54 protein-coding genes are annotated in these 56,323 nt (G+C 66.1%); 26 read left to right on the plus strand and 28 right to left on the minus strand.

Annotation, left to right across the window (positions count from 1 at the left end):
- Positions 1–476 (plus strand): GntR family transcriptional regulator (locus CYD53_RS30300; RefSeq protein WP_103718736.1); only part of this gene is annotated, 476 nt, incomplete at its 5' end.
- Between the two features lie 146 nt (positions 477–622).
- Here CYD53_RS30300 and dhaK read toward each other — a convergent pair.
- The 13 genes from dhaK to CYD53_RS14240 form a co-directional block, all read right to left on the minus strand.
- Complete coding sequence (gene dhaK / locus CYD53_RS14180; RefSeq protein WP_103718737.1) at positions 623–1,609, minus strand: dihydroxyacetone kinase subunit DhaK; 987 nt, start codon at positions 1,607–1,609, stop codon at positions 623–625.
- Positions 1,606–2,061, minus strand: coding sequence for a hypothetical protein (locus tag CYD53_RS14185; RefSeq protein ID WP_103718738.1), 456 nt, complete (start codon positions 2,059–2,061; stop codon positions 1,606–1,608). Before CYD53_RS14185 ends, dhaK begins: the two co-directional genes overlap by 4 nt.
- Positions 2,058–3,662 (minus strand): phosphoenolpyruvate--protein phosphotransferase, encoded by a 1,605-nt coding sequence (gene ptsP / locus CYD53_RS14190; protein ID WP_103718739.1) that lies wholly within the window; start codon positions 3,660–3,662, stop codon positions 2,058–2,060. Before ptsP ends, CYD53_RS14185 begins: the two co-directional genes overlap by 4 nt.
- A gap of 6 nt (positions 3,663–3,668) precedes the next feature.
- Positions 3,669–3,947 carry an HPr family phosphocarrier protein gene (locus tag CYD53_RS14195; RefSeq protein ID WP_092164442.1) on the minus strand — a complete coding sequence of 93 codons (279 nt, stop codon included), beginning with the start codon at positions 3,945–3,947 and terminating at the stop codon, positions 3,669–3,671.
- Between the two features lie 37 nt (positions 3,948–3,984).
- On the minus strand, positions 3,985–4,383 hold the full coding sequence (gene dhaM, locus CYD53_RS14200) for a dihydroxyacetone kinase phosphoryl donor subunit DhaM (RefSeq protein WP_103718740.1): 399 nt from the start codon (positions 4,381–4,383) through the stop codon (positions 3,985–3,987).
- A 4-nt stretch (positions 4,384–4,387) separates the two neighbouring features.
- On the minus strand, positions 4,388–4,990 hold the full coding sequence (dhaL, locus tag CYD53_RS14205; RefSeq protein ID WP_103718741.1) for a dihydroxyacetone kinase subunit DhaL: 603 nt from the start codon (positions 4,988–4,990) through the stop codon (positions 4,388–4,390).
- A 3-nt stretch (positions 4,991–4,993) separates the two neighbouring features.
- On the minus strand, positions 4,994–6,007 hold the full coding sequence (locus CYD53_RS14210; protein WP_103718742.1) for an ABC transporter ATP-binding protein: 1,014 nt from the start codon (positions 6,005–6,007) through the stop codon (positions 4,994–4,996).
- The gene (locus tag CYD53_RS14215) at positions 6,000–7,121 is read right to left on the minus strand and encodes an ABC transporter ATP-binding protein (protein WP_103718743.1); all 1,122 of its coding nucleotides are present in this window, start codon (positions 7,119–7,121) and stop codon (positions 6,000–6,002) included. The genes CYD53_RS14210 and CYD53_RS14215 overlap by 8 nt, the downstream gene beginning before the upstream one ends.
- Positions 7,122–7,124: 3 nt before the next feature.
- Positions 7,125–7,349 (minus strand): hypothetical protein, encoded by a 225-nt coding sequence (locus CYD53_RS14220; RefSeq protein ID WP_103718744.1) that lies wholly within the window; start codon positions 7,347–7,349, stop codon positions 7,125–7,127.
- Positions 7,346–8,314: a carbohydrate ABC transporter permease gene (locus CYD53_RS14225; RefSeq protein WP_103718745.1), complete on the minus strand. Its 969-nt coding sequence runs from the start codon at positions 8,312–8,314 to the stop codon at positions 7,346–7,348. Before CYD53_RS14225 ends, CYD53_RS14220 begins: the two co-directional genes overlap by 4 nt.
- The gene (locus CYD53_RS14230; protein WP_103718746.1) at positions 8,311–9,231 is read right to left on the minus strand and encodes a carbohydrate ABC transporter permease; all 921 of its coding nucleotides are present in this window, start codon (positions 9,229–9,231) and stop codon (positions 8,311–8,313) included. Before CYD53_RS14230 ends, CYD53_RS14225 begins: the two co-directional genes overlap by 4 nt.
- Positions 9,232–9,363: 132 nt before the next feature.
- Positions 9,364–10,671, minus strand: coding sequence for an ABC transporter substrate-binding protein (locus CYD53_RS14235; protein ID WP_425428301.1), 1,308 nt, complete (start codon positions 10,669–10,671; stop codon positions 9,364–9,366).
- A 407-nt stretch (positions 10,672–11,078) separates the two neighbouring features.
- A complete protein-coding gene (locus tag CYD53_RS14240) occupies positions 11,079–12,353 on the minus strand; it encodes a hypothetical protein (protein WP_245928232.1) in 1,275 nt (424 codons plus the stop codon).
- A 641-nt stretch (positions 12,354–12,994) separates the two neighbouring features.
- Here CYD53_RS14240 and CYD53_RS14245 point away from each other — a divergent pair.
- The 11 genes from CYD53_RS14245 to CYD53_RS14295 all read left to right on the plus strand — a co-directional run bounded on the left by CYD53_RS14245 (position 12,995) and on the right by CYD53_RS14295 (position 24,813).
- The gene (locus CYD53_RS14245; RefSeq protein ID WP_103718749.1) at positions 12,995–13,735 is read left to right on the plus strand and encodes a metallophosphoesterase family protein; all 741 of its coding nucleotides are present in this window, start codon (positions 12,995–12,997) and stop codon (positions 13,733–13,735) included.
- Positions 13,736–13,749: 14 nt separating this feature from the next.
- Positions 13,750–15,171, plus strand: a complete 1,422-nt coding sequence (locus CYD53_RS14250; RefSeq protein ID WP_245928233.1) for a bifunctional serine/threonine-protein kinase/universal stress protein — start codon at positions 13,750–13,752, stop codon at positions 15,169–15,171.
- Positions 15,172–15,255: 84 nt separating this feature from the next.
- Positions 15,256–16,200, plus strand: coding sequence for a LysR family transcriptional regulator (locus tag CYD53_RS14255; protein ID WP_103718751.1), 945 nt, complete (start codon positions 15,256–15,258; stop codon positions 16,198–16,200).
- A gap of 99 nt (positions 16,201–16,299) precedes the next feature.
- Positions 16,300–17,187 (plus strand): shikimate dehydrogenase, encoded by an 888-nt coding sequence (locus CYD53_RS14260; protein WP_103718752.1) that lies wholly within the window; start codon positions 16,300–16,302, stop codon positions 17,185–17,187.
- A 59-nt stretch (positions 17,188–17,246) separates the two neighbouring features.
- On the plus strand, positions 17,247–18,383 hold the full coding sequence (locus tag CYD53_RS14265) for an ABC transporter substrate-binding protein (RefSeq protein ID WP_103718753.1): 1,137 nt from the start codon (positions 17,247–17,249) through the stop codon (positions 18,381–18,383).
- A gap of 106 nt (positions 18,384–18,489) precedes the next feature.
- Positions 18,490–19,368, plus strand: a complete 879-nt coding sequence (locus CYD53_RS14270) for a branched-chain amino acid ABC transporter permease (protein WP_103718754.1) — start codon at positions 18,490–18,492, stop codon at positions 19,366–19,368.
- Positions 19,365–20,378: a branched-chain amino acid ABC transporter permease gene (locus CYD53_RS14275; RefSeq protein ID WP_103718755.1), complete on the plus strand. Its 1,014-nt coding sequence runs from the start codon at positions 19,365–19,367 to the stop codon at positions 20,376–20,378. Before CYD53_RS14270 ends, CYD53_RS14275 begins: the two co-directional genes overlap by 4 nt.
- On the plus strand, positions 20,375–21,118 hold the full coding sequence (locus CYD53_RS14280) for an ABC transporter ATP-binding protein (protein ID WP_103718756.1): 744 nt from the start codon (positions 20,375–20,377) through the stop codon (positions 21,116–21,118). The genes CYD53_RS14275 and CYD53_RS14280 overlap by 4 nt, the downstream gene beginning before the upstream one ends.
- 10 nt (positions 21,119–21,128) lie before the next feature.
- Positions 21,129–21,866 (plus strand): ABC transporter ATP-binding protein, encoded by a 738-nt coding sequence (locus tag CYD53_RS14285; protein ID WP_103718757.1) that lies wholly within the window; start codon positions 21,129–21,131, stop codon positions 21,864–21,866.
- Positions 21,863–22,924, plus strand: coding sequence for a Gfo/Idh/MocA family protein (locus CYD53_RS14290; RefSeq protein WP_103718758.1), 1,062 nt, complete (start codon positions 21,863–21,865; stop codon positions 22,922–22,924). The genes CYD53_RS14285 and CYD53_RS14290 overlap by 4 nt, the downstream gene beginning before the upstream one ends.
- Positions 22,921–24,813 (plus strand): bifunctional sugar phosphate isomerase/epimerase/4-hydroxyphenylpyruvate dioxygenase family protein, encoded by a 1,893-nt coding sequence (locus CYD53_RS14295; protein ID WP_103718759.1) that lies wholly within the window; start codon positions 22,921–22,923, stop codon positions 24,811–24,813. Before CYD53_RS14290 ends, CYD53_RS14295 begins: the two co-directional genes overlap by 4 nt.
- A 167-nt stretch (positions 24,814–24,980) precedes the next feature.
- On the opposite strand, the gene CYD53_RS14300 is transcribed toward CYD53_RS14295, so the two are convergent.
- The gene (locus CYD53_RS14300; protein ID WP_103718861.1) at positions 24,981–25,961 is read right to left on the minus strand and encodes an MBL fold metallo-hydrolase; all 981 of its coding nucleotides are present in this window, start codon (positions 25,959–25,961) and stop codon (positions 24,981–24,983) included.
- 387 nt (positions 25,962–26,348) lie between these two features.
- On the opposite strand from CYD53_RS14300, the gene CYD53_RS14305 reads away from it, so the two are divergent.
- Together CYD53_RS14305 and CYD53_RS14310 are read left to right on the plus strand one after the other, a co-directional pair.
- A complete protein-coding gene (locus tag CYD53_RS14305; RefSeq protein ID WP_103718760.1) occupies positions 26,349–27,311 on the plus strand; it encodes a LysR family transcriptional regulator in 963 nt (320 codons plus the stop codon).
- A 195-nt stretch (positions 27,312–27,506) separates the two neighbouring features.
- Positions 27,507–28,631 (plus strand): zinc-dependent alcohol dehydrogenase family protein, encoded by a 1,125-nt coding sequence (locus CYD53_RS14310; protein ID WP_181011869.1) that lies wholly within the window; start codon positions 27,507–27,509, stop codon positions 28,629–28,631.
- Here the strand turns inward: CYD53_RS14310 and CYD53_RS14315 are convergent.
- From CYD53_RS14315 to CYD53_RS14345, 7 genes are all read right to left on the minus strand, one after another.
- Positions 28,618–29,343, minus strand: coding sequence for a class I SAM-dependent methyltransferase (locus tag CYD53_RS14315; RefSeq protein ID WP_103718762.1), 726 nt, complete (start codon positions 29,341–29,343; stop codon positions 28,618–28,620). The genes CYD53_RS14310 and CYD53_RS14315 overlap by 14 nt on opposite strands.
- A gap of 115 nt (positions 29,344–29,458) precedes the next feature.
- Positions 29,459–30,892, minus strand: a complete 1,434-nt coding sequence (locus CYD53_RS14320; protein WP_103718763.1) for an aldehyde dehydrogenase family protein — start codon at positions 30,890–30,892, stop codon at positions 29,459–29,461.
- A gap of 160 nt (positions 30,893–31,052) precedes the next feature.
- Entirely contained in the window at positions 31,053–31,772 is a 720-nt protein-coding gene (locus CYD53_RS14325) for an ABC transporter ATP-binding protein (protein ID WP_210202342.1), read from the minus strand.
- Between the two features lie 2 nt (positions 31,773–31,774).
- Positions 31,775–32,524 carry an ABC transporter ATP-binding protein gene (locus CYD53_RS14330; protein WP_103718764.1) on the minus strand — a complete coding sequence of 250 codons (750 nt, stop codon included), beginning with the start codon at positions 32,522–32,524 and terminating at the stop codon, positions 31,775–31,777.
- A complete protein-coding gene (locus tag CYD53_RS14335; protein WP_103718765.1) occupies positions 32,521–33,468 on the minus strand; it encodes a branched-chain amino acid ABC transporter permease in 948 nt (315 codons plus the stop codon). Before CYD53_RS14335 ends, CYD53_RS14330 begins: the two co-directional genes overlap by 4 nt.
- The gene (locus CYD53_RS14340) at positions 33,468–34,373 is read right to left on the minus strand and encodes a branched-chain amino acid ABC transporter permease (protein WP_103718766.1); all 906 of its coding nucleotides are present in this window, start codon (positions 34,371–34,373) and stop codon (positions 33,468–33,470) included. Before CYD53_RS14340 ends, CYD53_RS14335 begins: the two co-directional genes overlap by 1 nt.
- A gap of 180 nt (positions 34,374–34,553) precedes the next feature.
- On the minus strand, positions 34,554–35,858 hold the full coding sequence (locus tag CYD53_RS14345) for an ABC transporter substrate-binding protein (RefSeq protein WP_103718767.1): 1,305 nt from the start codon (positions 35,856–35,858) through the stop codon (positions 34,554–34,556).
- A 381-nt stretch (positions 35,859–36,239) separates the two neighbouring features.
- On the opposite strand from CYD53_RS14345, the gene CYD53_RS14350 reads away from it, so the two are divergent.
- From CYD53_RS14350 to CYD53_RS14360, 3 genes are all read left to right on the plus strand, one after another.
- Complete coding sequence (locus CYD53_RS14350) at positions 36,240–37,436, plus strand: CaiB/BaiF CoA transferase family protein (protein WP_103718768.1); 1,197 nt, start codon at positions 36,240–36,242, stop codon at positions 37,434–37,436.
- A 99-nt stretch (positions 37,437–37,535) separates the two neighbouring features.
- Complete coding sequence (locus CYD53_RS14355) at positions 37,536–38,693, plus strand: acyl-CoA dehydrogenase family protein (protein ID WP_103718770.1); 1,158 nt, start codon at positions 37,536–37,538, stop codon at positions 38,691–38,693.
- Between the two features lie 177 nt (positions 38,694–38,870).
- The gene (locus CYD53_RS14360) at positions 38,871–39,677 is read left to right on the plus strand and encodes an HTD2 family dehydratase (protein WP_103718863.1); all 807 of its coding nucleotides are present in this window, start codon (positions 38,871–38,873) and stop codon (positions 39,675–39,677) included.
- Positions 39,678–39,683: 6 nt separating this feature from the next.
- Here the strand turns inward: CYD53_RS14360 and CYD53_RS14365 are convergent, their stop codons facing one another.
- The gene (locus CYD53_RS14365; RefSeq protein ID WP_103718772.1) at positions 39,684–40,310 is read right to left on the minus strand and encodes a glutathione S-transferase family protein; all 627 of its coding nucleotides are present in this window, start codon (positions 40,308–40,310) and stop codon (positions 39,684–39,686) included.
- 113 nt (positions 40,311–40,423) lie between these two features.
- On the opposite strand from CYD53_RS14365, the gene CYD53_RS14370 reads away from it, so the two are divergent.
- The 4 genes from CYD53_RS14370 (at position 40,424) to CYD53_RS14385 (ending at position 45,095) form a co-directional block, all read left to right on the plus strand.
- Positions 40,424–42,379 (plus strand): bifunctional 2',3'-cyclic-nucleotide 2'-phosphodiesterase/3'-nucleotidase, encoded by a 1,956-nt coding sequence (locus CYD53_RS14370; protein WP_103718773.1) that lies wholly within the window; start codon positions 40,424–40,426, stop codon positions 42,377–42,379.
- 2 nt (positions 42,380–42,381) lie between these two features.
- Entirely contained in the window at positions 42,382–42,993 is a 612-nt protein-coding gene (locus CYD53_RS14375; RefSeq protein ID WP_146055922.1) for a hypothetical protein, read from the plus strand.
- Between the two features lie 104 nt (positions 42,994–43,097).
- Positions 43,098–44,435: a GDSL-type esterase/lipase family protein gene (locus tag CYD53_RS14380; protein ID WP_103718776.1), complete on the plus strand. Its 1,338-nt coding sequence runs from the start codon at positions 43,098–43,100 to the stop codon at positions 44,433–44,435.
- Between the two features lie 114 nt (positions 44,436–44,549).
- On the plus strand, positions 44,550–45,095 hold the full coding sequence (locus tag CYD53_RS14385) for a cytochrome b (RefSeq protein WP_103718777.1): 546 nt from the start codon (positions 44,550–44,552) through the stop codon (positions 45,093–45,095).
- Between the two features lie 38 nt (positions 45,096–45,133).
- Here CYD53_RS14385 and CYD53_RS14390 read toward each other — a convergent pair whose 3' ends face one another.
- A complete protein-coding gene (locus CYD53_RS14390; protein WP_103718864.1) occupies positions 45,134–46,033 on the minus strand; it encodes a LysR family transcriptional regulator in 900 nt (299 codons plus the stop codon).
- A gap of 107 nt (positions 46,034–46,140) precedes the next feature.
- On the opposite strand from CYD53_RS14390, the gene CYD53_RS14395 reads away from it, so the two are divergent.
- Positions 46,141–47,151, plus strand: a complete 1,011-nt coding sequence (locus CYD53_RS14395) for a bile acid:sodium symporter family protein (RefSeq protein ID WP_103718779.1) — start codon at positions 46,141–46,143, stop codon at positions 47,149–47,151.
- A 57-nt stretch (positions 47,152–47,208) separates the two neighbouring features.
- Here the strand turns inward: CYD53_RS14395 and CYD53_RS14400 are convergent, their stop codons facing one another.
- Both CYD53_RS14400 and CYD53_RS14405 read right to left on the minus strand, forming a co-directional pair.
- Complete coding sequence (locus tag CYD53_RS14400; protein WP_103718780.1) at positions 47,209–48,897, minus strand: acyl-CoA dehydrogenase family protein; 1,689 nt, start codon at positions 48,895–48,897, stop codon at positions 47,209–47,211.
- Between the two features lie 88 nt (positions 48,898–48,985).
- Positions 48,986–49,870 (minus strand): DMT family transporter, encoded by an 885-nt coding sequence (locus CYD53_RS14405; protein ID WP_103718781.1) that lies wholly within the window; start codon positions 49,868–49,870, stop codon positions 48,986–48,988.
- Between the two features lie 135 nt (positions 49,871–50,005).
- Between CYD53_RS14405 and CYD53_RS30305 the strand changes: the two genes are divergently transcribed.
- Complete coding sequence (locus CYD53_RS30305) at positions 50,006–50,158, plus strand: hypothetical protein (RefSeq protein WP_181011870.1); 153 nt, start codon at positions 50,006–50,008, stop codon at positions 50,156–50,158.
- Between the two features lie 208 nt (positions 50,159–50,366).
- Here the strand turns inward: CYD53_RS30305 and CYD53_RS14410 are convergent, their stop codons facing one another.
- Positions 50,367–51,767 (minus strand): hypothetical protein, encoded by a 1,401-nt coding sequence (locus CYD53_RS14410; protein WP_103718783.1) that lies wholly within the window; start codon positions 51,765–51,767, stop codon positions 50,367–50,369.
- Positions 51,768–52,265: 498 nt separating this feature from the next.
- Between CYD53_RS14410 and CYD53_RS14415 the strand changes: the two genes are divergently transcribed.
- Both CYD53_RS14415 and CYD53_RS14420 read left to right on the plus strand, forming a co-directional pair.
- On the plus strand, positions 52,266–53,231 hold the full coding sequence (locus CYD53_RS14415) for a glycosyltransferase family 2 protein (RefSeq protein ID WP_103718785.1): 966 nt from the start codon (positions 52,266–52,268) through the stop codon (positions 53,229–53,231).
- Positions 53,232–53,235: 4 nt separating this feature from the next.
- Complete coding sequence (locus CYD53_RS14420; RefSeq protein ID WP_103718786.1) at positions 53,236–53,646, plus strand: GtrA family protein; 411 nt, start codon at positions 53,236–53,238, stop codon at positions 53,644–53,646.
- 2 nt (positions 53,647–53,648) lie between these two features.
- Here CYD53_RS14420 and ccrA read toward each other — a convergent pair whose 3' ends face one another.
- On the minus strand, positions 53,649–54,911 hold the full coding sequence (ccrA, locus tag CYD53_RS14425) for a crotonyl-CoA carboxylase/reductase (RefSeq protein ID WP_103718787.1): 1,263 nt from the start codon (positions 54,909–54,911) through the stop codon (positions 53,649–53,651).
- A gap of 203 nt (positions 54,912–55,114) precedes the next feature.
- Between ccrA and CYD53_RS14430 the strand changes: the two genes are divergently transcribed.
- Positions 55,115–55,423 (plus strand): GlsB/YeaQ/YmgE family stress response membrane protein, encoded by a 309-nt coding sequence (locus tag CYD53_RS14430; RefSeq protein ID WP_103718789.1) that lies wholly within the window; start codon positions 55,115–55,117, stop codon positions 55,421–55,423.
- Positions 55,424–55,441: 18 nt separating this feature from the next.
- Here the strand turns inward: CYD53_RS14430 and ubiG are convergent, their stop codons facing one another.
- Positions 55,442–56,197, minus strand: a complete 756-nt coding sequence (gene ubiG, locus CYD53_RS14435; protein ID WP_103718790.1) for a bifunctional 2-polyprenyl-6-hydroxyphenol methylase/3-demethylubiquinol 3-O-methyltransferase UbiG — start codon at positions 56,195–56,197, stop codon at positions 55,442–55,444.
- Positions 56,198–56,323 lie beyond the last annotated feature (126 nt).

A 56,323-nucleotide genomic window follows, 5' to 3' on the forward strand; every position in this document is an offset into this window, starting at 1 on the left:
GCGAAGGGCTCGTCGAGATCCTGCCGGCCAAGGGCGCGATCGTGCGCAAATTCACCGCCAAGGATCTCGCGCAGATCCTGCAGGTGCTGAAGACGCTGGAACAGCTGGGTGGCCGCATGGCCTGCGAACTGGCGAGCGATGCGACGATTCAAGCGATCAACGTGCTGCACGAGCGGATGCTGGCGCTCTACAAATCCAACAACCGGCTCGAATATTTCAAGCTCAACCAGGCGATCCACAGCGCCATCGTCGCGGCCTCGGGCAACCCCGTTCTGATGGAGATGCACGAGACGCTGCAGGCCCGGATCAAGCGGTTGCGCTTCATCGGCAATGAAGGCCCGCAGAAATGGGCCGGCGCCGTCGCCGAGCATGAGGAGATGATGGCGGCGCTGCTGAAGCGCGACGCGGAGGCGCTTCTCGACGTCATCGGCCGGCATATGGAATCGACCAGGCTGCGCGTCGCCGACGTGTTTTGATCGGGCGGATGCTCTCGTGTTGTTTAATAGAGCTTCCGGGAGATTGCTGACGGCCCTTCAAGCCGACTCACGGAGCCGTGTCGCGCCAAAAGCGGGCGTTAGCCGCCGCGCAGATCGCCGACATTCGACGGTTGCCGTTGCAGGCGCTACCCCCAGCGCAGCGCAGCCGTGTGGACCGGCGCGTCCCAGAGCTGGATCAGGCTGTCGTCCAGCGCAGTCGCGGTCAGGGAACAGCCGGCCATGTCCAGAGAGGTGACATAGGAGCCGACCAGCCCGCGGGCGATGGCCAAACCACGCCCCGCCATGATGCGCCTTGCGGCATTGGCCATCAGGTAGAGCTCCATCGTCGGCGTGCCACCAAAGCCATTGACCAGGAGCAGGCAGGGCGTGCCACGCGCCGGCGCCAGATCGTCGAGGATCGCGCCCATCATCTCGTCGGCGATGGCGTCGGCGGAGGCGAGCTTCACGCGCCGCCGGCCCGGTTCGCCATGGATACCGACGCCGATCTCCATCTCGTCGTCGCCCAGCGTGAAGGTCGGCTTGCCGGCCGCAGGCACGGTGCAGGAGGTGAGCGCCACGCCCATCGAGCGGGTGCGCCGATTGACCTCGTCGCCGAGCGCCTTCAACGCATTCAGGTCGCGGCGCTGCTCGGCTGCAGCGCCCACCATCTTCTCGACGATCATCGTGCCGGCGACGCCCCGCCGGCCGGTCGACCAGGTCGATTTGGGGACGGCCACATCGTCATCGGTGACGACCGTCGCGATTTTCCCCTCGGCCATCTCGGCAGCCATCTCGAAGTTCATGACATCGCCTTCGTAGTTCTTGACGATGAAGAGCGAGCCGGCGCCGGTCTCGACGGCAGTCAACGCGGCCAGCATCTGGTCAGGCGTCGGCGAGGTGAAGACCTGCCCCGGGCAGGCGGCATCAAGCATGCCGAGGCCGACAAAGCCGGCGTGAAGTGGTTCATGGCCGGAACCACCACCCGAGATCAGCGCCACCTTGCCGTCCGTCAGCGCCTTGCGTCGGACGAATTTCTCGTCTTCACTGAGGACGAGGATATCACCATGGATGGCTTCCAGTCCCTGAAGGCTCTCCGACAGGATGCTGTCGACCGCGTTGATCAGCTTCTTCATGGGCTTCCCCCCAGTGTTTCGGCTTCTTCATCGTCATTGGTTGCAATGAGCGACACCAGGCCGCGCGCGACCCCCAGCACGATGTGGTCGGCGCGCGCATTCAGATCGGGGCTACCGAAGTCCGGCAATTCAATCACCAGCCGGCGCATGGGACGTTCGGTATCGACCACCTCCAGGCGCCCCGGATGGGCGGCCTGATAGGCGTTCAGGAAGGCCTGCCGTTCCGGCGGCGCGAAATGGCAGACGTGGAAGATCGTCTCCAGATGCTGGACCGGCACGGGCGTGGCATAGGCGGGGTTGATGATCTGCGAAATGAAGCTGCGGTTCTTGCCGATGGCTTCTGCAAGGCGCTGTCTGGTGCCGGAGGGGCGGTTTTCGATGACCCCGCGCAGGATCGCCTTGTAGGTGGCCAGTGGCGATATGTCGGTGGGGATCGTCTCGGGGCTGGTCATGCACTCGGCTTCCGCTCGGATAGGTCGACGTCGCGGATCGCTGCCTTTGCCTGCGCCAGCAAGCCGGGAGAGACCGACACGGCCCGCACGCCTGCCCGTAGCAGCGCCGCGATGGCGCGCGGATCGCCCCCGGCATCGCCGCAGAGACTGACCTCGCGACCGACCTCGGCGCCATGTCTGGCGACATGGCCGATCATGGCGAGCACGCCGGGATGCAGGACATCGGCGTAGGTCGCGACCTCCGAGCCATCGCGAGCGGCCGCTGTGGCGTATTGCGTCAGGTCGTTGGAGCCGATCGAGAAGAAGGCGGCGTCGAAGCCTGCAATCGCCATGGCCGCGGCTGGCACCTCGACCATGATGCCGAGCGCAGGGGCGCTATGAGCCACGCCTTCGGCCGCGAGTTCCGCCAGGACGGCGTCGAGCAGAGCCCGCGCCTGCTCCAGTTCCTGCGCCATCGTCACCATGGGCAGCATGATCTTGAGCGGCCCCAGAGCCGCCGCGCGAGCCAGCGCCCGCAGCTGCACGCGGAAGATCTCGGGATGGCGCAGCGACAGCCTGATGCCGCGCAGACCCAGGAAGGGATTGGCCTCGCCAGCGATGGTGTAGCCGGAAATCGGCTTGTCACCGCCGGCATCGAGGGTGCGGATCGTGACCGGTCGGCCGGCGGCCCAGCGCAGCAGCCCGGCATAGGTCTCGAACTGGCGCGCCTCGTCACGCAGGGCGTGTTCGACGAGGAATTCGGTGCGCGTCAGGCCGATGCCATCGCAGGCCTTGGCAGGCAGATCGGCGAGATCGGCCAGGCCGGCGACATTGATCATCACAGCGATGCGGGTTCCGTCGCGGGTCAGCGCAGCCTCGTCCCTGCGGGCTTCCGCCTCGCTCCGCGAGCGTCCAAGCTCGTCCGCCTGCCGCCTTGCCCGCTCGATGCTCTCATTGGACGGGCCGGTCAGCACGAGCCCTTCCAGCCCGTCGACGATCACCGTGCCGGAGACGGCCTGCCATTCCGAGCCGATGCCGACCACCATCGGCACGCCGCGCCCGCGCGCCAGCATGGCGACATGGCTGGACGGGCTCCCCGAGCCGAGCACGATCCCGCCGCCCTGCGACCAGTCGATACCGAGGAAGGCCGATGGCGGCAGGTCCTCTCCCACGATGACGGCGCCGCCCGGCGCCTGCGTCAATTCCGGCAAGCCGAAGAGATGGCGCAGCACGCGGTCGCAGATATCGGCGAGATCGGCCGAACGGGCTCGGAAATACAGATCGTCGGAGATTTCATATCCGGCGATCTCCTCCGCCATGGCCTGTCGCCACGCCATATCCGCGGGCATGCCGCGGTCGATCGCGGCATAGGCGCTCTCGGTCAGGGCATCATCCTCGAGCAGCGCCACCTGAAAGCCGACGATGTCGGCGGCCTCGCCTTCGAGGCTCCCGGCCAGAGCCATGACAGCCTGCAGGGAGGCGGCGACCGCGTCCGCCAGCGCCTGTTTTTCACTCGCGACGGTCCCCTTCACGCGCCTGAGCTCACCGACCGCCCGAAACGTCACGGCCGGCCCGAAGGCGAGCCCGCGGGAGGCGGCAAGGCCAGGTAGACGCCGTTCCATCACCGCTCACTCCTCGTCGAACTTGCGGGCGACGATCTCGACCAGCGCGGCCAGCGCGGCCGGTGCATCTTCGCCGCTGGCCTTGAAATGCAGCATCTCGCCCTGAGACGCCTTGACCCGCATGATTTTCACCGGGCTCTTGGCGTCGGTCCATGGACCAGCCGCACTGGTGGCCACCTCGATGCGCGAGCCGAAGCGCTTGGCGGTCTGGGTCAGCTTCACCGAGGGCCGGGCATGGAGCCCGACCTTGTTGGTGAGCAGGACACTGGCCGTCACCTCCTGCATGCCCAGATTCCCTTCATTCCTTTGGCCGACGCAGCGTTCATGCCGACATGAGCTCCTCGGCAGTCGCCTGCACCACCGCCAGCGGCGAGCCGCCCGAGGCTTCGGTGGCAGCCATCACCGCGCCTTCGACGATCGGTGCATTACAGATGACGATGCGTTCGCGCCGCTCCTGCGGCATCATTTCCACCGCCATCTCGCTATTGGTCTCGGCGCCGCCGAGATCGACCAGGATGGCGACGCCGGCTTCCGACCAGGCCTTGTCGATAGCCGCCATGATGGCGGCGACATCCGTGCCAAGCCCGCCCTCGGCATTGCCTCCCACCGAGGCGAGCGGAACATTGTCGCCGACCATCTGGCGAACCATATCGGCCGCGCCTTCTGCCACCTTGGCCGAGTGCGACACGATGACGATGCCGACATTTTTGCTGGCTGGCATGCTTTCAGGCTCCGATGGCGTTGCAGATTGCCGTGGCGAGAAGCGCCGACGAGCGGGCGCCCGGGTCCATATGGCCGATCGAGCGTTCGCCCAGGAACGAGGCGCGACCGCGAACGGCCTTGAGCGGCATCGTCGCCTCGGCCGCTCCATTTGCAACCGCCGGCAGGCGCGAGGCGAGATCGGCGCCGCCCTCGGCCAGCGCGACCTGCAGGGGGCCGAGCACATCGAGCATCGTCTTCTGGCCGAGTTCGGACTTGCCCCGCGCCTTCACCGCCTCGATTGCGGCAGCCAGCGCCCGCGCCAGATCCGCGATCGTCGGCTCCGGCGGCAACTCCTTGCCGAGCGCCATGAACAGCGTGCCGTAGAGCGGCCCCGATGCGCCGCCGACCTTCATGACCAGCGTTGTGCCGATCGTCTTCAGGGCGTCGGGCAGTGGCCTGGCTGCGATCGCGTCGGCCTCCGCCAGCACGGCCTCGAAACCGCGCTTCATGTTCAGGCCGTGATCGCCGTCGCCGATCGCCTGATCGAGCACGGTCAGCTCGTCGGCATGCGCCAGGATCGCGTCGGCCATCGCCTCGATCAGCTTTTTCTTCAGCGCTGCATTCATCGTTCACCTCACCCGTTGGCCGTCGGCGGCGAAGAACAGCGGCTTGCGCAGGCTCACAGCGACCTCGTCGCCGACGCCGAGACCCTCATCCGGATCGACAAGGCTCACGATCTGGCGCTGGTTCACGTCGATATGCAGGTGGTTCTGGTCGCCCAGGCGCTCGATCCAGTTCACCTTGCCGGTCACCGCTCCAGTGCAGGCTCTCGCTATGGCGAGATGTTCGGTGCGCACGCCGATGGTGACGGCCTCGGTCGGGGCCGCGACATCGGGAAACAGCGCGCGAGGCAGCAGGTTGATGCCGGGACTGCCAAGGCGGGTCGCGACATAGATGTCGGCGGGGTCCTCATAGATGCTGCGCGGCGAGCCGATCTGCACAAGCCGGCCCTGATGGATCACGCCGATGCGCGAGGCCAGCGTCATCGCCTCGGTCTGGTCATGGGTGACGTAGAGCATGGTCGCGCCCAGATCCTGCTGGATGCGCTTCAGTTCGATGCGCAGTTCCGAGCGCAGCTTGGCGTCGAGCGAGGAGAGCGGCTCGTCCATCAGATAGATCGCCGGGCGGCGCACCAGGGCACGGCCGATTGCGACGCGCTGCATCTGGCCGCCGGAAAGCTGCGTCGCGCGGTTGCCCAGCTTGTCCTCGATCCGCAGCAGCCGCGCCACCTCGCGCACAGTGCGCTTGATCTCGTCCTCGGGCGTGCGCCGCGTCGGCGAGCGCAGCGGGAAAGCCAGATTGTCGAAAACGGTGAGATGCGGATAGAGCGAATATTGCTGGAAGACGAAGGTCACGTCGCGGGCGGCAGGCGGCAGGCCGGTGACATCGACGCCGCCGATGAAGACCCGGCCGTCATCTGGAGTCTCCAGCCCGGCGACGAGGCGCAAGGTCGTCGTCTTGCCCGCTCCGGTCGGCCCCAGCAGCACGACGAATTCGCCGTCAGCGATGGTGAGCGAGACATCGTCCACCGCCTTCACCGCGCCAAAGCGCTTCGACACCTGCGTCAGCGCGATCTCAGCCATGGGTTCGCCTCGCAGTGCCGGTCTCGTGCAGGGCGGAGCGGATGACCTTGCCGGTCGCCGCATCGAACAGCGAGAGCCGCTCCGGCTTGAAGGAGAGGCTGACCCGGTCGCCGGCCGCCGCCCTCAGATGGGCTGGCAGCCGGACCTTGAGCATGCCGCGCGGGGTGGTGACCGTCACGATCTGGTTGGTGCCGAGATATTCGGCGCCGAAGATCTCGCCGGGCAAGGCGCCGCCCTGCCGCCCGGGGTCGCCGATGACGACCTGCTCCGGTCGAACCCCCAGCGCCAGCGGCCCAGGCGCGCGGGTCTCGCGCAGTTCGGGCAGCGGAATGACGGCGGTATCGATGGTGACCGCAGTCGCGCCTGCCGTTGCCGTCCCCTCGAAATGGATGAAGTTCATCGCGGGCGAGCCGATGAAATCGCCGACAAACATTGAGGTCGGGTGGTCATAGATGTCCTGGGGCGAGCCTAGCTGCTCGATCACGCCGTCATTCATCACCGCGATCTTGTCGGCCATCGACATGGCCTCCAACTGGTCATGGGTGACATAGACCGTCGTCGCCTTCAGCCGGTCGTGCAGCGCGCGCAGCTCGCCGCACATCAGATGGCGGAACTCGGCGTCGAGCGCGCCCAGAGGCTCGTCCATCATGAACGCCTTGGGCTCGCGCACGATGGCGCGCCCGAGCGCGACCCGCTGCCGGTCGCCGCCCGAGAGGCCCGAGACCGGCTTGTCGAGGAGATGCTCGATCCGCAAGGTCCTCGCGGCGTCCTCGACCCGCCGGCTGGTTTCGGCCTTCGGCACACCCATCGAGACCAGCGGGAAACTGATGTTCTTGCGCACGTTCATGTGCGGGTAGAGCGCAAAGAGCTGGAACACCATGGCGATATCGCGCTCGCGGGCGCGCTTGAAGGTGACGTCCTCGCCGTCGAGCCGGATCGATCCCGCTGAGGGGAGCTCGAGCCCCGCCACCATCCGCAAGGTCGTGGTCTTGCCGCAGCCGGAAGGGCCGAGCAGGCAGAAGAAATCACCGTTCTCGACCGTGAAGCTCGTATCCCGCACCGCCGTGAAGGAGCCGAAGCGTTTCAGCAGATTGTCGACCCGGATCTCGGCCATGGTTCACTCCGGGAACTTGGTGACGAAGGTGAACATGACAACGCCGATGAGCGTGGTGACGAAGGAATAGCCGTAGAGCGTCAGCGAGAACGGCTGCAGCAGCATCAGCACGCCGGCCGCGATCAGCACTGTCGCCAAGGTCTCCATCGGCCCGCGCCGCAGCGGCTTCGGCCAGCGCGATCGAGACGCTCCGTCCGATTGGCGGGAATGGCTGGCATGCAGATTCATTTGCGCACCGCCCCAAACGTAATGCCGCGCAGCAGGTGTTTGCGCAGCAGCACCGTGAAAACCAGGATCGGAATCAGGAACAGGGTCGTCCCGGCCGCCACGGCCGGCCAGTCCTGTCCGCCCTCGCCGATGATGATCGGGATGAAGGGCGGGGCAGTCTGGGCCGTGCCGGAGGTCAGGAGCACGGCGAAGGCGTACTCGTTCCAGGCGAAGATCAGGCAGAAGATCGCGGTTGCGACGATGCCGGTCGTGGCCTGCGGCAGCACGACCTTCCGGAAGGCCTGCAGCCGCGTATAGCCGTCGATCATGGCGGCTTCCTCGTATTCGCGCGGGATCTCGTCAATGAAGCCCTTGAGCAGCCAGACAGCGAGCGAAACATTGACCGAGGTGTAGAGCAGGATCATGCCGACCCGCGTATCGGAGAGGCCGAGCTCGCGGTACATCAGGAAGATCGGGATCGCGACGGCGATCGGCGGCATCATCCGCGTCGACAGGATGAAGAAGAGCAGATCGTCCTTCAAAGGCACCTTGAAGCGCGAGAAGGCATAGGCAGCGCAGGTACCCAGGCCCACCGAGAGCAGGGTCGAGCCGAAGGCGATGATCAGCGAGTTGAGGAAGCGCGGCACATAATTTGAGGGGCCGACGACGACCATGCTGCGCGAGCGCGTGATCTCTTCGCAGGCCGAGTCCGCCGGCGGGAGCGAGGCGAGATAATCCGCGGTCTGACGCGAGCGTGTGTTGAAGAGGTTGCAATAGCCTTCGATCGAGGGCTCGAAATGCACGAACGGCACGACTTTGGGCGGGTAGGAGATCGAGTCCGGCGGCGTCTTGATGCTGGTCAGGCCGATCCAGAGCAGCGGCACGAGGGCCACCAGCGCGTAGAGCACCACGATCGCGCCGGCGAGCAGCTTGACCCGGCCGCTTGGCGCGACGACGGAATGGGCGGTGGAGGTCGCGCCGCTCATCGTGCCTTCACCTTGTTCAAGGCCTTCACATAGATGTTCGCCAGCCCGAACACGGCGACGAACAGGATGATCGCGAAGGCAGAGGAATAGCCGGTGCGCCAGGCCTCGAAGGCGGCGCGCTTGAGCGTGATCGAGGCGAGTTCGGTGGTCGAGCCGGGCCCGCCGGAGGTCAGCAGGTTGACCATGTCGAACATCTTGAAGTTCTCGATGCCGCGGAACAGCACCGCCAGCATGATGAAGGGCAGGCACATCGGCAGCGTGATCGAGATGAATTGGCGCCAGTTGCTGGCGCGATCGACCTCGGCTGCCTCGTAGATGTAGTCCGGGATCGAGCGGAGCCCCGCCAGGCAGATCAGCATGACATAAGGCGTCCACATCCAGGTATCGACGATGATGATCGCCCAGGGGCTCAGGGTGACGTCGCCCAGCATCTGGAAGGAGGACGGCGCAAGCCCGGAGAAGAACGAGACGACGTAATTGAACAGGCCGATCTGCGGCTGATAGAGGAAGGTCCAGAAATTGCCGACGACGGCCGGCGACAGCATCATCGGGATCAGGATCAGCGTGGTCCAGAAGCCGTGGCCGCGGAATTTGCGGTCGATCAGATAGGCGAGCGCAAAGCCGAGCACGGTCTGCAGCAGGATCGTCCAGAAAACGAAATGCGCGGTGGCCTGCATGCGCTGCCAGATCTCCGGATCCGACAGGATCGCCTGGTAGTGCTCGAGCCCGACATTGCGCAGCGGCGCATTGGGGCGGTTGGCGCGGTAATTCGTGAAGGAGAGCTGGATCGTCCAGATCAACGGGAAGAGGTTGATCGCGAGCAGCAGGATCATCGTCGGCGCGATGAAGAGCCAGGCGATCGTCGTGTCGGAGAGGCCCCTGACGCGGTGGGCGATCGGGGCATAGGGTGCGCGCATCCTCGCACTCCTGAGGCCGGTGATGTCGCTCGCATTCATGACTCGGCACCGCTTTAAGGCAAAGTCGGGAACTAGCTGCGCCTGCTCATGCAAGGCGCAGCCTTTGGCTCCGGCGGACAGGAGGCCGGCGGCTCAGAGCTTGCCGTCTTCCTTGAAGACCTTGGTCCAATCCTGGATCAGCAGATCGAGCGCCTGCTTGGCCGTGCCCTTGTCCGCGACCACGTAGTCGTGGATGCGCGCCTGCTCCGCCTGCATCAGCTGCGCGTAGGAGGGTTCAGCCCAGAAATCGACGACCTGCCCCATGGCGACGAGGAAGTCGGCGGCGAAGGGCGTGGACTTGGCGAAGCCGGGATCGTTCAGCACGCCCTTGTGGCAGGTATAGCCGCCGAGCTCCCACCACTTCTTCTGCACGTCGAGCGAGGCGAACCATTTGACATAGGCGAGCGCCTCGGCCTGGTTGGCCGAATAGGACACCACCGAAAGGCCCTGCCCGCCGAGTTGTGAACCCGTCTCCTTCTCGGCCGGATTGACGAAGAAGCCGATCTTGTCGCCGCCGACATTGGGATCCTTGAACAGGCCGGGGAAGAACGCGAACCAGTTCATCTGCAGGGCCGCCTGCCCGGATTTGAAGGCGTCAAGTCCCTCCTGCATATAGGCGTTGGAGTAGCCCGGCGGGGTGCAGCACTTGTACAGAGACTTGTAGAACTCCAGGCCCTTCACCGCGTCGTCGGAGTTGACGAAGCCGGCCATGGCGTAAGGCTTCTTCGGGTCCTGGTATTTGAAGCCGAAGGGATAGAGCGCGTTGGCGACGCCCATGGTGATGCCTTCCGAGCCACGCTCGGTGAAGATCGCCGCGCCATAGACCTTCTTGCCGTCGACGTCGCGGCCCTGGAAGAACTCGGCGATCTGCTTCAGCTCGGTCTGGGTCTTTGGCGCAGCAAGATCGCGGTTGTACTTGGCCTTGAACTCGGCCTGCAGCGCCGGCCTGGCGAACCAGTCCTTGCGATAGGTCCAGCCGAGCGCGTCGCCCATCGCCGGGAGCGCCCAGTAATTCGGGGTGTTCTTCGGCCACTCGGCATAGCCGGTGACAGTCGCCGGCATGAAGTCATCGATCTTGATGCCTTCCTTGGCGAAGAAATCGTTCAGCTTCACATAATGCTTGTTCTCGGCCGAGCCGCCGATCCATTGCGAGTCGCCGATGATCAGGTCGCAGAGCTTGCCCTTGGAATTGAGCTCGTTGAGCATGCGGTCGGCGAAATTCGGCCAGGGCACGAACTCGAACTTCATGGCGATATTCGTCTTGGCGGTGAAGTCCTTGGAGAGTTCCACCAGAGCATTCGCCGGATCCCAGGCCGCCCAGCACAACGTCAACGATTTGCCTTGCGCCTGAGCTGCAGTCGCAGCCAGTGCCGTGCTGCCGGCTATGGTCGCGGCAAGCATCCATGTTCTGATCATGTTCATGTTCTTGGCCTCCCTTGGCATGCCGTCACCAGCCGTCATTGGGGTGACGGGTGAACCTGCGCGACCGCGAAGGGCACAGCCAAATGAAGGGGCACGGCCGACGCGGGACGTTTCCTCACGCCGCCTCGGAACGAACCGTCCAAGTTCAGCGATTTGTTTAGCGAATAACAATTCACTAAACATGTCAAGCGCCGCGGATTGCGGGTAAAGCACCGCAATGCAGCAACTTATGTCGCATAGCACAAGTTTAGCGACTTATGATCAGGTTGGAGCCACGTGACCAAGCCGAGGCCGTCATCGGCCGGCATATGGAATCGACCAGGCTGCGCGTCGCCGACGTGTTTTGATCGGGCGATGGTCGCAAACGGCGAACGGAAGATGTCGCCCTATGGTTTTCCCGCGACGTAACCGTAGAAATTTCCAAGGAAATCGCCGACCGGCAGCGTCTTGCCGCCGTGCGGGATCTGATACTCGCCATCGCCCCAGGTGAAGACCTTGAGCTTGACCGTGCCGTTCGACCGATCGATCAATGACCGCTGAACGGCCCAATGCTCGGCGGTGGTCGAGCTTTTCGACTGGTCCTTCTCGCTCAGGATGTTCGCGCCGATGAAGAGGCAAATGCGGTAGCCGTCCGCATACAGCCGATTGGCATCGTCGATTTCGCTGAGGCCCATGCTGGCGACGATGTTGGCGTCCTGCTCGACCTTGGAATAGCCGGCGCGCCGGAACCAATCCGCCAGTTCGCCGGGCAAGGTGATGCCGGCGAATTCCTTGTCGGCGTTGTCATAGTCCAGGAACCAGTTCTCGGAATCGCGGATGCTGGCCATGGTCATCCAGTCGACGTGATCCATCGTCGACGGCGGCCGATAGTGCCGAACGTCCTCGTCCGGTGCGATCTCCAGCCGGTTGAGCTTTGCCCGCCCCTTCTCGTAGAGGTCGATGGCGAAACGGGCATAAGCGCCGGGGTTGTCGGCGGCTTCGCTGAACAAAAGCGCGGCCGGTCCGCACAGGCTGGCCTGGTCCTGCTTGATCAAGCCCGGATTGGCGATCCGCATCAACAGGCCAACGCCGACCTCATATCGATCCAGAGAGGGAAAGCGGCTCGATCCCGGACGTTCGAGAAAATCGCAGACCATGCCGGCCGCAAAGAGTTGCCGATCCGTGTCCAGTCTGTAGGGCCCCTTGCCGACCGCCGTCTTGCGGATCGCATTGACGAGCGTCGTCAGCATTGTCTTGGAACGTTGCTGCAGGCTCTTCGCGACGGCCAGGATCGTCGCCAGGTCGTTGATCTCACCGGGCGTGATAACGCCGTCGCTGAGCGTGCTGCGAATGATGTTGACGACATCGGAATGGCTGAGCGTCATGTCGCCGTCCAAACCGGCATTCAACGATTTCGAGACGGATCTCGTCGTGATCGCGTCCCATTGTCCCGGTTTTTTTGGCGGTGCGGGCGGCGGACGCGATGCCAACCCCTCCAATTGCGTCAACACCGGCCCGTTCGGTTCGATAAAGCCCGTCTGCCTGACCGAAGGATATCGTTTCTCGAAGCTCAGGATGGCCTGGTACAGCGCATCGCTAGCGAAGCCGCCAATGATACGTCCGCCCAAGGCTCCCCCGGTTCCGCCATCAGCAATCGGGATACGGTTCAGCAGAGCGATCACGACCTCCTGGTCGCTCTTCCAGTTCTGGCAGTTGGCGCCAGTGCTGGCATGCCGTCCGACGCGACCTCGAAGTGGCATGAAAACCTCCTTCGCAGAGCGAGCTGCCCAATAGGATAGCCTCATCCAGAGTAGCCTGCCGCATCGTAATGGCGCGTGTCATCGATAGCAACGACGCCTCGTTACCACGACGCGTATAATTGAAGTGCAACGCGATCGTCGGCCGGCCTGATCTCGCCGCGTCTGCTATCGGCTTACCCGACGCTTCGAAGGGCTCGTCGAGATCCTGCCGGCCAAGGGCGCGATCGTGCGCAAATTCACCGCCAAGGATCTCGCGCAGATCCTGCAGGTGCTGAAGACGCTGGAACAGCTCGGCGGCCGCATGGCCTGCGAGCTGTTCCAGCGGCGCGACGATTCAAGCGATCAACGTGCTGCGCAAGCGGCTTTGCTGAAGCGCGATGCGGAGGCACGTCTCGACGTCATCGGCCGGCACAAGGAATCGACCCGACTGCGCGTCGCCGACGTGTTTGATCAATCCAAATCGCCCCGACAGCGGTGTGGCGCGAACCGTCTTCGCGCCGGAAGCAAGACCGACTTAAGCCCATTCGACGCCCCGCCCGCATCGATGCTAACACCATCCGACCATGCGCATCGCGGTGCTCTCCGACATCCATGCCAATCGCGAAGCTCTGGAGGCCGTGCTCGAGGTCGTCGAGGAGCTGGCGCCGGACCAGATCGTTGTCCTTGGCGATCTGGTCGGTTACGGGCCCGACCCCGAATTTGCGCTCGAGACAGTGGCGCGGCTCGTCTCCGACGGCGCGCTTTGCGTGCTCGGCAACCATGACGAGGCCGCGCGCTCCGACAGGGACAGGCTGACGCCGAATGCGCGCGAAGCGATACGCTGGACCCGCACGCGGCTGAACGAGGACCACCGCGCCTTCCTCGCGACGCTGCCGCTGTCAATCACGCGCTTCGGCTGCCAATGGGTCCATGCCAGCGCCTACCGGCCCGAGAGCTGGGACTATGTCGCCGATCCCGAAGCGGCGATGCGCTGCCTGGCGGCGAGCACGGAGCCCCTGATCTGCTGCGGACACACGCATCGACCGACCGTGTTCTACAGCCATCCGAACCGGCGACCGACGATGTTCGTCCCTCGCGACGAAATCGCCGCGCCGCTATTGGCGCGGCACAGGCACGTCATCGTCACAGGGGCGGTCGGCCAACCGCGCGACGGCAATCCAGCGGCCTGCTTTGCGCTGCTGGATCTGGAGGAGGCCAGCGTGACGATGCGGCGCGTGCCCTATGACAGCGAGGCGACGGCAGCCAAGATCAAGATGCTCGGCCTCTCCAGCTGGCTGGGCCTGCGCCTGCTGATCGGCCGATGAGGAGGGAGGACACCGTGGAACGACCCAAGACCGCCTCCGCGATCAAGACCGGCGCGCAGATCGACGGTTTCGAACTGATCGAGCAGCTTCCCTCCGGCGGCATGGCGTCGCTGTGGCGGGCGCGGCACGCGGATTTCGACGTCCCCCTCGTCCTCAAGATTCCGTTCCTCGATCCCGGGCAGGACGTTTCGGTGATCATCGGCTACGAGGTCGAGGAGATGATCCTGAAGCGGCTCTCCGGCCCGCATGTGCCACGCTTCATTGCCTCCGGCGATCTCGCCGAGCTGCCCTATCTCGCCATGGAATTCGTCGCGGGCGAGAGCCTGGCGAAACGCACTGAGGCCGCACCGCTTCCCACTGAAGAGGTGGTGCGGATCGGCATCGCGATCGGCACGGCGCTTACGGACCTGCATCGCCAGGGCGTCGTCCATCTCGACCTCAAGCCGCAGAACGTCATCCTGGCGGAACGCGGCGCGGTGCTGCTGGATTTCGGGCTGGCGCGACACGCCGATCTGCCGGACCTGCTCGGCGAGGAAAGCACGGTGCCGATGGGCACGCCCGCCTATATCGCCCCCGAACAGGTGCTGGGCGACAGGACCGACCCCGCCAGCGATCTCTTCGCGCTCGGCTGCATGCTTTATCAGCTTGCGACGGGCGAGGAGCCTTTCGGAAGGCCCTCGACCACCGCCGGCATGAAACGGCGTCTCTATCATGCGCCACGGCCCATGCGCGCGATCAGGCCCGATATCCCGGCCTGGCTCGAAGCGATCGTGGCGCGCTGCCTCGAGGTCGATCGCAGCCGGCGTTATGCCGACGCCGCCAAGCTCATCTTCGATCTGCGCCACCCTGACCAGGTCGTGCTGCCGCGCTCAAACCGCACCCGGCCAGGCGGGATTCTCGGCTGGCTGAAGCGGCTGTTCGACCGCCCCAGCGAGGCGGCGCTGGTCGGGACGGCGGCGGAAGGCAGCCGCCGGGTCGGGCCTTCGATCGTGCTCACCGCCGTCGATCTGTCTGACGGGGCCACCCCGCTGGCGGCGGCGATATTGGCGGAGACGCAGCGGCTTCTCGCGGCGCGGCCGGATTCCTGGCTCGCCTGCCTGACCGTGATCAAGACGGATCTGGTCAAGGAAACCCAATATGCCGACGCCAAGGGCAACTCGATCTACGTCAAGCGGCTGGTCGCGCTGAAGGACTGGGCGCGGCCGCTGCATCTGAGCGAGGAGCGTGTCAGCTATCACGTCATCGAGGCGGTGAGCGCCGCCGATGCGGTGCTGCGCTATGCCGAGCACAACCAGATCGACCACATCGTCATCGGCGCCCGCTCCTCTTCGGCGCTGCGCCGCCATCTCGGCAGCGTTTCGACCAAGGTCGTCGCGGAGGCGCATTGCTCGGTCTCGGTCGTGCGGATCAAGGGAGCTGCCGGCGAGCAAGGCTAGGTCCGGCCGACCCAGTCGCTTGACTCCACCCCCGCCCTCGCCTCCGCTTGCGCAAAAGCCGGGACTCCGAGGGAAACGCCATTCATGCTGACCTTGCGCCAGATCGAGGTGATCCGCGCCATCATGATCACCGGCACGATCTCGGGCGCGGCAAAACTCCTCAATGTCTCGGCGCCCGGCATCAGCCGCCTGATGAAACACACCGAGCGCACGCTCAGGCTCAGGCTGTTCGAGCGCCGGCACGGGCGCTATGTGCCGACGCCGGAGGCCAACGATATCTTCGAGCAGATCAACGGCGTCTATAAGAAGGTCGACGACCTGCATTACACGCTTGCGCGCATTGAGCGCGGCGGCGGCATCGAGCTCCGGATCGGCTCGGTGCCGAGCATCTGCCACGTCATGGTGCCGCGCGCGATCGAACGGCTGCGGCGCAAGCATCCCGATCTCAGGCTCGACATCAACATCCTGAAGATCGAGGAGGCGCTCGACTATCTCCTGCTCGGCAAGGGCGAGATCGCGGCGATGAGCTACAAGCTCGACCATCCCGGCATCGATTTCGTGCCGTTGAGCCAGGGCGAATTGCTCTGCATCGTGCCGGACGGGCATGCGCTCGCCGGCAGGCCGTCGATCTCCGCCGCCGAGATCGTGCGGCATCCCCTGATCGGCATCGACCCCAACGATCCCTATGGCCGGGTCATGGCCGAGATCTTCAACCAGCAGGGGCTGGCCTATGACATGATCATCAAGGCGCGCTTCGGCACCACGGTGTGCTCGCTGGTGCGCGCCGGGCTGGGCATCGCGGTGATCGACCAGTTCACCGTGGCGCATGGCTCGATGCAGGGCATCACCACGATCCCGATCGCCGAACCGACGCGGTTCCAGACCTATGTCGCTGTGAAGAACGACAAGGCGCCCTCGCTTTATGCCGAAACCTTCGTGGCGCTGCTGCGCGAGGAGATGAACGCGGTGGTGACGCCGCGCACGCAACTGGCCGCCCAATCGCTGCAGCCGAAAATAACATCAGGTTAGGTAATGGCGATGGATTGGTTATCGCGTTATCCCGCCGATCGGGCTATGTGACGCTCGGCAACGCCCGCTGACATGACGAGCGAGCCGAGAGGGACGGATATGCCGGCTTTTCCTATAGCCAACCGCACGAAGCGCGTGCTGCTCGGGCTGATCGGCTCGCCGATCGCGCATTCCGCCGCGCCCGCGATGCATGAGGCTGCGGCTGGTGCCGCCGGCTTCGAGCTGCATTATCACCTCATCGACATCGCAGGCGCCAAGGCGGCCGATCTCGCGGTGATCCTGGACGGCGTACGCCGGCTCGGCTTTTCCGGCCTCAACATCACGTTCCCCTATAAGGAAGCGGTCGTCCCGCTGCTCGACGCGCTTGCGCCGGAGGCCGCCGCCATGGGCGCGGTCAACACGGTGGTCGTGCGCGACGGCCTGCTCACGGGCTACAACACCGATGCCAGCGGCTTCGCCACGGCCTATCGCGCGCTGCAGCGCAGGGATGGCGACGCGCCCGTCGCGATCATCGGAACCGGCGGCGTCGGCAAGGCCATCGGCTTTGCGCTCGCCTCCTGCGGCGTCAAGACACTGCGCCTGTTCGATCTCGACCCGGCCAAGTCGGAAGCCCTGGCGGCGCAGCTTGGCCAGCAGCGCGTAACCGTAGAAATCGCGACGAGCGTGGAGGCCGCCGTCAGCGGCGCGGCGGGCATTGTCAACGGCACGCCGATCGGCATGCTGCCGAACCGCGACACGCCCGTCCCCGCCGGGCTCATCGACAGGTCGCAATGGGTCGCGGACGCGGTCTATCATCCGCTCTGGACACCGCTGCTGAAGGCCGCTCAAAGCGCCGGCGCAACGGTGATGACGGGGCGCGAGCTCAGCATCAACCAGGCCATCGACGCCTTCGCGATGTTTACGGACCAGGCGCCATCGCATAGCGCAATCGCCCAGGCCTTCGACGAATCCCTGGCAGCGCAGGAGGCCATCCACCGCGCAGCCTGAAGACGACCCGGAGGAACCGGGCGACATAAGAAACCACCCTGATCTGGAGGAGACAGAAGATGAAATCGCATTGGATCATCGCAGCCGCCCTGAGTGCCGGATTGACCGGCCAGGCGCTGGCGCAAGACAAGGTCAAGCTCGTCGATGTCGTCGAGCTGTCCGGCGCCGGCGCGACCGCCGGCACCAATTGGAAGAACGGTATCGACCTTGCCGTCGCCGACATCAACGCCAAGGGCGGCATTCTCGGCAAGCAGATCGAGATCGTCCATTACGACACGCAGACCAACCCCGGAAACACGCGCGCCGCCGTGCAGCGCGCCATCGACGAAGGCACCTATGCCGTGCTCGGCCCGGTCTTTTCCGGCCCGATCGGCGCCTCCATGCAGATCGCCCAGCGCGCAGAGATCGCCCAGCTCGTCGGCGGCGAGGCCGCCGGCCTGACCATGCAGGGCAATAAATACCTGTTCCGGACCTCGCTGAGCCAGACGGCCGCGATGCCGAAGATCGCGGCCTATCTCAAGAACACGGTCAAGGCCGCCTCCGTCGCCGTCGTCTGGGTCAACAATGACTTCGGCAAGGGTGGGCGCGACGCGATCCTTCCCGAACTGGAAAAGGCCGGCATCAAGGTCGCGGTCGATGTCGCCACCGAGCAGGGCCAGGCCGATTTCGCCGCCGATGCGATCAAGATCAAGAACGCCAATGCCGACGCCATCTTCGTCTATTTGAACGAGGAGGAGAGCGCCCGCTTCCTGCGCGCCGCCAAGCAGCAGGGCATCACCAAGCCGATGGTCGGCGAGACCACCCTGCTCGGCGCCAAGGTGATCGAGCTCGCGGGCGACGCCGCCAACGGCGTCAAGGGCCATGTCGGCCTCTCGATCGATGCGCCGATTCCGGCCTTCCAGGAATTCGGCAAGAAGTTCCAGGCGAAGTACAACTACGCCTCCGACCATAACGGCCTGAAGGGCTATATGGCCGTCTACATGGTCAAATGGGCGACCGAGAAGCAGAAGAAATTCGACAAGAAGGGCGTCGCCGACACGCTGCGCGGCGCAACGATCAAGCCCTCCGAGGAGCCCGGGATCCTGATCGAGACCACGATCGAGCAGAACGGCGATCTAGACCGCGAAAGCTTCCTTGCCGAGGTGATCAACGGCAAGCAGGTGATCAGCGCGACGCTGCCGAAGCTCAAGCCGTAAGCATCCGTCATTCTCGGGCGGCGCGAAGCGCCGACCCGAGAACCTCTTCGTCCAGAGATGGTCGGGTCAGGCCCGACCATGACGCTCCATCGCAGGGCACCAAGCCATGGCCGAATTCATCGCCTATCTCATCGCCGGTATCGCCACGGGCGCGATCTATGCGCTCGCAGCCATCGGCTTCACGCTGGTCTGGCAGACTTCGCAGACGATCAACTTCGCCCAGGGCGAATTCGTCATGCTGCCGGCCGTGCTCGTCCTGCTCGCGATCAAGCTCCTGGGCGCACCGATCTGGTTGGGCGCGCTGATCGGCATCGCTGCCTTCATCCTGGTCTTCGGCGTCGGCTTCAAGCTCACGGTGGTCGATCCGATGATCAAGCATGGCGTGCTGCCGCTCGCGATTACGACCATGGCGCTGTCGATCATCATGAAGGAAGGCGCCAAGGACGGCTTCTCGGCCGAGGCGCAGAACTTCCCCTCCTTCGTGCCCTCGCAGACCATCCAGGTCTTCGGCGCCTCGATCTCGCTGCAGCATCTGGCGATCATCGCGGTCGCCTTCGCGGTCATCGGCGCGCTGCAATGGTTCGTCGGCGGCACCAGGCTCGGCCGCCAGATGCAGGCGACGGCGCAGAACCCGACGGTCGCGCGCATCCTCGGCATCCCGGTCGAGCGCATGGTGCTGCTGACCTTCGTCATCAACGCCGCGCTTGCGGTCGTGGCCTCGGTGCTGATCTCGCCGATCTATCTGGCGAAATTCTCCAATGGCGAAGTCATCGGCCTGTTCGCCTTCATCGCGGCGATCGTCGGCGGCTTCAACCAGGTCCGCGGCGCGCTCGTCGGCGGGCTGATCGTCGGCATCGTCGACAGCATGGCCGCCGCCTATATCTCGACGCAGTACCGGCTTGCCGTGCCGCTCGTCCTGCTCGTCGTCATCATCCTGCTCAAGCCGGAAGGGCTGATGGGCCGCAAAGAGGAGCGCCGCGTATGACCGCGCCCGCAACGCATGAGAGCCTGCCGCAGCGCAGCCGCCTCTCCCTGCCCGCCTTCATCGACGGTTCGCTGCTCACGCTGGTGGCGGGCGCCGTCATCCTCTGGTTCGCCCCGGTCGGCATGGGGCGCTACGGCACCTATGTGCTCTCGCTCTGGCTGGTGATGAGCGTGGCGGTGATGGGGTTGAACCTGACGCTGGGCTATGCCGGCCTGAAGTCCCTCGCCCAAGCCGCCTTCATGGGGCTCGGGGCCTATGCCACCGCGATCCTGACCACGAAATACGGCGTCTCCTGGTATGCCGCCTTCGCGCTGTCGGGGCTGCTGACCTTCGCTGTCGGCCTCGTGCTCGGCTTCCCGGCGCTCAGGGTCAAGGCGCATTACCTCGCCTTCGTCACGCTCGCTTTCTCGACGCTGATCTGGCTGATCATGCGCAACGAGCAATGGCTTACCGGCGGCGTCTTCGGCATCGCCAACATCAACCGGCCGGAGTTCTTCGGCATCAAGCTGTTCGGCGCGCTCGAATTCCACCGCTTCGTCGTCGTCGTCACCTTCATCCTCGCGGTTCTGCTCTGGTGGATGATCCGCAGCCCCTGGGGCCGCGCCTTCACCGCCTTGCGCGAAAATCCGATCCGCGCCGCGAGCCTGGGCGTCGACACCCGCACCTACACCCTGCTCGCCTTCGCCATCGGCTCGGCCTATGCGGGCTTTGCGGGGGCGCTCTATGCGCCGCTGGTCGAGTTCATCGACCCCTCGCCCTTCTCGCTGTCGCAGAGTTTCTTCCTGCTGCTGATGGTGGTGGCGGGCGGCTCGGGCTACCTGCTCGGCCCCTTCATCGGCGCGCTGCTCGGCGTCGTGCTGCCGGAATGGCTGCGCTTTGCCGGTTCGCTCTATCTCATCATCTTCGCCACCATCGTCATGCTGCTGCTGATCGCCTGCCCGCAAGGGGTGAGCGGGCTGCTGGAACGCGGCTGGGCGAAGGTCAGCGGCAAGGCGGGAGCGCGCTCATGACCCAGGTTCTGGAAGTCACCAACCTGCACAAGGCTTTCGGCGGCATCAAGGCCGTCAACGGGGTCTCCTTCACGGTCAATGAAGGCGAGATCCTCGGCATCATCGGCCCCAATGGCTGCGGCAAGTCGACCCTGTTCAACTGCATCCTCGGCCAGCTCGAGCCGACCGAAGGCTCGGTCAGGCTCGACGGCCGCGACGTCACCAATCTGCGCCCTTCCGAGCTCAACCGGCGCGGCGTCAGCCGCACCTTCCAGCTCCTGCAGGTCTTCCCCGAGCTCTCGGTGCGCGAGAACCTGATCCTGGCCGGCCAGGAGCATGAGGGCTCGATGCTGTCGCGCTTCTTCGGGGCGCGCGATGCGGGGCTGTCCGGGAAGGCCGATCAGATGATCAGCTTCTTCAAGCTCGGCCATCTCATCGACGAGAAGGCGGGCGGGCTCTCCTACGGCCAGCAGAAGCTGCTCGACGCGGCGATGGCCTTCATGGCCGGCCCGCGCCTGGTGCTGCTCGACGAGCCGGCCGGCGGCGTCAACCTGACCATGCTGGGCGATCTCAAGGAGCGGCTGCGCGCCATCAACGCCGAACAGGGCGCGACCTTCGTGGTGATCGAGCACAACATGGATTTCGTGATGTCGCTGTGCTCGCGGGTGATCGTGCTGGCGGAAGGCAAGGTGCTGGCCGAGGGCACGCCGGCTGAGGTCAGGGCCAATCCGGCGGTCATCGAAGCCTATCTGGGGCATTGAGGAGAGCGTCATGAGCACACCCATCCTCGAACTCGACGGCGTGGTCGGCGGCTATGGCGCCATGACCATCCTGAACGGCACGACCTTCAAGATCCCGCGCGCAGCGATCACCACCGTGATTGGCCCCAACGGCGCCGGCAAATCGACCGTGTTCAAGGCGATCTTCGGCCTGCTTAGGGTGCGCGAGGGCCAGATCCGGCTGGAGGGTGCCGACATCACCAACTGGAACCAGCGCAAGCTGCTGGAAGCCGGGATCTGCTATGTGCCGCAGGGACGCAACATCTTCCCCGAGCTGTCGGTGCGCCACAATATCGAATTGGGCGCCGTCGCCGCCGGCTCCCACATCACCGACATGCCCAAGCGCCTGGAGGCCGCGCTCGACCGCTTTCCGGCCTTGCGGCGCAAGGCCGATAACCAGGCTTCGACACTCTCGGGCGGCGAGCAGAAGCAGCTCGAGATCGTGCGCGGTCTCCTGCTCGACCCCAAGCTCGTGCTGATCGACGAACCCTCGATCGGCCTCTCCCCGATGATGGTGCAGGAGACCTTCGGCATCCTGAAGGACCTGCGCGCCAAGGGGGTTACGATCCTGATGGTCGAGCAGAACGCCCGCTCGGCGCTGGAGATTTCCGATGAAGGGCTCGTGCTCGAACTCGGCCAGACCCGCATGCAGGGCCCGGCGGCCGAGATCCTCGCCGATCCGCGCGTCGGCCAGCTGTTCCTGGGCGGCGCCATGACGGAGGCGGCATGAGCGCCAAGCTGAACATCGCCCTCGTCGGCGCCGGGCTCATCGGGCGCGCCCATCTGCAGCGGCTCGACATATCCGCGGACTGCACCTGCGCTGCGATCTGCGATCCGACAGACGCAGCCAGGGCGCTCGCGGCGGAACGCGGCACGCCCTGGTTCGCCTCGCCCGAAGCGATGCTGGCCGCGATCACGCCCGATGGCGCGATCATCGCCACGCCCAATGTCCTGCATGTGCCGGGCGCCCTCGCCTGCCTTGAAGCCGGCGTCCCGGTGCTGGTCGAGAAGCCGCTGGCCGAGAGCGTGGCCTCGGCGCAGAGGCTGGTCGAGGCGCAGGCGCGCACCGGCATACCGGTCCTCGCCGGCCATCACCGCCGCCACAACCCGATCGTCAAGGCGGCGCGCAAGATCGTGCAGGACGGCGGCATCGGCCGGCTGGTCGCGATCAGCTCGCTGTTCCTGATCCGCAAGCCCGACGATTATTTCGACGTCGCCTGGCGGCGCGAGGCCGGGGGCGGCCCGGTGCTGATCAACCTGATCCACGACATCGACAATCTGCGCTTCATCTGCGGCGAGATCGACGCGGTGCAGGCGATGAATTCGAACGCCACGCGTGGCTTTGCCGTGGAGGACACGGCCGCCCTCACCTTCCGATTCACCAACGGCGCGCTCGGCACGGCGACCGTCTCCGACGCGACGCCCGCGCCCTGGAGCTGGGAGCTCACATCGGGCGAGAACAAGGCCTATCCCCAGCGCGACGGGCATTGCTACCTGATCGCCGGGAGCGAGGGTTCGCTGTCGCTGCCGAAGCTCGAACTCTGGCGCTATGAGGGCAAGCAGGGCTGGTGGGAGCCTTTGCTTCGGGAAAGCCGCGCGGTCGCGCCCGTCGAGCCCCTGGCCGAGCAGCTCCGGCATTTCTGCGCCGTCATCCGAGGCACCGAGCAGGCGATCACCGACGCCGCCGACGCCACCCGCACGCTTGCGGTCGTCGAGGCCATCGGTGAGGCTGCGCGGCACGGACATCTCGTCAGCATCGACCACCAGGCAAGGGCGCAAGCGGCATGAACCCGACCTCGATCGCGACCGTCTCGCTCAGCGGCGATCTCACGGAAAAGCTACAGGCCATCGCCGCGGCCGGGTTCGACGCGGTCGAGGTCTTCGAGAACGATTTCCTGACCTTCGACGGCAGCCCGCGCGATGTCGGCAAGATGATCGCCGATCTCGGCCTGACGATCTCGGCCTTTCAGCCCTTCCGCGATTTCGAGGGCATGCCCGAGCCTCTGCGGGCGCGAACCTTCGCCCGGGCCGAGCGCAAATTCGCGATCATGAACGAGCTCGGCGCCGAGCTGATGCTGATCTGCTCGAACGTCTCGCCGCAATCGCTCGGCGGCATCGACCGGGCGGCCACCGACCTGCGCGAACTCGGCGAGCTCGCGGCGAAATTCGGCGTGCGCGTCGGCTTCGAGGCGCTGGCCTGGGGGCGCCATGTCAATGATTATCGCGACGCCTGGGAGATCGTGCGCCGTGCCGATCACGAGCGCATCGGGCTGATCCTCGATTCCTTCCACACGCTGGCGCGCAAATCGCCGCTGGAGCCGATCGCCTCGATCCCCGGCGACCGCATCTTCCTCGTCCAGCTCGCAGATGCGCCCAGGCTCGACATGGATGTGCTGAGCTGGAGCCGGCATTTCCGCTGCTTTCCCGGCCAGGGCGACCTTGCCGTCGCCGATTTCGTCAGGGCGGTCGAGGCGACAGGCTATTCCGGGCCGCTCTCGCACGAGATCTTCAACGACCAGTTCCGGGCCGGCTCGGCCCGCCGGCTCGCGACCGACGGCATGCGCTCGCTGATCGCGCTCGCCGACCAGACCGCGCCGCATCTGCCGCCGCGCGCGCATGTCGAGGGGGTCGAGTTCCTCGAATTCGCGCTGGACGAGGATACGGCCGCCGATCTCGCGGCCCTGTTCGAGGCGCTGGGCTTCCGGCAGACCGGCACGCATCGCAGCAAGATGGTGACGCGCTGGAGCCAGGGCGGCATCAACCTCGTGCTCAACACCGAGAAGGACGGCTTCGCCCAGTCGCATGCGATCATGCATGGGCCCGGCGTCTGCGCGATCTGCCTGCGCGTCGACGATGTCGAGCAGACCATGGCCCGGGCGCGGGATTTGAAGATCACGGCCTTCGAGCAGCCCGTGGGCCCTGGCGAGATGCATATCCCCGCCATTCGCGGCGTCGGCGGCTCACTGATCTATTTCACCCAGGCCACAGGCGAACTCGCCCATATCTGGGAGAAGGATTTCGTCGCCAAGAACTTCATCGCCACCTCCGATGCCGCCGCTCCTGCGCCCGCCCTGCTGCAAAGCGTCGATCACATCTCCCAGTCGATGGACTATGAGGAGATGCTGTCCTGGCTCTTGTTCTACACCTCGCTCTTCCATCTCGAGCGCATCCCGCAAACCGCGATCGCCGATCCCGCCGGCCTCGTCGAGAGCCGCCCGATCGTCAGCGCCGACGGCTCATTGCGCTTCGTGCTCAACGGTTCGCAGGCGACGCGGACCCTGTCCTCCCGCTTCGTCTCCGAGCATTTCGGCTCGGGCGTGCAGCATATCGCCTTCAACGCGCCCGACATCTTCGCGGCGGTGACGGCGATGCGCGCGGCCGGCCTCTCCTTCCTGGACATCCCCGAGAACTACTACGAGGACCTGGAGGCGCGGTACGGGCTCGATCCGGATTTCATCGACGCCTTGCGCGAGCACCACATCCTCTATGACCGCGATGGCGAGGCCGAGTTCCTGCAGGTCTACACCCATGTCTTCGCACAGCGCTTCTTCTTCGAGATCGTCGAGCGGCGCGGCGGTTATGCCGGCTTCGGCGCGGTGAACGCAGCCGTCCGCCTCGCCTCCCAGGCAAGAGAGGCGCGGCCCGTGACGGTGCCGCGGCCGTTGAGGGAGGGGTGAGCGTCATCCCGCACGCGCTGCGGCGCGCAGTGCCGCCGCGCTGATGCGGGATCGCGTGACGCAGAAGGCGCGTTCTTCCGAAGGACGCAGAAGGCGCCTTCTTCCGAAGACGGTCCCGTGTCTGCGCCGCGGCATTCCATGCCGCAGCGCGCACGGGATGACAGCCCCTACCCCCGCAGCATCTGCATCGGTGCCGGATAGTAGCGGAAGCCGTCGCCGGCCTTGGCGAGGTTGCCGAAGCCCGGCCAGGCGAAGTGGTAGGACATCACCGGCGTCTTCTCGTCGGCCAGGATGGTGAGCAGCTTCACGCGCGATTCCACCGCCTGCTTCGGGTCGAAATCATAGGCGAATTCAAGCCGCGGCTTCTCGGTCAGCAGGATCGCGTGATGCGTCAGATCGCCGAGGAAGGCGAAGGATTTGCCTGAGGACGCCACCCTGAAGATATGGTGCCCCGGCGAGTGGCCGGGAGCCGCGATCGCCTGCACGCCCGGCAGGAATTCCTGACCGTCCTTGAAGAAGACGATGCGATCCTTGACCGGCCTGAGATTGGCGCGGGCATGCTCGCCGAAGGCCTTGAACGGCGTGCCGAGCCGGGCGTCGTCGAGCCAGAAATCATAATCGATCTGGCTGATATAGATCTGCGCATTCGGGAAATGCGGCTTGCCGTCCTGGGAGGAGATGCCGCCGATATGGTCGATATGGGCGTGGCTGATGACGATGGCGTCGATGTCCTCCGGCTTGATACCGGCTTCCGCCATGCTCTTCAGCAGGCGACCCGTGGTCGGGCCGAAGGCCTTGGAGAAGCCCATGCCGGTGTCGAACATGACGAGCCTGTCGCCGAAATTCACGATCGGGACGTTCTGCTCGAGGACGACATTGTCCTTGGCCAGGAAGTTGTTCTCCAGCATGCCGTAGACGGTTTCCTTGGGTACGCCGAGGAAGCTCGCGCCGGGATCGCCGAGCGGCAGAGGCCCGTCGGAAACGACCGTGACCTCGGCCGTGCCCAACATGAAGCGGTAGAAATATCCGGACTGGGTGTTGGACAAGGGCGCCTTGGCCAGGGCCGCGCCTGCGAAAGGCAAAGTGGCGCCCGCAGCAAGCGCGGCAGCACCGCCCAGAAATCCGCGGCGGCTGGCTTGGAGATGCATGGTCGTATCCTCGGACATTGCGCTTCCTCCTGAGTGAAACGGTTCCAGCGTTCCTGCTGGCATTCTTGTCGACGGAGAGCGGGCGGGCGACCTGGAACAGCCTTGTCGCAAGCCCATGCCTCACGCCGGAGGATGCACCTGCCCCAAGGGCGCGCCCAATACCTCTTCGCTCTATCCGGCATAAGCGAAAGCTGGGGCAGGAGACGTTCCCCTCGCGCGCAAACTGATTCAAGCGATCGCGCCAAACGCCTGGGATCGTTCGGACTTCAAGAATCGACCCGGGCGACACATGCCGTTGCGCCAGGCCCGCTCTGGCCATCCTCTGCGGGCGGCGCTACCAACGCCAGACGGGCCTCAGCGGCCGGTCAGGAACCGAGAAACCCAGCGATGGATTTGCGCCAGCTTCGCTATTTCACCGCAATCGTCGAACAGGGCTCGTTCTCGAAGGCCGCCACCAAGCTGCGCGTGGCGCAGCCGGCGCTGAGCCAGCATCTGCGCCATATGGAAGACGAGCTCGGCGTTGCGCTGCTGCATCGCGGCACGCGCGGCGTGCTGCCGACGGAGGCCGGCGAGCGACTCCTGCTCCGCGCCCGGGCGATCCTGGCGGAGTTCGCCGAATTGCGCGACAGCGTCCGGGGCGAGACCGCCGCGCCCGGCGGCGAGGTCCGCATCGGCCTGCCCGGCACGGTCAGCGAGCAGTTCAGCGTGCCCCTGATCCAGGCGGCGCGCGAGCGCTACCCGGCCGTGCGCATCCGCATCGCCGAGGCGATGAGCGGCTTCGTGCTCGATTGGCTGCGCCGGGGCGAGGTCGATCTCGCCGTGATCTATGCGATCTCGGATCCCAAGGGGCTCGGCATCCACCATATCCTGACCGAGGAGCTCTGCCTGTTCGGCCCGCCCGTGCTCGATGCGGTGAAGGCGCCGCCCGGCGGTACGGTGACGCTCGCCGAGGCGGCCGCTGTCGACCTCATCCTGCCCGGGATCGGCCACGGCCTGCGCGACCAGATCGACGAGGCGGCGCTCAGCGTCGGCGCCGCGATCCAGCCCGCGATCGAGATCGAATCCTATACGCAGATCAAGCGGCTGGCCGAGCGCGGCCTGGGCTACAGCATCCTGCCGCGCATGGCTGTCAGTGCGCAGGAGAAGGCCGGACTCTTCCAGACCTGGCGCATCGAGCAGCCCTCGCTCTACCGCAAGGTCTATCTCGCCTATTCGACCGAGCGGCCGATGCCGGCGGCGGCGCGCGCCATTGGTCAGCTATCCTGGGAGATCCTGCGCGGGCTCGTCAGCGACGAGAGCTGGACGGCGACGCTGGGCGAAGATGGCGATCCGCCCGCCTTATATGGCTGATCGCGTTTTCGTCTTTGACAGACGCCGGCGGCCGCCCGAATTTCACAATCAAGAGCCGAAGCCGTCATTGCGAGCGTAGCAAAGCAATCCAGAGCCGCATGCACTGGCCTCCTGGATTGCTTCGTCGCTACGCTCCTCGCAATGACGGAAGGTCGAACCGCAGGCCTGACACTGCAAAATCCGAGGAAACGTGCCTTGAAAATCCGTGCCGCCGTCCTGAACGCCAGCCCCGTCGCGGCGCCCTATGCGCTGAGCAAGCCGATGTCGATCGAGGAGGTCGAGCTCGCGCCGCCCGGCCCCGGTGAAGTCCTGGTCAAGGTGCGCGCGGCGGGCCTGTGTCACTCCGACCTCTCGGTGATCGACGGCAACCGCCCTCGCCCCGTCCCCATGGTGCTCGGCCATGAAGCGGCGGGCGAAGTGGTCGAGACCGGCCCCGGCGTGCAGGACCTCAAGCAGGGCGACCGCGTCATCATGGTCTTCGTGCCCTCCTGCGGGCATTGCGCGCCTTGCAGCGAAGGCCGCCCTGCCCTGTGCGAGCCCGGCAACGCCGCCAACGGCATTGGCGAGCTGATCGGCGGCGGGCGCAGGCTCTCCGCCAACGGCCGGCCTGTCCATCACCATGTCGGCGTCTCCGCCTTTGCCGAATATGCCGTGATCTCGCGCCATTCGCTGGTGAAGATCGAGGCCGACATCCCCCATGAGATCGCGGCCTTGTTCGGCTGTGCCGTGCTGACCGGTGTCGGGGCGGCGGTGAACACGGCAAAGATCCGCGCTGGCGAGACGGTCGCCGTCGTCGGCCTCGGCGGGGTCGGCCTGAGTGCGCTGATGGGGGCGGCAGCCTGCGGCGCCTCGCGCATCATCGCGGTCGATCTCTCAGAGGATAAGCTCGCAATCGCGCGCGAGCTTGGCGCGACCGATACGTTCAATGCCGGCGACCCCGGCGTGGTCGAGGCGATCCGCACTGCGACCAAAGGCGGCGTCGATCATGGGCTGGAGATGGCGGGCTCGGTCAAGGCGCTCGACCTCGCCTATCAGATCACCCGGCGCGGCGGCACGACAACCACCGCAGGCCTCGCCAATCCGGCGCATACGCTCTCGCTCGCGCCGGTCAGGCTCGTCGGCGAGGAGCGCACGCTGAAGGGCTCCTATGTGGGCTCCTGCATCCCCGTGCGCGACATCCCACGCTTCATCGAGCTTTACCTGCGCGGCAAGCTGCCGGTCGACAAGCTCCTGACCAGCACCAGCGGGCTCGACGGCATCAATGAGGGATTCGACGCGCTGAACGAGGGGCGCACGATCCGGCACGTCATCCGTATGTGAGCGGGTTGACGACCGGGGGCGGGCCGACCGGCACCTTGAGATGGTGCAGCCGCAAGGGCTGGCGCAGCAGATAGCCGCGCACGTCCCGCTCCGAGAGCGTCTCGAACCGGGCCAGCATCTTCTCCAGCGCCTCCCTGGCCCGGTTCCGGCGCGTCGCATCGATCCCGACGGCGCGCTCGATGAAGGCCGCGGCGTCGGCAAACGCCTCGACGCGGTCGTACTCCATGCACCGGCACTCGCTCAGGATGCCGCGTCGCCCGGCGCGGATGAGCGCATCCTGCGCGGCCTGGCGCACCGTCGTCTCGTCCTCGATCAGCCGCAGCGCATCGAAGAACGTGCCCTCGGACAAGGGCTCGATGACGACGACGCTGCCGCCCTTGCCGACGACGCGGGCCGCCTCTTCCAGAGCCGGCAGCATGTTGGGCACCGGCAGATGGTGCAGGCTGTTGAGGAAGATCGCGACATGGATGCTCGCGTCGTTGAAGGGCAACTGCTCGGCGCCGGCCTTCTGCACATGGGCTGTCGGCGCCGCACGGCGCGCCGCCTCCACCGCAGTCTCGTCGATATCGATCCCAGCGACGCGCGCACCGCGCTCGACGAGACCCTGCATGAGCTGGCCGCCACCGCAGCCGATGTCGAGCATCCGCCGCCCCTGCAATGGCGCGAAGAGGCTTTCGAGGATGTCGAGGGTATCGCCTGCGGGTCGATTCATGATTCTGGCGATGGTTGCTCTGACGGCGAGCCGGCGCAAGGTCGCGTTTTCCGACCCTTGCGCCGCCTTCCTCGCCGTTTAGTAGCTCTCGCCCTCGATCCGCAAGCAAAACGCTCTAGCCGTGCTTGTGCACGATCGTCTTGGTCACCGCGAACTCCTCCAGCGCGATGAAGCCCTTCTCGCGGCCATGGCCGCTCTTGCCGGTGCCGCCGAAAGGCAACTCGATGCCGCCGCCGGCGCCATAGCCGTTGATGAAGACCTGGCCGGCCCGGACGCGCCGCGAGACGCGCTGCTGGCGGCCGCCATCCCTGGTCCAGACGGCGGCGACGAGGCCGTAATCGGTCGCATTGGCCAGCTTGATGGCGTCCTCCTCATCCTCGAAGGAGAAGGCGGACAGCACCGGCCCGAAGACCTCCTCCTGCTCCAGCCGGTTGCCGCGCGGCACCTGGCCGAACAGGGTCGGCGTGACGTAGAAGCCGCCATTGGGCACGCCCTGGGCGATCTGCCCCTCGGCCAGCACCGGGATGCCCTGCTCGCGCGCCTGGTCGATGAAGCTCTGCACGCGGCCGCGCTGCTTGGCGTTGATCACCGGGCCGCAATCGAGATCCATCTCCGGCGTGCCGGCGCGCAGCTTCGAAAACTGCTTGGCGACCGCGCCGACGAACTCGTCATAGACGGTCTTCTGCACCAGCACGCGGCTGCCGGCCGAGCAGGTCTGCCCGGTGTTCTGGACGATGGCCTTGCAGACGATCGGCACCGCGGCATCGAAATCGGCGTCGTCGAAGACGATCTGGGGCGATTTGCCGCCGAGTTCGAGCGTGCAGGGGATCAGGTGGTCGGCGCAGGCGTGCTGCACCACCTTGCCGACCTCGGGCGAGCCGGTGAAGGACATGAAGGCGATGCCGGGATGCGAGCAGAGCGCCGCGCCGGCCTCATGGCCGCGCCCCGCGACGACGTTGATCGCGCCGTCGGGAAAGCCGACCTCGCTCGCGAGTTCGGCCAGGCGGAAGGCCGTGGCGCAGGCATCCTCGGCCGGCTTCAGCACGACCGCGTTGCCCATGGCGAGAGAAGCGGTGAGCGAGCGGCCGAACATCTGCGCCGGATAGTTCCAGGGCAGGATATGGCCGGTGACGCCATGCGGCTCATGCACCACGCTGACGCTGTAGCCGTTCAGGAACGGAATGACGTGGCCATGTACCTTGTCGGCAGCGCCGCCATAGAACTCGAAATAGCGGGCGGTCGCATCGATATCGGCCCTGGCCTGCGCCATCGGCTTGCCGGTGTCGCGCGCCTCGAGCCTGGCGAGCTCGTCGAAATGGTCCTGCAGCCTAAGCCCGAGCTTCGAGATCAATCGGCCGCGCTCGGCCGCCGTCAGCTTGCCCCAGGCGCCGTCGAAGGCAGCGTGGGCGGCCTTGACCGCGGCGTCGATGTCGGCGGCGTTGCCGCAGGCGATGCGGGCGAATTCCTCGCCCGTCGCGGGCGCCAGCTTGGCGATGGTTTCGCCCGTCTGGCCAGCGACATAGCGGCCGTTGATGAAGTGCTGATTCATGGGCGTTTCTCCGCTTTTTAACTCCAGCCCTCATCCTGAGGAGGCCGCGAAAGCGGCCGTCTCGAAGGATGCTCCAGGAGGCTCCTGAACCATCTGGAGCATCCTTCGAGACGCTGCTTCGCAGCTCCTCAGGATGAGGGCTTATGGGTGAAATCCTGGCTCAATGCATCCCCGCCGCCGCCAGCGAACTCGCCGCGAGCCCACCTTCGACTTCGGTGACCTCGCCGCGCTCGATCGCATAGGCGCGCTCGGCGAAATTGCGCAGCAGGCTGGGGTTGGATTCGGTAATCAGCAAGGCGATCTCGGGATGGCTGTCGCGCAGGGTGCGCAGGGCAGCGGCATAGCGGTTGGCCAGCACCGGGGCCAGCCCCTGAAACGGCTCGTCGAGCAGGATCACGCGGTTGCCGATCATCAGCGCACGCGCCAGCGCCGCCATCTTGCCCTGCCCGCCGGAGAGGCCCGCCGCGGGGCGATGGCGCAGATCCGCGAGCTCCGGCAGCACGGCATAGATGCCGTCGAGCCGCCGCGCGATCTCGGGTACGCCGAGCTTCATCACCTCGGCCGGCAGGCGGATGTTCTCCTCGATGGTGAAGGTCGAGAACAGGCGGCGATCTTCAGGCGCATAGCCTATGCCCAGCCGCGGCCGCTCATGCGGCTTCACATCCCGCAGCGGCCTGCCGTCAAAGGCGATCGCGCCTGCCGTGACCTTCATGAAGCCCATGATCGCGCGCAGCAGGCTGGTCTTGCCGGCGCCGTTGCGACCGATCAGGGCGACCGTCGCGCCCTCGGCCAGGGCGAAATCGACCTTGCGCAAGACCTGCACGCCCTCGATCTCGGCCGAGAGGCCCTTGATCTCCAGGATGTCCTTGGTGCGTGGCATGATCAGACGACCTCCCCGATCACGCTCTCGCGCACGTCCGGATGGCTCAGGATCTCCTCGGGCGAGCCCTCCAGCGCGATCCTGCCGCCGGACCAGACGGCGACGCGATTGGCGTAGCGCGCGACCACGTCCATGTCGTGCTCGACGAAGATCGCGGTGGTCGAGCGGGCGTCGAGGGCGCGGGTCAACGTGTCCATGACCTGGAACTTCTCATGGCTGGAGACGCCGCTGGTCGGCTCGTCCATGAAGATCAGCTTGGGCTCCAATGCGAGCGCGAGCGCGATGTCGATCAGCTTGCGCATGCCTTCGGGCAATTCGCGGACGATGCGGTGGCCGGTGTCCTTCAGCCCGACGATCTCGAGCAGCGCCCACATCTCATCGATTTTGGGATGCCTGGTGAGCTTGAGGAAAGGCGACCAGCTGCCCTCGCGGGCGCTCAGCGCCAGCAGCAGGTTCTCGATCACCGTGTTCTCGAGGAAGAGCTGCGGGATCTGGAAGGAACGGCCGATGCCGAGCCGGGTGATCGCGCGCGGCGAGAGCGCCGTGATATCCTGGCCCGCGAAGATGACCGTGCCCGACTGCGGCTTGATATAGCCGGTGCAGAGATTGATGAAGGTGGTCTTGCCGGCACCGTTTGGACCGATGATGGCGATGCGCTCATTGGCGCGGACCTGAAGGCTCGCGCCATTGGCGGCCTGCACGCCGCCGAAGCGCAGTTCGAGGTCGCGGGCTTCGAGGATGAACCCGCTCATCGCGCGGCCTCCCCGGAGGCGCGCCTGCGGCCCGCGATCAGCCCGTAGAGCCCGCTCGGCGCGAAGAAGATGATCACCAGCAGCATGATGCCGAGCACCGCGTGCCAGGTCTCGGGCGCATAGACGGCCGCATAGCCGCGGATGATCTGGAACATCAGCGCGCCCAGGAACGGGCCGGCGACGCCACCGACCCCGCCGAGGATGGCGATGAAGACGAACTCGCCCGAGCGCACCCAATAGGCCAGCTCCGGCGTGACATGGCCTGAGACCAGCGCGATGATCGCCCCGCCCAGCCCCGCCAGCAGGCCCGACAGGAGATAGGCGCCGTAGAGCACCTTGCGGCTGGAGACGCCGAGATATTCGAGCCTGGTCTCGTTCGACTTGATCGCCTCCAGCGCCTTGCCGCCGGACGATGCGAGATAGCGCGCCACGAAGAGCGCGGCGACCACAGCCAGCGCCAGGGTGATGTAGAACATCCAGAACTCGAAACTCTCGCGCTCCAGCGTCATCCCCAGAAGCGTCGGGCGCGGCACGCGCTTGCCGTCGGCCCCGCCGGTGATCGAGAACAGCTTCTCCAGGAGCGAGAAGAACACCATCGAGATGGCGAGGTTCAGCATGCCGAAGAAGATCGCCCGGTAGCGCACGATGAAGAGGCCGACCAGCGCCGCGACAAGTCCCGAGGCGGCGGTGGCGATCGGCACCAGCAGCAGGACTTCATGGCCGAGATGGGCGGCGGCCATGAAGGCGACGACATAGGCGCTGAAAGCGAAATAGAGCCCATGGCCGAAGGAGACCTGGCCGGCGCGCAGCAGCACGAGAATGCCGAGCGCTGCCAGGCCCTCGCAGAGCGCGACCGTCAGGATCACCGTCGACCAGGGCGAGAGCAGCGGAAAGGCGACGAGCGCGATCAGGAGCCCCGCGCCGATGAGATATTGGCGCGACATCAGACCTTCCTCGTCTGCACGGTGGTGAAGAGGCCTTCCGGCTTGATCAGCAGTACGGCGACCATGATGAGATAGGGGATCAGCACGTCGAATTCCGGCGCGAAATAGACCGCGGCCGAACGCCCGAGCCCGATCATCAGCGCAGCGACCGCCGCACCCTCGATGCGACCGAGCCCGGCCGTGGCCGCGACCGCGAAGGACAGCACGATCATGCCAGAACCGATGCCGGGCGTCAGCGAGGTCGTGGCCGAGGACAGCGCCCCGCCGAGCGCCGCCAGGCTCGCGCCGATGATGAAGGTGAAGAGGTAGATCCGGGTGGCGTCGATGCCCATCGCCATCGCCGCCTCGCGGTCCTGCGTCACCGCGACGATGGCGCGCCCGAAGCGCGTCCGACGCAGGAACCAGCGCAGGCCCAGCAGCACGACAAGCGCCACCAGCGGGATCAGGATGAGCTGATAGGAGGTGTAGAAGATGCCGAAGACCTCGACGGTGCCGAGCCAGTTCATCGGCGCGTTGGCGAAGAGCGGCTGCGTGCCGAAGACGACCTTCTGCGCGTCCTCGAGGATCATGAAGACGGCGAAGGTGACGAGGAGCTGCAGCACCTCCTCCTTGCCGTAGATGCGCCGCAGCAGCAGCGCCTCGACGGTGCCGCCGACGACCACGCCGACGAGAACGGCCGACACCAAGAACAGGGGGAAGGCCAGCCAGGTCGGCAGCCCCATCCCGGCCGCCGCCAGCACGGCCGAGGCCGCGACATAGGCGCCGATCGCGTAAAACGAGCCGTGGGCGACGTTGAGCACGCCGAGCACCCCGAAGATCAGCGACAGCCCGACCGCGACCAGGAAGATCAGCGAGCCATAGGCCAAGCCGTCGAGTGCGGCGAGAAGGATCATTTCTGGAGGCATTTAGGGATCGTTCTTGGGTTTTCGATTCAAGCTCTCGCCGTCTTTGCGAGGAGCAAAGCGACGAAGCAATCCAGGGGCGTCGAGCGAGACGTCTGGATTGCTTCGCGGAGCCTGTACTCGGGCTTGCCGAAGGCAAGACCCGGGTGCTCGCAATGACGGGAAGCGTTCAGAGCGAGGCCGTCACTTCACATAGTCAAACGTCTCGATCGACTTGTCCTTGACCAGCTCCGGCTTGACCTTGGCGAACCAGTCCAGCGACTTCTCGCCGAGCGGCGTGGTCACCAGCTTGCCGGGGTAGAGCGCGATCTTGTCATAGACCGCGAAGGGGTATTCCGGCACGCGCCTGGTCGTGCCGAGCATCTGGTCCTCCAGACCCTGATGGTCCGAGCGGATCGTGATCGTCCCCGTGAGCGACTTGAACTCCAGCCCCTCGAAGGCGGCGATCACCTGCTCCTTGCTCGGCCATTTGCCGCCCGCCGCGGCTGCGGCCTTCTCATAGGCCTTCACCAGACCGGTCACGGCCTGGTTCATGTGGAAGGTCGGATAGATCGGATAGGCGCCGGTCTTGGCCTTGTAGGCCTTCACGAAAGCCTGCATTTCGGCGGTGTTCTTGTATTTCGGGTGCAGGAAATAGTGGTCGCCGCGCGAGCCGACGATGACCCCCTCCGGCATGACCGCGCCGAGCCGCTCCATCGAGCTTTCCGCCAGCGGCAGCACGAAGGTCGACTGCTTCAGCAGCCCGCGCGCCGCCGCCTGCTGCACGAAGGTGTCGAGATCGCCGCCCCAGGAGGTCGAGATCACGACATCGGGCCGCAGCGCCGAGAGCCTGGTGATCTCGGTCGAGAAATCGGGCGCGCCGAATTTCGGGAAGAGCTCGGCGACGATCTTCACATCGGGCTTCAGTGCCTTGAGGCCGGCCTGGAGCAAGGCCCAGGATTCACGGCCCCAGGCATAGTCCTGGTTGACCACGGCCACCGTCTTGAAGTCGGGCTTCACCTTCATCAGGTAGAGCAGCGTCGCCATCATCTCGGCGCCGGCATGGCCTTGCGTGCGGACCGAGTATTTCCACTTGCCCTCTTCGAAGATGGTCTGGGTGCCGCAATCCCACATCACATTGACGACCTTGAGGTCCTCGGCGACGGGTGCGAGCGCATTGCAGGAGCCCGACGAGATCGCGCCCAGCATGATTTGCGCGCCCTGATCCTGCACGACGCGGCGATATTCCGAGATCAGCTGGTTGGTGCCGGCGCCCTCATCGACATAGACCGGCTTCACCGGCACGCCCAAAATGCCGCCCTTGGCGTTGATCTCCTCGAAGAACAGATCCGCCGCGGCCTTGCCGGGCACGCCGAACACCGAGGCCGGCCCCGACAGGAAGGTCGCGATGCCCACGACCAGTTCCTTCGGCTTCTCCTGCGCGGCGGCCGGCAACCCCAGCAGCGCCGTTGCCGCAAACAGCGCAGCCGCCAGCTTCGTCCTGACCATGTTTCTTCTCCCTGGATTCCTCATGGAACGCGCTCTTGGCGGCGCGCTGCCTGGGCCAAAGGGGCGCATGGGCGGGCGAAAGCCACAAGTAGGATAAAGCGATGAAGGCCATAGCGAGAACCTATAGAACGCCGCCGCCCGCCCGGATTTCGCTATGGTCCCCATCGCAAAACGCTATTTGACTTGGGAGCAGGCGCACGGCCCGTCTGTGCGTGAAATGGTCGACCTCCCTGTCGAGCCCTCATCCTGAGGAGCCGCGGAACGCGGCGTCTCGAAGGATGCTTCAGTACGCGCTGGAACATCCTTCGAGACGCAGTCTGCGACTGCTCCTCAGGATGAGGGCCGAGGGGCGGTCCAAGTGAAACAGTAAACTGGCTTGCGATGACGAATGCTCTCGATGGAATTCTGGTGGTGGCGCTGGAGCAGGCGGTCGCCGTGCCGACCGCAACCTGCAAGCTCGCCGATGCGGGGGCGCGCGTCATCAAGCTGGAGCGGGCCGAGGGCGATTTCGCGCGCGGCTATGACGACTACGCCCGCGGCCTCTCCTCCTATTTTGTCTGGATCAATCGCGGCAAGGAATCCTGCCGGGTCGACCTGAAGCAGCCCGACGACCGCGCAATGGTCGAGGCCATGCTGGCCGAAGCCGACGTCTTCATCCAGAATCTCGCGCCGGGCGCAACGACGCGCCTGGGCCTGGGCGCCACCGAACTGCGCCAGCGCTATCCCAGGCTGATCACCTGCGACATCTCCGGCTACGCGCCCGGCACGCCGCATCACAATCGCAAGGCCTATGACCTCCTGGTGCAGGCGGAATCGGGGCTTTCGGCCATCACTGGAACCGAGGATTCCGGACCCTCCCGCATCGGCGTCTCGATCGCCGACATCGCAACGGGACAGGCCGCCTATGCGGCGATCCTGGAAGCGCTGCTGCGGCGGGCGCGGACCGGCCAGGGCTCGGCGATCCAGCTCTCGCTGTTCGACACGCTCGGCGACTTGATGAACGTGCCTTACCTGACGCGCCGCTATGGCGGCATCGAGCCGCCGCGCGTCGGCCTCGCCCATCCCTCGATTGCGCCCTATGGCGTCTTCGCCACCGCCGACGGCAACATCCTGATCTCGATCCAGAGCGAGCGTGAATGGCAGATCCTGGCCCGCGACGTGCTCGGCAGCGAGGCGCTGGCGACGGAGCCGCGCTATGCCAGCAATGTGCTGCGGGTGCGCGAACGCAAGGCGCTCGACGCGGCGATCGGGGCGATCCTGGGCGCGCGGCCCTTCGCCGAGGTCGCCGCCGCGCTCGACCGCCACGCCATCGCCTATGGCACGGTCTCCAGCGTCGGTGACCTGATCACACATGTTGCGGCGACGACGCTCGCGGTGGAGACGCCGGCCGGCCCCGTCGAGGTGCTGGCGCCGCCGGTGATCGTCGATGGCGAGCGCGTCGCGATGCGGCGCGTGCCGGGGCTCGGCGAGCATGACGAGGCGTTGAGGGCCGAGTTCGGGGGCAGGCCATCGCCCGCCGGAACCTCTCCGTCATCCCGGACAAGCGGTGAAGCCGCGCCGATCCGGGATCCATCATAGGACGCCAACGCTCTACGATGGATCCCGGGTCCGCGCTTCGCTTGCCCGGGATGACGTCGAGAGCGAACGAAGGCGTGAGCAAGACGAGCCACGAAAACCATGCAGCAGACTTCAGATCACACCGATATCCGCGACGCCGTCGCGAAACTCTGCGCCGGCTTTCCCGGCGAATACTGGCGCAAACTCGATCGCGAGATGGCCTATCCGACGGAGTTCGTTGCTGCGCTGACGCAGAGCGGCTTCCTCTCGGCGCTGATCCCGGAGGAGTATGGCGGGGCGGGCCTTTCGCTCTCGGCCGCCACCGTGATCATGGAGGAGATCCAGCGCCAGGGCTGCAATGGCGCCGCCTGCCATGCGCAGATGTACATCATGGGCACGCTGCTCAGGCACGGCTCGCCCGAGCAGAAGCAGAGCTATCTGCCCAAGATCGCCTCGGGCGAGTTGCGCCTGCAGGCCTTCGGCGTCACCGAACCGACGAGCGGCACCGACACGACCTCGCTGCGCACAACGGCGCGGCGCGAGGGCGACCATTACGTCGTCAACGGCCAGAAGATCTGGACGAGCCGGGCGGCGCAATCGGACCTGATGCTATTGCTCGCCCGCACCACGCCGCGCGAGGAGGTCGCCAAGCGCACCGAAGGTCTCTCCGTCTTCGTGCTCGACATGCGCGAGGCCTTGAAGGCCGGCCTGACCATCGCGCCGATCCGCACGATGATGAACCACGCCACCACCGAGGTGTTTTTCGACAATGTCCGCGTGCCCGCGGAAAACCTGATCGGCGAGGAGGGCAAGGGTTTCCGCTACATCCTCTCCGGCATGAACGCCGAGCGCATCCTGATCGCCGCCGAATGCGTCGGCGACGCGAAATGGTTCATCGAGAAGGCCTCCGGCTACGGCAGGGAACGCCAGGTCTTCGGCCGGCCGATCGGCCAGAACCAGGGCGTCCAGTTCCCGATCGCCAGGGCCTACGCCAATATGCGCGCCGCCGAGCTGATGGTGCGCGAGGCGGTCAGGCTCTACGAGGCAGGCGAAAACTGCGGGGCGGAAGCCAATATGGCCAAGATGCTGGCGGCGGACGCCTCCTTCGAGGCGGCCAATGCCTGCATCCAGACCCATGGCGGCTTCGGCTTCGCCGAGGAATACGACATCGAGCGCAAATTCCGCGAGACGCGGCTCTACCAGGTCGCGCCGATCTCGACCAATCTGATCCTGTCCTATCTCGCCGAACATGTGCTGGGCATGCCCAGATCATACTGACAATTCTACCAGCGAGGCCGTCTGACGCGGCCTTCTGCGCTTCCGGTGCTAACGGACGAAAGTCCGTTCCGCTCCGGTTCTCGAAAACCACGCCAGCCGACTCACGCTGGCGAATTCTCAGGATGATCTGCCGTGGCCTTCGATATCGCGTCCTTGCGCTCATGGATCGGCAAGTCGATGGAGGCGTCCGACATCGTGACGCCGCGTCTCGTACAAAGCTTCACCGCGACCTTCGCGCCACATCTGGCGCCTTGTCCCGAGGGCGAGGCGCCGCTCGCCCTGCATTGGTGCCTCGCGCCGCCGATCTCGCCGATGAGCGCGATCGGCAGCGACGGCCATGCCGCCAAGGGCGAATTCCTGCCGCCCGTACCCTTGCCGCGCCGGATGTGGGCTGGCGGGACGATCGAGACGCTGGCTCCCTTGCGCGAAGGCGATTGGGTGACGCGCCGCTCCCGCATCGCCGATGTCAGCTTCAAGGAAGGCCGCACCGGGCCGCTCTGCTTTGTCGCGGTCGATCATGAGATCGTCACGGAGCGCGGCGTGGCGCTGCGCGAGCGCCACAACATCGTCTATCGCGAGGCGGCCAAGCCGGGCGATCCGGCCGCGCCAGCGCCAGCCCCAATCGAGCCGGAAGCCGCCGATCTCGTCTGGGAGGTCGAGTCGAGCCCGGTCTTCCTGTTCCGTTATTCCGCGATCACCTTCAACAGTCACCGCATCCATTACGATCACCCCTATGTCACGAGCGAGGAAGGCTATGCCGGCCTCGTCGTGCATGGGCCGATCCAGGCGACGCTGATGCTCAACATCATCGCGACGCTCTCGGGCGGCAAGCCGATCAAGTTCGCCTATCGCGGCGTCAGCCCGTTGATCGCCGGCGAGCCTTTCAAGGTGAAGGCCAGGCGGCTGCCCGACGGCGCGATCAAGGCCTGGACGGAGGGGGCGGATGGGCGCCTGCGCATGGAAGGCGTCAGTCGGGCGGGTTGAGGCGTTTCAGGACGGCGGAATGAAGGGCTGGGAGATCTCCTGGAACAGCGGCAGGGCTTCGTGCCGCGCTGCATGAGCGGCAAGCGCCGGATACTCAGCCCAGGAGACCAGCCCCGGATGCGCCTCGCCCAGAAAGCGCAGCGCGACCGCAACCGCGATATCGGCATGGCCGATTCCGCCGCCGAACCAGTATTCGCCATTCCTGCCGGCGCGATCGGTTTCGAGGGCGCCGAGAACGGCGAGGATCTGGATGCGGCACCTGTCGGCCCAGAGATCCGAAATCTCCCGGTGCAGCCGCTGCTCGTAGAACAGGCTGACGGCCTTGTCTGCGAGCCCCATGGCGAGCGCCGCGACCCTCACAGCGCGATGCCGGGCCGGTTCCTGCCGCGGAAACAGCGCCTGCCCGGCCGGCACGAGACTGTCGAGAAAATCGATCGCGCTCGGGCTGTCGACCAGCACCTCGCCATCGTCCAGCACCAGCGTCGGCACACGCGTCAGCGGGTTATAGCTGCGGATCTTGTCGGCGTCCGCGAAGACGGACAAGGGTCGGTGCTCGAAGGGCAGGCCATAGAGCTTCAACGCGATGGCGACGCGCCGCACGAAAGGGGAATCATACTGGCCGATCAGGATCATCGCGCGCCCTATCGAATTCTCGCCTTTCGGCCGGAGCGGTCGTCATCTTCCACGTGTCACGCGACCGCCGCAATGCTAGCTTTTCGTCCGCCCAACGCGATCAGGAGCCGGCCATGTCACGCGAAAAGCAGTTCAACCGCCGTGACACGCTGAAGGCCGGAGCGGCGATAGCCGCGAGCGCCGCCCTGCCCGCGATCGCCACCGCCCAGACCCCGGCGCGGATGAAACTGCGCCTGCTCGAGACGACCGATCTCCACGTCAATGTCGTGCCTTACGACTATTTCCGCGATGCCGCCGACGACACGGTCGGCCTCGCCAAGACCGCGAACCTGATCAAGGCGGCCCAGGCCGAGGTCAAGAACAGCATGCTGTTCGACAATGGCGACTTCCTGCAGGGCTCGTCGCTCGGCGACTATGTCGCCTATAAGAAGGGGCTGAGGGCCGGCGACACCCACCCCATGCTCGCGGCCATGAACGCCCTGCCCTATACCTGCGGCACCTTCGGCAATCACGAGTTCAATTATGGGCTCGAATTCCTCGACAACGGCATCGCCAAGGCCGAGTTCCCATTGGTCTGCGCCAATATCGAGCTGACCAGCGGCTATCCGATGGTCGATCCCTGGCGGCTGTTCGAACAAAGCTTCGAGGACGAATCCGGCGCCCAGCACGTCCTCAAGATCGGCGTGATCGGCTTCGTGCCGCCGCAGATCATGCAATGGGACAAGGCCAATCTCGACGGCAAGCTGGTCGCCGGCGACATCGTCAACGCCGCCACGAAACATCTGCCGGAGCTGCTGAAGGCCGCGCCCGACATCGTCGTGGCGCTCTGCCATTCCGGCATCGCGGGCGGCGAGCGCAAGGGCATGGAGGAGAACGCGGCGCTGCACCTGGCCAGGCTCGACGGCATCGACGTGATCCTGACCGGGCACCAGCATCTGGTCTTCCCCGGCGGCAAGGCCTTCGACGGCATTGCCGGCGTCGACAACGTCAAGGGCTCGCTGCACGGCAAGCCGGCCTGCCAGCCCGGCTTCTGGGGCTCGCATCTCGGCATCATCGACCTCGACCTCGAAAAGCGCGGCGAGCGCTGGCAGATCGCCGATTTCAAGGTCGAGCCGCGGCCGATCTACGAGCGCACGCCCGACCGCAAGATCGTGCCCAAGGCCACTGCCGATGCCGCCATTCTCGCCTCCGTCAAGGCCGACCACGAAGCGACGCTGAGCTATATGCGCGAGCCGGTCGGCGCGACCTTAAGCCCGATCAACAGCTTCTTCGGGCTGGTCACCGACGATCCCTCGATCCAGATCGTCACCGACGCCCAGGCGGCCTATGCCAAGAGGCTGATGGCGCAGACGCCGATGAAGGCGCTGCCGATCCTCTCGGCGGCCGCACCGTTCAAATCCGGCGGGCGGGCGGGGCCGGCCTTCTTCACCGACATTCCCGCCGGGCCGCTGGCGCTCAAGAACATCGCCGATATCTATCTCTACCCGAACACGGTGCAGATCGTGAAAATCACCGGCGCCCAGGTGCGCGAATGGCTGGAGCGCTCGGCCGGCATCTTCAACCGCATCGACCCCGCCAGGACCGAGGAGCAGCCGCTGATCAACCAGGGCTTCCCGGCGTTCAATTTCGACGTGATCGACGGCGTGACCTATCGCATCGATGTCACCAAGGCCTCGCGCTATGACGGCGACGGCAAGCTCGTCGCTCCCGACGCCCACCGCATCGTCGGCCTTTGCTTCCAGGGCAAGCCGATCGACGAGGCGGCCGAGTTCATCGTCGTCACCAATAATTACCGGGCCTCGGGCGGCGGCAATTTCCCGGGCACCAAGACGACCGTGGTGCTGGAAGCGCCCGATCTCAACCGCGACGTGGTCGTGCGCTACATCCTGGAGAAGAAGACGATCGATCCCAAGGCCGATGGCAACTGGGCGATCGCGCCACTGCCGGCGAGCGTCAACGCCACCTTCGTCACCTCGCCGGCGGCCGCCGGAAAGCTGCCGGCGGGGCTGAAGGCCGAAGCCGTGGGCGATGGCGGCGAGGGGTTTGCGAAGTGGCGATTGAGGGGCTGAGCGTGAGGGCTCTTGCCGCCGCGCTCTCGCTCTGCCTGCCTCTCGCGGCGACCTGCGCGGCGCAGCAGCCCGAGGTGCTGAGTTGCATTGGCCCTTTCGCCCGCACCGCCAACGAAGCGGCGCTGATCAAGGCGTTCGGACAGCAGAATGTCGCACGCGCCGAGATCGATGTCGGCGAGGGCATGACCGAAGCGGGAACGATCGTCTATCCGCGCGACCCGAAACGGCGGCTCCAGGTGCTCTGGCACGACAGCAAGGCGCGCAGCCGGCCTGCCTCGATCAGTATTCCGCCGACCGCCATCTGGCGCATCGATGTGCCCGGCGCGCGGCCTCCAATCCGCCAGGGCATGACGCTCGCCGAGGTGGAAGCCGCAAATGGCCGCCCCTTCGAGATTCTGGGCTTCGGCTGGGACCGGGGCGGCCATGCCGGGGACTGGAAAGGCGGCCGCCTCGCCAAACCCGACGGCGGCTGCGAATTGTCGCTCCGGTTCGATCCCGAGCCCGGCTTCCTGGCCATGGAGGCGATTTCGGGCGACAGGCCGTTCAGTTCGGCCGATGCAAGGATGCGGGCGGTGAAGCCGGTCGTCGTCGAGGTCCGGCTGAACTGGCCGTGAAGATGCGTTAGGTCCAGGACTTGTAAGCCCAAGTACTTCTGAGCCCGAGCACTTGCCGCATCTCCTGCGAGCCAGCATGCTCTCGAAAAAATCGGGAGGACCACATGCTGCGGATCATCTTCGCCATCATGACGCTTCTATCGGGACTGGCAGGCGACGCCATGGCGCAATCGGGTACTCTTGCCTGGAAGACGAGCTGGGTCGCCTCTGCGCAGGGCCCCTACCCTCTGGGCAACCCTTCGGCCCAGCCCGACCAGCGCTTCGCCTTTCCCGATCCGGCCGCCGGCGCGAACGATCAGAGCTTTCGCCTGATCCTGCGCCCGAGCCTATGGGGACGCCAAGCCAGAATCCGCCTGACGAATGCCTTCGGCACGAGGCCCGTGACCTTCGATGATGTCCATATCGGGCTCCAGCTCGGCTCGGCCGCGCTTGTTCCCGGCAGCAACCGGCCCGCGACCTTCGCCGGCAAGCCCTCCTTGAGGCTGGAGCCGGGCGCGTTTGCCTGGAGCGACCCGGTCGAGCTGCCCTTCGCGAGCGATCCGGCCTCGCCGCTGCTGCAGGGCCGCAAGCTCGCGGTCTCCCTGCATGTCGCGGGCGAAAGCGGCCCGATGACCTGGCATGCCAAGGCGCTGCAGACCTCCTATGTCACCGCGCCGCGTGCCGGCGCCAAGGGTTCGGATGAAGGCGAGGACGCCTTCATCAACCCCACCGCCTCCTGGTTCTTCGTCGATGCGCTCGATATGCAGGCCCCGGCCGACACGCCGGTGGTCGTCGCTTTCGGCGATTCGATCACGGACGGTACGGCCTCGACCATGAACGGCGACGATCGCTGGCCCGACGTGCTGGCGCGCCGCCTCTCCCGATATTTCGGCGTCAACCGCGTCGCCGTGGTGAATGCCGGGATCGGCGGCAACCAGATCGCGGGGCCGGCCGAGTATTCGCCGGCCAAGCCCTTTCCGGGCGGCCCGGCCGCCGTCCAGCGGCTGGAGCGCGACGTGCTCTCGCTCTCGGGCGTCACCAGCCTGATCTGGCTGGAAGGCATCAATGATTTCAGCAGGAACGGCAACGCAGCGACCGAGACCGTTCAGAACGCCATGCGCGACGGCATCGCCAAGCTGCGGGCACGCGGCATCCGCGTGGTGGGGGCGACGGTCGTATCGGCCCTCGGCAGCACGAGCCCGGCCCATGGCCACCCCGAGCAGGACGAGAAGCGCAAGGCCCTGAACGCCTTCATCCGCAGCCCCGGCAGCTTCGACGCCGTGGTCGATTTCGACGCGGCGACGCTCGATCCCGCGAGCGGCGGCCTCAAAGCCGCCTTCGTGCCGGAAGCGACGACGGGCGGGCCGGGCGACAAGCTCCACCCCAACCGGACAGGCTACCAGGCGATGGGCTTCGCCATCGATCCCGCGGCGGTCGTGCCGGGATTGAAGCGGCAGCCATAGTCACCTCCGTCAAGGCCGGGCCTGGGCGCGGCAACATGAGCAAAGTTTAACTTTCAAAGCGCGGCCGCCCTTCTTAATTTGGAACGATTCCAAGTTGAGAAGGACAGCCGCTTCATGACGATCGCTCCGCGCAAGATCGAGACATCACCGGCCTATGACGGCGTCGCGCGCGGGCTGCACTGGTCGATGGCGCTGCTGATCGTCGTCACCTTCATTCTGGGCCTTGTCGTCGACGCCTTTCCGAAGAGCTGGGAGCATGGAATCGTCGAGACCCACAAGGTGATCGGCATGGCCATCCTGGCCCTGGTCCTGGTGCGCGTCTTTTGGCGACAAGGCCATCGCCCAGCGCCCTCGAACGAGCTTTCGCCGCTGGTCGTGCGCGCTTCCGGGCTTGGCCATTTCGGCCTCTACCTGCTGATGTTCGCCGTGCCGGCGATCGGCCTCGGCTATGCGATCATGCGCGGACAGGGCCTGGATTTCGGCCTCTTCGCGATCCCGCCCTTCGCGCTGCCCGTGGACCGCGCGCTGTCGCGGCCCGTCCGCGAAATCCACGAATTGGCGGCCTATGCGCTGATCGGATTAGCCGTGGTGCATGCGCTGGCAGCGCTCTGGCACCATCTCGTCCGCAAGGATGGCGTGCTGAGCAGGATGCTGCCGTAAGCGCTGGCGAGACGTCGCCGCCCGGAGACGAGGGGGCGTCAAACACCGCCCGCGACATTGGCCGCCGCCATCAGGCGCATGCGGGTCAGCCTGCCCCGGCTCTCGACCAGGGCATCGGCGAGGGCAGCCGCCGGGCCGCGCAGGACGCGCGCCGAGCCGACCACCACGAACTCGACCTGGCCGAGTGCCGGCAGGCCGCTGGCAGCCGATATGTCGGTGAGGCCCTGCGGCATCAGCCGGCGCGAATGCGGCATCACGCCGAGGCCGGCGAAGACGGCGGCCCCGAGCCCGCTCAGGCTGCCCGAGGTGCAGGCGATGCGCCAGGAACGGCCGGCCCGATCGAGCGTCGCGATGGCGATCTCGCGGGTGACGCTGGGCGGCGGATAGAGCACGAGCGGCACGGGCTGCTCCGGATCGAGCGCCTGCCCCGCCCCGACCCAGGCGAGATCGTCGAGCAGCACCGAGCGGCCGCGGCCATCACCCTCGCGGCGCTTGCAGAAGATCAGGTCGAGCGCGCCGTGATCCAGCGTCTCGTAGAGCGTCTCGCTCAACCCCACGGTCAGTTCGAGATCGACGAGGGGATGACCTCGCACGAAATCGCGCAGCAAATCAGGCAGGCCCGAGAGCACGAAATCCTCCGAGGCGCCGAAACGCAGCCTCTCGCGCGTCCTGGCACCGGTGAAGTAGCTCCTGGCCTGCGCATCGGCATCGAGAATGCGGCGCGCGAAACCCAGCATCGCATCGCCGTCGACGGTGGTTTCCAGCGAATGCGTGTCGCGGTTCAGGAGCCTGCGGCCGGCCGCCTCCTCCAGCCGCCGGACATGGTGGCTGACGGTCGGCTGGCCGAGACTGAGGCGCGCGGCGGCCCGGGTGAAGCCGCCCTCCTCCACCACCGCGATGAAGCTGCGCAGCAGGACGGGGTCGAATGGGTGCGGCATGACGATCATCTTCATTGCGAAACGCAATGACAATTAGCATATCGCGTGGCGTTCCGTCATAGGCAGGGATGCGCGATAGAGCAGCTCTCAATCAAGGAGTGCTCCCGATGCGATCCCTGCTCGCCCGCTTCGCGCCAGACCCCTACATCATGGCGCTGCTCGGCACGGTCGCCTTCGCCTCCGTCCTGCCGGCCCATGGCGAGGGCGCCCATGTCGTCGGCCTCGTCACCAATGTCGCCATCGGCCTGCTGTTCTTCCTCTATGGAACGCGGCTTGCGCCCAGCGCAGCGCTGGAGGGCCTGCGCCACTGGCGGCTGCACAGCTTCGTGCTCGCGGCGACCTTCCTCGCCTTCCCGGCAATCGCCCTGCTCCTGCGCCTGCTGATGCCGTCCCTGCTGACGCCAGGCCTTTGGACGGGATTGATCTTCCTCTCGGTGCTGCCGTCCACGGTGCAGTCCTCGATCGCCTTCACCTCGATCGCCGGCGGCAATGTGCCGGCAGCGCTGTGCGCGGCCTCGGCTTCCAACCTCATCGGCATCGTGATCACGCCGCTTCTCGCGGCGCTGCTCCTGACCACGCAGGGGCACGGCTTCCAGGCCGGCGCCGTCGGCGACATCGTGGTGCAATTGCTGCTGCCCTTCGCCGCCGGCCAGCTGCTGCGGCCCTGGATCGGCGGCTGGATCGCCAGCCACAAGCGCATGCTCGGCTTCGTCGATCGCGGCTCGATCCTGCTCGTCGTCTACACCGCCTTCAGCGAGGGCGTGACCCAGGGCATCTGGCATCAGCTCGATCTGGAGCAGCTCGGCGCGCTGGTCCTGGTCAATGTGCTGCTGCTCGCGATCGTGCTCACCGGCACCCGCCTGCTGTCGCGCGCGCTCGGCTTCTCCCGCCCCGACGAGATCACCATCGTCTTCTGCGGCTCGAAGAAGAGCCTGGCGAGCGGCCTGCCGATGGCGAGCATCCTCTTCGCCGGCCAGTCGGTGGGACTGATCGTGCTGCCGCTGATGCTGTTCCACCAGATCCAGCTCATCGCCTGCGCCGTGCTGGCGAAGCGCTATGCCGCGGCGAATTCGCCGACGGCTGCCCTGACAGGGAGCGAGGCGACGGCACGGGGCTGACGCGTCAAGGAGCCTCTTTCGGAGGCTGCGCCGGAAAAGAAGCCGGCTCCAGCCTCCTCACCCCTCCACCAGCCTGCGCGCGATCACCTGCGCCTGGATTTCCGCCGCGCCCTCGAAGATGTTGAGGATGCGCGCATCGCAGAGCACGCGGCTGATCGGGTACTCCAGCGCGAAACCGTTGCCGCCATGGATCTGCAGGGCGTTGTCGGCTGCGGCCCAGGCAACGCGGGCGCCCAGCAGCTTGGCCATGCCGGCCTCGAGATCGCAGCGGCGCTCGGCGTCCTTCTCGCGGGCGGCGAAATAGGTGAGCTGGCGGGCGATCAGGATCTCGACCGCCATCATGGCGAGCTTGTCGGCGACGCGCGGGAAGGCGATCAGGGGCTTGCCGAACTGGATGCGATCCTGGGCATATTTCAGGCCGAGATCGAAGGCCGATTGGGCGACGCCGACGGCCCGCGCCGCCGTCTGGATGCGGGCGGCCTCGAACGTCTGCATGAGCTGCTTGAAGCCCTGCCCTTCGACGCCGCCGAGCAGGTTTTCCGCCTTGACCTCGAAGCCGTCGAAGGCGAGCTCGTATTCCTTCATGCCGCGATAGCCGAGCACCTCGATCTCGCCGCCGGTCAGGCCTGCGACCGGGAACGGGTCTTCGTCCGTACCGCGCGGCTTCTCGGCGATCAGCATGGAGAGGCCGCGATAGCCGGCCGCATCCGGGTCGGTACGCACCAGCAGCGTCATGATGTCGGCGCGGACGGGATGGGTGATCCAGGTCTTGTTGCCGAAGACCTTCCAGACGGCGGCATCTCCCTCACCATGCTTCACGGCCTTGGTGCGCAGGCTGGCAAGGTCCGAGCCGGTGTTGGGTTCGGTGAAGACGGCCGTCGGCAGCACCTCGCCGGCGGCGAGCCTGGGCAGCCACTTCTGCTTCTGCGCGTCGGTGCCGCCGCAGAGGATGAGTTCGGCCGCGATCTCGGAACGCGTGCCGAGCGAGCCGACGCCGATATAGCCGCGAGACAACTCCTCCGAGACGACGCACATCGAGACCTTGGAGAGGCCCATGCCGCCGAACTCCTCGGGGATGGTCAGGCCGAAGACGCCGAGCTCGGCCATTTTCTCGACCACCGGCATCGGGATGTAGTCGTTCTCAAGGTGCCACTCATGCGCGTGGGGCGTCACCTCGGCGGCGCAGAAGCGGCGCATCTCGCTGCGGATCGCTTCAAGCGTCTCGTCGAGGCCGGGATCGCCGACGCTGATCAGGCCGTGATCCTGGCTGAACAGTGAAACGAGGCGGGCGCGGTTCTCAGGCGTATTGCCTTCCGCGATCAGCGTCTCGGCCGCATCCGAGCGAGCGGCGGCAATCGTCTTGGCCGGAAGCCCGAGCGCGCCGAGCCGCACGATCTCACCCTGGCTCATCGGGATGCCACCGAAGATCTGAGCGGCATATTCGCCGGCGCCGATGCGGATGGCGTAGTCCTCGGTCGCGCCGTAGCGGCCCTCAGCCTGGAGGCGCTCGCCATAGGCCTTCATCTCGCGCAGCGCCATGACATAGGTCGCCAGCCAGGAGAGACCGTGAGCGGCGTGCTGCTCGGCTTCGAGCTTCGCTGAGGAAATCTTGCCGTCGCTGGTGACCTTCCGGCGCACGGCTGCGATCGCCTGCTCCAGCAGCGTCTCGAAGCCAGGCAGGGCCGCGGCGATCAGGCTGATCGCGCTGTCGGGCGCCTCGGATGTGGCGGCGGCGTTCGCGCTCATGATTTCTCTCCCTTTGTTGCGACGCAGCATAGGGCGAGTTTTCGAAAATCCGAAATGCCTCTTTGGGCGAAAGGCCGCGTCGCCCCGGCTATTTGCGGCTCGCCAGCACGACGCCCGCCACCGTCACCACCATGCCGGCGATCTGGACCGGCGACAGCGACTCGCCGAAGAGGATCCAGGCCTCGACCGCAACCGTCGGCGGCACGAGATAGAGGAAGGTCGCGGTGCGAGAGACCGCGCCGCGCCGGATCATCAGCAGATAGAGCCCGATGCCGCCGAGCGAGAGCGCCAGCACCGACCAGGCCAACACCAGGATCATGGTGAGGTTCCACTCGATGCGCATCGGCTCCAGCGCATAGGCGAAGGGCAGCGTCACGACGAAGGCGGTGGCGTATTGCACGGCCGTGACCGTGCGCAGATCGCCGGAGACGATGCGGGCCTTCTGATAGAAGGAGCCGAAGGTCACCGCGAACATGCCCAGGACATTGACCGCGACCGGCAGCAGCACCGCCCAGAGCACGGCCGGATCGACGCCGACGATCTTGGGTTCCAGCACCAGCGCGATGCCGATAAAGCCGCACAGGATGCCGGCCCAGCGCACGGGCGAGATGCGCTCTCCGACGAGCACGGGCGCAAACAGCGCGGTCAGGATCGGCTGGAGGCCCGCGATCAGGCCGGAAATGCCGGCCGGCAAGCCATGGCGCACCGCCCACCAGACGCCGCCGAGATAGGCCGCATGCAGCAGGATACCGGTGACGACGCAGTCGATGATGGCGCGTCGCCCCCTGGGCCAGGGCGCGCGCAGCGCGAAGGCGAGACCGGCGAGCAGCACGCCGGCACAGGCGAAGCGCACGGCCAGGAAGGTCAGCGGATCCGCATAGAGCGCCGAATAGCCGGCGACGATCCAGCCTGACGACCAGAGGAAGGTGAAGATGACGGGCGTGAACCGCAGGAACAGGGGGGAAGAGAGCATGGGAACCGGCTTTCGGATGCCAGCCTGATAAGGTGGACGGCCCGGCCTGTCGCCCCATGCGGACGCGCATAAGCCATGTGCGAGCCGAAGCGCCTCGCTACAGGCTCCTGCCAGGAACCTGTCACGCTCCCAGCTATGGCGGAATTCGCTGCACTGCATCAACTTGCAGTCGGCCGCACCGGCAACCCGGCCGATGCCGGGCTCTGCCTGACCGCGATCATCTTCATCAGCCTGGTCAGCCCCTCGGCTGCCGGCGCCTGGGCGTGCGGTAAGATCGGGAAACGGTAAGCGCTCCCGCCGGTTTTGGCCGGTCCCACCGGAACCGGTGGCGCTAGAGCCGGTTCCGATCCAATCGGATCGTTCGACGTCTCTAGCTCTTTGTTTCAACGCGTTTTCTTCACGCGAACCGGTGTCCACCTCGCTCGAAAACGCGCTATCGCCCGATGCTGGGTTGAGGACCGCCCCATGCAGCGCGCCGCAGCGGCAGAGCCTCGTCTCAGCCTGCCCTCACATTGTGCTTTTGGCCGGTTCGTCTCCAGGCCGCCATCGCCAGCAGCAGGGCCAGCGGCCAGACCATCGGGCGGAACATGAAATGGGCGTGGACGATGGTGTGGTGCACGAAGGCCAGATACCAGGCCGGCATGATCGCGCAGGCGGCCAGCAGCAGCCCTGTTCTCAGGCGCTCCACCGGCTCCCGACAGCGCCAAAGCAGGACCGCCTGATGCAGGGCGAGCAGCACGGGAATGACCACCGCCAAGAGAATGCCCAACTCAACCGAGCCGAAGGCCAGGAACCGTGAGAAGTAGAAGACCTTGGATAGGGCGTAGAGATAGCTGAACAGAAAGCTCGCTCTGATCGCATCAGGGGCGATCCCGAAACGGGCCAGCCGCGCGGCATTGTCGGGCGCCACCTCCCAGCCGCCGCCGCTCATATGGGCGCCGATCTGGCGGCCGAAGAGGCCCAGCTCCGGCAGCCCCCAGATCGCCGCCACGGCCGCCATCTTGAAGACGAAGCAGAGGATGATCGCAGCCGTGAAGGAGACGGCTCCGACACACAGCCTGCGCCACATCACGCGCAGATCGGCGGCATCATCGAAGACCACCACCGCGACGATCAGGATGAGGCCGCTGGGACTTCCTCCGGTGAGGAACTCAAACATTGCCGTCAGCGCACCGAACAGGGCGGCGGCGGTCGCGAAGCCGGGTTCCGACAATGCCGATGGCGGGCGCAGATAGAAGAACAGCAGGAAGCCGACCAGGACGATATCAGCCGGCGCGAAGGAGAACGACCTGCCGAAAACCGGCAGCGCATAGAACAACAGCAATGTCAGCGCCATCACGGCATAGGCGCGGTCCCGTCCAGCCGTTCCCGACCGGCGCATGGCGTTGCGCAGCGCCAGAAGCGCCAGCGTGACAAGGCCCGCCACGAGCAGGATCAGCAGAAGATTCGTCGCATAGGCGAAGGGCAGAACCGCCAGGAGCAACTTGGCCAGAACCCAGTCGCCATGCAGATAGCGGTGATAATATTCCGTCGGAACCGCGGCGGCCGGCTCCGCGGCCAAGGCAAGATCGCGGCACTGCACATAAGGCGGATAGCCCCGCGGCGCCTCTCCGGACCAGGGTGCATCCACACGCGGCACGCGCGGCGACAGCGCCCGGCGAAAGAGGCCGTCCTCCCGCGGCAGGACGAGCATCGACAGGATCAGGCAATCGTTGAAATTATGGATGGAGACAGGGTTGCTCCGCGCGAATGGCAAGGCGACGTCGCGCGCCAATGCAGCGGAGGCGACAGCCTGCGCGACGCGGCCTCGATAATGCTGCGGCTCGACCAAGGCGCTCGCAAGGCTCGCAGCATAGAATGTCAGCAGCGTCGCGATGACGACCAGCAGAATGCGCAAGGCCGATGCCGGTGCAGGCGCTCGCTGCGTATCGATCGCCCGGCCCGGCTCCGATCGCGCGCCGTCATGCCCTTGTTCCAGGGCAGCGGGAGGCCGCACGGACAAGCCGTTTCCAAGGTCGCCGCTCAATGCCGTTCAGCTCCCGGCCGTTCAGCTCCCGGCCGTTCAGCTCCGGGCCGTTCAGCTCCCCGACCGTGACACCAGATAAGAACACGCAACATGACAGCCCCGAAAACGCTCCGTTTCGACGCCATTCAACGCCATGTGCAGGGGCAAGACGCGACCAGCGCATCATGCGCCTCGCGACCCGGCGCATGACCATGCTCCCTGCGGAAACGAGGACTTAGTCCGTCAGCCTCGACGCTATCGACGAATTCCCGCTCCCGCCAACCAGCGCTCATCATGCTCACCATGACTGCAATCCCCCGGGCCCTTCGTAGCGATGACAGCCCGATACAACACGCCAGCGATGCGCATGACGTCCAAAATGGAATCGAAATGTTTCTGCCGACAACCGGCCACCCCATTCAGGAATGTCGGGCAGCGCTTGCAATCGCAGTGCTGATCCCTTGCCATAACGAGGCACTGACGATCGCTGCCGTGGTGCGGGCTTTCCAGACGAGCCTGCCGGAGGCGGCCATCTATGTCTACGACAACAATTCCAGCGACGGCACGGCCGAAATCGCGCGCCAAGCGGGTGCGATCGTCCGCAGCGAGCACCGGCAGGGCAAGGGTTATGTCGTTCGGCGGATGTTCAGCGATGTCGAGGCCGACATCTATCTGCTGGTCGATGGCGATGCGACCTATGAGGCGGAAGCCGCGCCAAGGCTTGTGGCGGAACTCCTCGCCGGCCCCTACGACAAGGTCAACGGCGCGCGGGTCCATCACCGGCGCGGCGCCTATCGCCGCGGCCATGTGCTCGGCAACAGGGTTTTAAGCGGCCTCGTCTCGCGGATATTCGGCGCCCAAAGCCGCGACATGCTGTCTGGCTACAAGGTGCTTTCGCGCCGCTTCGTGAAATCCTTCCCCGCCACCAGCAACGGTTTCGAAATCGAGACCGAATTGCTGGTCCATGCGCTAGACCTCGACGTGCCGATGTCCGAGATCGAAACGCTCTACAGGGAGCGGCCTGCCGGGTCGGAAAGCAAGCTCTCGACCTTCAAGGACGGCTTGCGGATCTTCGGCCTGATCCTGCATCTGGTGCGCGATCTCCTGCCGCTCCAGTTCTTCGCCCTGATCGGCGCGCTCTTCGTACTGTCCTCGCTCGGGCTCGGTATCCCCGTGATCGTCGCCTTCATCGAGACGGGCTGGGTCACGCGCCTGCCGACCGCGGTTCTCTCCGTCGGATTGATGATCGCAGGCCTGCTCGCCTTCGTGACCGGCTTGATTCTCGACAGCGTCGCGCGGGGACGACGCGAGAAGAAGCTCCTCGCCTATCTCGGCCATCCGACCGCCGGCGGCTGAGGCGATGCCCCCCAAGCGGCTCGGACGCTTCCCGCGCTTCCTCGGTGTCGGAGCCCTTGGCTTCCTCGTCGATGGCGGCGTCTTTGCCGCCGCCATCGAAGGATTGATGCTTGGCCCGATAGCGGCCCGGATCCTCTCATTCCTGGCCGCGGCCTCGTTCACCTGGGCGCTGAACCGCAGATTCACCTTCTCCGATCGCGCCTCCAGCCGGCCCGCCGCCGAGCTTGGACGCTACACGCTCTCGAGCCTAGCGGCCGGCGCCGTCAATCTGATGGCCTATACGGCCATCGTCCTGACTCTCGGCTCAGTTGGGGCAGTTCCCTATATCGCGCTCGCCGCGGGCGTCGGCGCCGGCCTGATGTTCAACTTCGCGCTCTATGACCGCGTCGTCTTCCGCAGCGACGCGGAGAGATAGCCTCACCCCGCCAGCGCCTCGGCCACATCCTCATAGGTCCGCAGGCCCGTGCGCGGCGCGGTCACCAGCACCGCCATATTGCCCGGCGCATGCTCGTTCTTCCACATCTTCTGATGAGCGAGCGGGATCTTGTCCCAGGGGAAGACCTCGGACATGCAAGGGTCGACCCGGCGGTCGAGCACGAACTGGTTGGCGGCGCTCGCCTGTTTGAGATGGGCGAAATGCGAGCCCTGCACACGCTTCTGCCGCATCCAGACATAGCGGGCGTCGAAGGTGATGTTGAAGCCCGAGGTGCCGGCGCAGAACACGATCATGCCGCCGCGCTTGGCGACGAGACATGAAACCGGGAAAGTCGCCTCGCCGGGATGCTCGAAGACGATATCGACATCCTTCTTGCCGGTGATGTCCCAGATCGCCTTGCCGAACTTGCGCGCCTCCTTGGTCCAGTCGTTGTATTCGGGGCTGTTGACCTTGGGCATCTGGCCCCAGCAGTTGAAATCCTTGCGGTTGATCACGCCCTTGGCGCCGAGGCCGAGCACGTAATCGCGCTTGCTCTCGTCGGAGATCACGCCGATGGCGTTGGCGCCGGACGCCGCACAGAGCTGCACGCCGAAGACGCCAAGACCACCCGACGCGCCCCAGATCAGCACGTTGTCGCCGGGCTTGATCGTATGAGGGGCGTGGCCGAAGAGCATGCGATAGGCCGTCGCCAGCGTCAGCGTGTAGCAGGCGGCCTCCTCCCAGGCGAGGTGCTTGGGCTTCTGCATCAGCTGGCGCGACTGCACCCGGCAGAACTGGGCGAAGGAACCATCCGGCGTCTCATAACCCCAGATGCGCTGGGATGAGGAGAACATCGGGTCGCCGCCATTGCACTCCTCGTCGTCGCCGTCATCCTGATTGCAGTGGACGATGACCTCGTCGCCGACCTTCCAGCGCTTCACCTTGGTGCCGACGGCCCAGACGATGCCGGAGCAATCCGAACCCGCCACATGCAACGAGCCCTTGTGGACGTCGAAAGGCGAGATCGGCTGGCCCAGCCCCGCCCAGATGCCGTTGTAATTGACGCCGCCGGCCATCACGAGCAGCAGCACCTCCTCCTCGCCGATCGCCCAGGTCGGGATCACCTCGATCTGGAAACTCTCGAGCGGCGGGCCGTGGCGCTCGCGCCGGATCGTCCAGGCATACATGCTGGCCGGCACATGGCCGAGCGGCGGCAGTTCGTTCAGCTCGTAGAGATCCTTGAGCGCGGCCTGCGGCTTGGACATCGTCGTCTCCCTGTTCTTGTTCGCCGGCGGCTTATCGCGCGCGCTCGACTGCTCCCTCGGCTAGGCAGGCGATGATGCCGCGTCATGCTGCGCTGCGCCATCCCCCTAAGGAATATACTGCAGCGCAAAAAACAGACGACAATTTCACCGGAGCGCACCGGCCGCATGCTAGCATCCGCCGGCTGCCAACAGGATTCGTCGCGATGCGCGCCTATTTTCTGATGCTCGGCCTGCCCGATATGGCGATGCCGCAAATGCTCGTCCTGATCGCCATCATCGTCACCGCCGCCTTCGCGCTGGCCTGGATCGCCGACGCCATTCTCGGCGATGGCGGCTTCGGCGTCTTTTTCAACGCCGTGATCCTGCTCATCGGCGCCTTCATCGGCGCGCTGATCTGGAAGCGCCTCGGCTATACGATCGGCACCAGCCCGCAGGCGACGGCCGCCATCGTCTCCACCTGCGCGGGCATGGTGCTGCTGCTGATAGGCGGCGTGTTGCGACGCTGGATGTGAGACCCTGCCCTGCGCCGCTCAGGCCGGCCTGTAAGCCGCCAGCATGTAGTTGACGTCGGTGTCGCGCGCGGCCGACCAGCGGTCGGCGAGCGGATTGTAGACCACGCCGGTGCTCTCGCCGAGATCGAGCCCGCCGGCCTCGATCGCCGCGCCAAGCTCGTCGGGCGTCACGAACTTGTTCCAGTCATGCGTGCCGCGCGGCAGCCAGCGCAGCACATATTCCGCACCGACGATGGCGAGCGCATAGGATTTCAACGTGCGGTTCAGCGTCGCCATCACCAGGAGGCCGCCGGGCTTCACCGCCCGGCAGCAAGCCGCCACAAAAGCATCGACATCGGCGACATGCTCGACGACCTCCATCGCCAGCACGATGTCGAAGCTCCGCCCCTCCGCAACCAGCGCCTCGATCGTCTCCTGGCGATAATCGATCGCAAGCCCGCTTTTCCCAGCATGGGCGCGAGCCACGGTGACATTGGTCGGCGCCGGATCGAGCCCGGTCACTTGCGCGCCCAGCCGCGCGAGGGGCTCGGAGAGCACGCCGCCGCCGCAGCCGATGTCGACAAGGGTCAGGCCGTCCAGCGCTGTCAGCGTCCGGGGATCGCGCGAGAACCGCGCGCAGGCCAGGTCGCGAACGAAGCCCAATCGCACCGGATTGAACTTGTGCAGCACCGCCATGGGCCCCTTCGGGTCCCACCAGGTCTTGGCGATGGCCTCGAAACGCGCGACCTCGGCAGGATCGATCGTCGAGCCGTCGCGCTGAGCCGTCGCTGCCATGGCTTTATTCCTTCTTGATCAGAAGCCGGTTGCTTCGCATTGACAGTCCGGCCGCCGCCCGTCATCTACACCGGCCTCGCGTAGGGCGCGAGGGTGACCTTTCGTCCCGGCTCGTCCGGGACTGTT

It is taken from the genome of Allobosea psychrotolerans, assembly GCF_002917105.1.
GTDB classification, from domain to species: domain Bacteria; phylum Pseudomonadota; class Alphaproteobacteria; order Rhizobiales; family Beijerinckiaceae; genus Allobosea; species Allobosea psychrotolerans.

Bases quoted from the DNA above. Each gene is read 5' to 3' on its own strand.
- dhaK (WP_103718737.1), bottom strand. From the start codon at position 1,609: ATGAAGAAGCTGATCAACGCGGTCGACAGCATCCTGTCGGAGAGCCTT.
- CYD53_RS14185 (WP_103718738.1), bottom strand. From the start codon at position 2,061: ATGACCAGCCCCGAGACGATCCCCACCGACATATCGCCACTGGCCACC.
- ptsP (WP_103718739.1), bottom strand. From the start codon at position 3,662: ATGGAACGGCGTCTACCTGGCCTTGCCGCCTCCCGCGGGCTCGCCTTC.
- CYD53_RS14195 (WP_092164442.1), bottom strand. From the start codon at position 3,947: ATGCAGGAGGTGACGGCCAGTGTCCTGCTCACCAACAAGGTCGGGCTC.
- dhaM (WP_103718740.1), bottom strand. From the start codon at position 4,383: ATGCCAGCCAGCAAAAATGTCGGCATCGTCATCGTGTCGCACTCGGCC.
- dhaL (WP_103718741.1), bottom strand. From the start codon at position 4,990: ATGAATGCAGCGCTGAAGAAAAAGCTGATCGAGGCGATGGCCGACGCG.
- CYD53_RS14210 (WP_103718742.1), bottom strand. From the start codon at position 6,007: ATGGCTGAGATCGCGCTGACGCAGGTGTCGAAGCGCTTTGGCGCGGTG.
- CYD53_RS14215 (WP_103718743.1), bottom strand. From the start codon at position 7,121: ATGGCCGAGATCCGGGTCGACAATCTGCTGAAACGCTTCGGCTCCTTC.
- CYD53_RS14220 (WP_103718744.1), bottom strand. From the start codon at position 7,349: ATGAATCTGCATGCCAGCCATTCCCGCCAATCGGACGGAGCGTCTCGA.
- CYD53_RS14225 (WP_103718745.1), bottom strand. From the start codon at position 8,314: ATGAGCGGCGCGACCTCCACCGCCCATTCCGTCGTCGCGCCAAGCGGC.
- CYD53_RS14230 (WP_103718746.1), bottom strand. From the start codon at position 9,231: ATGCGCGCACCCTATGCCCCGATCGCCCACCGCGTCAGGGGCCTCTCC.
- CYD53_RS14235 (WP_425428301.1), bottom strand. From the start codon at position 10,671: ATGCTTGCCGCGACCATAGCCGGCAGCACGGCACTGGCTGCGACTGCA.
- CYD53_RS14245 (WP_103718749.1), top strand. From the start codon at position 12,995: ATGCGCATCGCGGTGCTCTCCGACATCCATGCCAATCGCGAAGCTCTG.
- CYD53_RS14255 (WP_103718751.1), top strand. From the start codon at position 15,256: ATGCTGACCTTGCGCCAGATCGAGGTGATCCGCGCCATCATGATCACC.
- CYD53_RS14260 (WP_103718752.1), top strand. From the start codon at position 16,300: ATGCCGGCTTTTCCTATAGCCAACCGCACGAAGCGCGTGCTGCTCGGG.
- CYD53_RS14265 (WP_103718753.1), top strand. From the start codon at position 17,247: ATGAAATCGCATTGGATCATCGCAGCCGCCCTGAGTGCCGGATTGACC.
- CYD53_RS14270 (WP_103718754.1), top strand. From the start codon at position 18,490: ATGGCCGAATTCATCGCCTATCTCATCGCCGGTATCGCCACGGGCGCG.
- CYD53_RS14275 (WP_103718755.1), top strand. From the start codon at position 19,365: ATGACCGCGCCCGCAACGCATGAGAGCCTGCCGCAGCGCAGCCGCCTC.
- CYD53_RS14280 (WP_103718756.1), top strand. From the start codon at position 20,375: ATGACCCAGGTTCTGGAAGTCACCAACCTGCACAAGGCTTTCGGCGGC.
- CYD53_RS14285 (WP_103718757.1), top strand. From the start codon at position 21,129: ATGAGCACACCCATCCTCGAACTCGACGGCGTGGTCGGCGGCTATGGC.
- CYD53_RS14290 (WP_103718758.1), top strand. From the start codon at position 21,863: ATGAGCGCCAAGCTGAACATCGCCCTCGTCGGCGCCGGGCTCATCGGG.
- CYD53_RS14295 (WP_103718759.1), top strand. From the start codon at position 22,921: ATGAACCCGACCTCGATCGCGACCGTCTCGCTCAGCGGCGATCTCACG.
- CYD53_RS14300 (WP_103718861.1), bottom strand. From the start codon at position 25,961: ATGCATCTCCAAGCCAGCCGCCGCGGATTTCTGGGCGGTGCTGCCGCG.
- CYD53_RS14305 (WP_103718760.1), top strand. From the start codon at position 26,349: ATGGATTTGCGCCAGCTTCGCTATTTCACCGCAATCGTCGAACAGGGC.
- CYD53_RS14315 (WP_103718762.1), bottom strand. From the start codon at position 29,343: ATGAATCGACCCGCAGGCGATACCCTCGACATCCTCGAAAGCCTCTTC.
- CYD53_RS14320 (WP_103718763.1), bottom strand. From the start codon at position 30,892: ATGAATCAGCACTTCATCAACGGCCGCTATGTCGCTGGCCAGACGGGC.
- CYD53_RS14325 (WP_210202342.1), bottom strand. From the start codon at position 31,772: ATGCCACGCACCAAGGACATCCTGGAGATCAAGGGCCTCTCGGCCGAG.
- CYD53_RS14330 (WP_103718764.1), bottom strand. From the start codon at position 32,524: ATGAGCGGGTTCATCCTCGAAGCCCGCGACCTCGAACTGCGCTTCGGC.
- CYD53_RS14335 (WP_103718765.1), bottom strand. From the start codon at position 33,468: ATGTCGCGCCAATATCTCATCGGCGCGGGGCTCCTGATCGCGCTCGTC.
- CYD53_RS14340 (WP_103718766.1), bottom strand. From the start codon at position 34,373: ATGCCTCCAGAAATGATCCTTCTCGCCGCACTCGACGGCTTGGCCTAT.
- CYD53_RS14345 (WP_103718767.1), bottom strand. From the start codon at position 35,858: ATGGTCAGGACGAAGCTGGCGGCTGCGCTGTTTGCGGCAACGGCGCTG.
- CYD53_RS14350 (WP_103718768.1), top strand. From the start codon at position 36,240: ATGACGAATGCTCTCGATGGAATTCTGGTGGTGGCGCTGGAGCAGGCG.
- CYD53_RS14355 (WP_103718770.1), top strand. From the start codon at position 37,536: ATGCAGCAGACTTCAGATCACACCGATATCCGCGACGCCGTCGCGAAA.
- CYD53_RS14360 (WP_103718863.1), top strand. From the start codon at position 38,871: ATGGAGGCGTCCGACATCGTGACGCCGCGTCTCGTACAAAGCTTCACC.
- CYD53_RS14365 (WP_103718772.1), bottom strand. From the start codon at position 40,310: ATGATCCTGATCGGCCAGTATGATTCCCCTTTCGTGCGGCGCGTCGCC.
- CYD53_RS14370 (WP_103718773.1), top strand. From the start codon at position 40,424: ATGTCACGCGAAAAGCAGTTCAACCGCCGTGACACGCTGAAGGCCGGA.
- CYD53_RS14380 (WP_103718776.1), top strand. From the start codon at position 43,098: ATGCTGCGGATCATCTTCGCCATCATGACGCTTCTATCGGGACTGGCA.
- CYD53_RS14385 (WP_103718777.1), top strand. From the start codon at position 44,550: ATGACGATCGCTCCGCGCAAGATCGAGACATCACCGGCCTATGACGGC.
- CYD53_RS14390 (WP_103718864.1), bottom strand. From the start codon at position 46,033: ATGCCGCACCCATTCGACCCCGTCCTGCTGCGCAGCTTCATCGCGGTG.
- CYD53_RS14395 (WP_103718779.1), top strand. From the start codon at position 46,141: ATGCGATCCCTGCTCGCCCGCTTCGCGCCAGACCCCTACATCATGGCG.
- CYD53_RS14400 (WP_103718780.1), bottom strand. From the start codon at position 48,897: ATGAGCGCGAACGCCGCCGCCACATCCGAGGCGCCCGACAGCGCGATC.
- CYD53_RS14405 (WP_103718781.1), bottom strand. From the start codon at position 49,870: ATGCTCTCTTCCCCCCTGTTCCTGCGGTTCACGCCCGTCATCTTCACC.
- CYD53_RS30305 (WP_181011870.1), top strand. From the start codon at position 50,006: ATGGCGGAATTCGCTGCACTGCATCAACTTGCAGTCGGCCGCACCGGC.
- CYD53_RS14415 (WP_103718785.1), top strand. From the start codon at position 52,266: ATGTTTCTGCCGACAACCGGCCACCCCATTCAGGAATGTCGGGCAGCG.
- CYD53_RS14420 (WP_103718786.1), top strand. From the start codon at position 53,236: ATGCCCCCCAAGCGGCTCGGACGCTTCCCGCGCTTCCTCGGTGTCGGA.
- ccrA (WP_103718787.1), bottom strand. From the start codon at position 54,911: ATGTCCAAGCCGCAGGCCGCGCTCAAGGATCTCTACGAGCTGAACGAA.
- CYD53_RS14430 (WP_103718789.1), top strand. From the start codon at position 55,115: ATGCGCGCCTATTTTCTGATGCTCGGCCTGCCCGATATGGCGATGCCG.
- ubiG (WP_103718790.1), bottom strand. From the start codon at position 56,197: ATGGCAGCGACGGCTCAGCGCGACGGCTCGACGATCGATCCTGCCGAG.